Genomic DNA, 57,671 nt, shown 5'->3' on the forward strand with positions numbered 1-57,671 from the left:
TTGAGCACCACGATGCCCGCTGCCACCACATCGGCATCGATGTTGCCCAGCGAGAACGTCGGCGTCTTGTCATTGGTCAGGTTGTCTGTGTCACTGCCGTGCGCGTCTTCTTTGCCGCTGTCGCTCGACGCCACAAGTTCGATGCTTGGAATCGTTATAGCCGTGTCGATTCCATACTCTTGCGATGTTGACCCGCTAAACTCGTTACCAACCCAATCTTCACCGGTTACTGTCGCGGAAACACTGCTACCAGCTGCCAGATCGCTACCTTCTACGTTCACACTCCAAGTTTTATCAGCTTGTACTACTGTCGTGTACGTCTCACCGTTTACTACAACTGTGACTTGATCACCAGTAGCTGCATCTCCTCCGACTGATCCAGTGACAGTAACTGTACTTTCGCTTTCTTCTTTGTTAATAACATCATCTTCAGCGATTGAGTCTATTGAAATGGTTCCTCGAGCCGAGGTATCCACTAAGTAGAACTCTGTCGAGGTTGCTGAGCCAATGTTTCCAGCTTCATTTACAACATTAAGTTTTGCATCAACAATGTTGTCACTATCAGCCGTTAGATCAGAGCCGTTTACATCAATGCTATATTGACCATCGACTACTTGTCCTTGGTATTCGATACCATTGACAGTGAGCACAACAGTACCTGTAGTAAAACTTTCACCCGTAACTGTACCTGTAATCGTAACTGTGCGTTCTGCTTCAATAGCATTAATAACTGAGTCTTCGGTGATTGGATCTATATCGATGTTTACATTGACTTCAGTCGTATCGAAAGTATGGGTAGAGTTCCCAGAACTTGTCACTGCATTACCAGCTAAGTCAGTGGAATTTACCGTAACATCAAAGTCAGTATCATTGGATAAGTCTTCGCCGCTTACGCTTAACTCCCAAGATCCGTCGCTTTCAACGACAGCGGTGTAAGCTGTTTCATTAATAATGGCTGAGACCGTATCACCAGGTTGAATATCTCCTCCAACCGCACTGCCTGTAACTAATATCGTCTGACCTTTTTCGGTTTCAGTTATCAGATCATCTGACGTGATATCATCGACTGTAACTACACCTGGTTCTGCTTGTGTATCTAGTGTGAATTCTAAAGTTGTACTTTCTGAAGTGTTACCAGCTGCATCAGTTTGACGCACCACAACGGTATTCACTCCCTCTTCTGGAGTTGGCTGCGTGTCAGTCCATGTGCCATCTACAAGATATTCAACAATTGCACCGTCTTCGATTCCTGAGACAATTAATGTACCGTCATTAGTAGTCAGATCTAAAGCGGAGTCACCTGTATCATTACCTAACGAAAGGTTTGGCGCTGACGGAGGAGTAGTATCAAGAGTGAAAGTTAATGTACCAGAGCCAGATGTATTACCCGCAGCATCAGTTTGTCGTACAGTTATCGTATTTTCACCTTCGATTGCTTCCGGTGCGGCTTCTGTCCATATTCCATCAACTAAATATTCTATGACAGCTCCATCTTCTGTCCCACTCACAGAATAATTACCGTCATTAGTTAATAAGTCTTGATTAGATGAACCAGTATCGGATACAAGTGAGATGCTAGGGGTGTTTGGTGCTGTTGTGTCTAACGTGAAGTTAAGTTCTGATATTTCTGAGGAATTTCCACTCGAGTCGGTCTGACGGACTGTAATCGTGTTTGTGCCTTCTGTAGGTGTAGGTTCGGTTGTGGTCCAAACACCATCAACTAAATACTCTACCGTCGCCCCCTCTTCTATATTTGTTACAGAGAAACGTCCATCGTTTGTAAGAAAATCATCCGACGCAGAGCCCGAATCAATTTCAAGAGCTATCGTCAAAGCTTGAGGCGGAGTTACATCCGTGACCGAAAGCGCGTCGATTGGATTGTTGAATGCTTCTAATAATGAAAGACTTTGAGTTTCAGACAGTCCTAATGACTCAAGACCTTCAGTATCAAATTCAGTGTCAGCAATTGCCTCTGTACCATCACGTTCTACACTCCCCGAGGAGACTAGGCTTGAACCATCACTTCCACCCGCGGCTGTCGCAAATTCATCAGATAGTTGTGTAGGATCTTGCCCTTCTTCAAGAGCTGCAAAAATGTCAGCGATCTCATCAGTGATCTCTGTTTCACCACTTTCATTTACGAGTGACACTTTTTGAGGGGTATTTGAAGAGGCATCAAATGATTCGAGAACAACATCGCCTAATTGAAGTTGTTCTCCTTGTTCAACTATTCTGATATTTCCATTGGTATCAATAACAATGCGCTGTCCGACAGCTAGAGCTCCACCAGCGATCAAAGTTGATAATTCCATAATTGCCCCTACATCCTACACGTTGACGAATAATGTCAATTTACTGACTGAATTTATAATTGACTCAAATATAACACTCGCATCAATAGTATTCACTTTAAAACATCATACGGTTAACATTTTTTGAGCTAGACGAGTGAGTTGCATCACAACTATAGTTTTTTGTATTAATATCTCACTTTTAATACTGCCCTTTACGTTCCGAAACAGAGATTCAAACACTTAGTCCAATAGTTACTAGAGTGAGTGCACTATCGGAAGTTTAACAATTTTGTTAACAGAACATTAGATATCGACTTGGTTAGGTGTTATTTTATTGACGCTAGTTATTTAGCTTCTCATTTATGAGACACGTAATTGTCTATGATTACGCATCTATTACCAAAACATGCTTTGGAGCAATAAGTTGAATTGGATTCAGAAAAGTACATTGGGTGCAGTTATAGCATTGAGTTTGCCTGCGAATGCGCAAACCTTGGAGCAAGCAGTATCATTAACCCTGCTAAACAACCCGGAAATTAAAAGTTCTTATAATGAATATGTAAGTAAAAAGTATCTAAACGATGCTTCCGGTGGCGCTTATAGACCAAGTATAGATTTAGATGCGGGCATTGGTTACGAAAACACTGACCTAGCTTCTAACAATGAAGAAACCGATTTAACACGTAAGGAAGCGACTCTCACCCTAACCCAGCTCATTTGGGATGGCTCAGCTACGCTAAATGACATGGATCGTACTGCTGCCGACGCAGAATCTGTTCGCTTTCAACTACTTTCGGATGCACAAGATATTGCACTGGAAGTGACCAAAATTTATCTGGATGCTGTTAAAGCACACGAAGTACTTTCTCTTTCTGAAAGTAACCTTGCTACCCACAAAAACATCTATAGCGACATTAAAAAGCGTGTTGATTCTGGTATCGGTTCTACAGCCGATATGACCCAAGTAGAAGCGCGTATTGCAAAGGCACACGGAAACTTGCTAGCTGCGCAAAACAACTTATTTGATACGCATACTCAATTCATGCGCATAGTCGGCCAATCCCCTCAAGGTCTAGTTTTCCCTAGAGCCGATGCTATGGCGATTCCACTTACCGTTGACAATGCCCTATCGCTTGCGATGGAGCTTCATCCAGTCGTCAAGATTTCACAAGTCGATGTGGATTCCGCTAGATTTCAGTATCAGCAGAGTAAGAGCACTAACTACCCAACTCTATCGTTTGAAGCAGCGCAAATATGGCGTGACGATGCAGGTGGTGTTGAAGGTAGTAGCGACGAGTTCTCTGCAATGTTACGTCTAAGGTATAACCTTTATAATGGTGGCGCTGATTCTGACCGAGCAGAAAGCGCCGCGTATCAGTTGAACAAAGCAAAGGACCTTAGAGAACGTACTTACAGAACGGTTGAAGAAGGCCTTCGCCTTTCTTGGAGTGCACTGGATCTCACTCTACAACAAAAAGATTTTTTATCTGATCACGTAGATTCCGCTTCTCAGACAGTTATTGCCTACGAAAAGCAATACCGCATCGGTAAACGAACATTACTCGATCTACTTAACACCGAAAATGAACTTTTCGAAGCACGAAAAGGCTATTTAGATGCAAAATATGATGAGCAATACGCTAAATATCGTGTTATGAACGCTACCGGTAACTTGTTAGCAGCATTACGCGTAGATGTGCCTCAAGAATGGAACGAGAAGGTAGAATACTAATATGATCAAACATTTTATTGCACCGTTACTTTTCGTCACACTTTCTACGCCTGTCTCTGCTGAAGACGAATATGACTACATTTCTACACCGAAAGCTGATCAAATTGCCGACTTATTGGATGACGACAGCGACGGTGTTATCAATGCACGTGACCTTTGCCCTGATACCCCTTCAAAGGCAGAAATTGATAATGATGGCTGTGGGACGTTCATAAAAACGAGCCAGAAAATGCAACTTCACGTGTTGTTTGCTAATAACTCGACAGAAGTGAACCCGGTATTTCTTGGACAAATCCGTGAAATGTCTGAATTTCTAAAGCAATACTCTACGACCTCAATTGAGTTACAGGGCTTTGCGAGTAAAGTAGGTAGAGCATCGCACAACCTCATGCTTTCAAAAGAACGTGCAAACAACGTGCGTAAAGCTCTTGTAGACAATGGTATTAGCCACACTAGAATAGAAATTGTGGGCTTTGGTGATGAAAACCTTTCTGAGCTCGGAGACGACGAACTCAGCCATGCTAAGAACCGAAAAGTGGTGGCGAGCGTTGTAGGTTTCCAAGGTAATGTTAAAGAAGAATGGACAATATTCACCACCATACCTAAATAACTACGAAGGCTAACTCTAAGAGTTAGCCTTTTTTATTTTCAGGCCAGCAAAAGTTACATTTGTTTTATTTATATACCTGCGATTTCTATAGTGTTACCCTAACGATGTTCAAACAATAGAGAGCCAACTAATGAGTAAACTAACTGCTGATATCCAAGCAAACCTTGAACTTTTTGTTTCTGAAACTACTGAAAACAAACTTGTATGGGGCCTTCGAAATGAAGACGGTTGGCTAGCATGTGACTCAACTGAATTCGAAAACAGCGAAGTAATGCCTTTCTGGTCTTCTAAAGAAGATGCCCAAACTCATAATGTCGAAGAGTGGGCTGACTTTGAAGTTTTAGAGATCCCATTAGATATTTTTGTTGAAGATTGGTTACTTACTTTAACTGAAGATGGCGTACTGGTTGGAACCAACTGGAACGCAACTCTAGAAGGCAAAGAACTAGAGCCTTCAGATCTTGCAAAACTCTACATCTAATCTAGAAAGGCGAGAGTGTCCTGAATTCTGTGTAACTGTCTAAACTTAAGCCTTAAAGGCTAAGGATGGACAATATGGATAAGAAAGCACTCGAAGCTTTTGCTCGTGAAGCAGCGAAGTCAATTAAGACAGAATCTGATCTTGATGACTTCCGAAAAATGTTAACCAAGGTGACCGTTGAAACGGCGTTAAACGCTGAACTTGATGAGCACCTTGGATATCAAAAACATCAATCTAGAACCAGCTCCAACTCCCGCAATGGCTACTCGGGCAAATCAATCATCACCGATGATGGAGAAGTCGATATCGACGTCCCTCGCGACCGTGAAGCCAGCTTTGAACCTCAACTCGTCCGTAAGCACCAAACTCGATTCCAATCTATGGACGACAAGATATTGAGCCTTTACGCGAAAGGCATGAGCACACGTGAAATCGTCGCAACGTTCAAGGAAATGTATGATGCAGACGTCTCGCCAACGCTGATATCAAAAGTAACCGATTCGGTGCTTGAGCAAGTGATTGAATGGCAGTCGCGACCTCTCGATGAAATTTACCCTATCGTTTACCTCGATTGCATTGTGGTTAAGGTGCGCCAAGACAAGCAAGTCATCAACAAATCCGTGTATCTCGCGTTAGGCGTGAACATGGAAGGCCAAAAAGAACTGCTCGGTATGTGGCTCTCTGAAACGGAAGGTGCCAAGTTCTGGCTTAATGTGCTGACTGAGCTTCAAAACCGTGGGGTGAAAGACATCCTTATCGCTTGCGTTGACGGACTCAGGGGCTTTCCCGATGCTATCAACACTGCGTTCCCAGAGACGCAAATACAGCTCTGTATCGTGCATATGGTGCGAAACTCGGTCAGGTACGTCCCTTGGAAAGACTACAAAGCGGTGACGACCGACCTGAAGAAAATCTACCAATCAGCCACAGAAGACGAGGCGCTGTTGTCCTTAGAGCAGTTCTCTGACCGATGGGATAGCAAGTACCCTCAAATCAGTCGCTCTTGGACGGCGCATTGGGACAACCTCAACACCCTGTTTAACTACCCAGAGGATATTCGCCGAGCGATTTACACGACTAACGCCATTGAATCCCTCAATAGCGTTATTAGAAAAGCGATTAAGAAACGTAAGCTATTCCCAACGGATGAGTCAGCTCGAAAGGTGATCTACCTGGCTATCCGAGATGCTTCCAAGAAGTGGACGATGCCGATTAGAAACTGGCGACAAGCTCTAAACCGCTTTATGATTATGTTCGAAGACCGACTCACTGAATATATGTAACCCAGGCAGTTACACAGAATTATTTACAGGGTCAGAAAGGCCGCATTTTTGCGGCCTTTTTTGTACAAACATCTCTCTTTCATACGCCTCAGCGCACAATTCTTTCTGCACATTTTATTATTCATTGCTCTCAATTTATCTAGATTTTAGAATGGCAATCCACTCTTTACTTTTTCTCGTATATGTTTCGTCGCTTACTATTATCTCTTTCAATTTCCATCGTATCTTTCTCAGCTCTGTCTTCTGTAAATCAGACTGACTTTAAACAACCTGAAGACTCACCTAACTCTCAGTGGTATCAGGTCTATCTTTCTAAGCGAAGTGTTAACTCTAGTAGTGCGTTAAACATGCTTCAAGAGCGTTATGCAAGTCTCGAATCATCCGGCGAAAAATTATTTATCAGCTCACTTGTTTATCAATTCATGTCGATAAATAAGCAACCTTATTTTGGTGGGAACTCCTCTGATGCTAGTTTTTCAGCATTAGAAGAAAAATTCATTCAGGCGCTGTCTCATGACGGCCGCGGTGAATATCAATTAGCACAAAAGCAATTCATCAGCTTACTCAATGAGATGCACGTATCGAGTGATACAGAAGGTCTAATCTTATTCAATTATCAACTCTGCCGCTCTTTGAATGAGCAATCGAAATATCACAAGGCTAACTTTTATTGCAGCTCACTCTCTGATTTATTACAAAATACCTCTGATCCAGCAATGCCTAAATATATCGGGTATAGAGTCGTCGCTAACAATCAATACTTTCGTGGTGACTATAATCGGGCGCTGAAAACTTACCACCTTCTACTAAAACAATATCCCAACGGGCTCGATGTGTCCGGCGTCTATAACGACATCGGAAACCTGCTGAGAGAGCTAAAACAATATAAAAAGTCCGAAGAGTATCTGTCTCGTTCACTTGAGCTAAGAGCTAACTCATCGAAATTGGAACAAGCTCAAGTGCATCATAGCTTAGCTGATCTCTACATGTCTCAAGGCCTATTACAAAAAGCCATTGAACACTTCGAAGCTGCTTTGCTGCTACTCACTAACGTTAGTCATGAGTATGGCTTGGCTATGACAAATTTAGGTCTTGGAAAAGCTCACACACAGCTACAAGATTATGATCGCGCACATGAGTACCTAGTTAGTGCTTTAGGCAGCGCATCATCCTTTGGGCATGATGGTATTCGAATTGAAACTTATTTGGCTCTTAGCGACGTATTTGAAGCGCAACACTTACTAAAAGAGGCGTTCCATTACGCGTATCTTGCAAAAGATTTAGCAGAAAAAGTGCAACGCAATAAATATTCAGGAAAAACTTTATTGCAGCTCACCGCTCTTTCTAAACTCGAAAATGACTTTAAAAGTGCATACCACTTTTATACCCAATATGCGGAGGCTGAATTAAACAGCCGTGATGTTGACAGCCGGCTCGCTTTTGAAGCACTAGAGCTGACAAAGAACCAATATGAGCAAGAGCTTGAAACCTCTATTTTGGCGAATAAATCGAGACTCGATAGGCTTCGTATAAAGCAAATGGAAGACCAAAGGCTCATGTACAACTTGGTGGTCATCGCCCTTTTACTAATCGCTAGCCTCTCTTTTTACATGAATCGAAAAATTCAAAAGAAATCAGAGTTAGATTTAATGACTCGCTGCTTAAATAGAGCTGCAACGATAAGGCGAGTGAGACTCCTACCGGCCTTATCCGAACCAGAAACGAATCACGTGTTGATTCTACTCGACTTAGATAACTTCAAATTGATTAATGATACTCATGGTCACCCTACTGGTGATAAAGCGTTAGTCCATATTGCAGAGAGAGTCCAGAGTGGATTACAAGCTGGGGAGTTCTTGGGAAGGCTTGGTGGAGAAGAGTTTCTAATACTACTGACCAATGTAGATGAACATGATGTTGAACTAAGGGTTAATCATTTACATCAGATTATTGCTAATTCTCACCTTACTACTGAGTCAAACGCTCGATTGAATGTTACCGCTAGCTTTGCATATCTTTCGACACCGCACGCTTTAGGTAACTTCGACGAGCTTTATTCAATTCTCGACCAAGCTCTCTATCAAGCTAAGAAGAATGGCCGAGACTGTATTGTCGATGCTTATAACGACGAAATCGATATGCCGAGTTCTGCCTATTAAGCAGATTCTTGTTTGCTAGTCAGGTTCTTATTTACTGATTCTTTATTATCAAGATATTCATCTAGCCCTGCTTGACGTAAATCGCATGCAGGGCAATCACCGCACCCATCACCAATTATTCCGTTATAGCAAGTCAATGTATGGTTGCGAACTAGTTCTAGAGAACCATATTGGTCCGCCAATGCCCAAGTCTCCGCTTTGTTTAGCCACATTAATGGCGTTTTAATCTCAAGCGGTTTGTCCATGCCTTTTACTAACGCAGAGTTCATCGCCTGAACAAAGTCATTTCGACAGTCAGGATAACCAGAAAAGTCCGTTTCACATACTCCAGTTATCACTGTATTCGCTCCAATCTGATACGCATAAATACCAGCAAGCGTAAGAAACAAAATATTTCTTCCAGGAACAAATGAGTTTGGTAAACCATTTTCTTGCAGCTCATGAGAAACTGGAATGTCATCACGCGTCAGAGAGCTTATCGCGAGTTCATTAAGCAGCGTAACATCCATCACTTTGTGGGCTTTCACACCTAGATCTTTCGCTAAGGATTGAGCGACTTCGATTTCTAACTTATGACGCTGCCCATAATCAAAAGTAATCGCATGAACCTCGTCATACTCTTTCAAAGCTTGAACTAAGCAAGTTGTAGAGTCTTGCCCGCCACTAAATACAACAACAGCTTTATTCATCATTTGTCCTTATTACAATGGATTAGTTACGCAATGCTTAGATACTTGTGAGTTTGGATAGACAGTCTCCAATTCCTCTCAATGCAAGTATCAATACACAGTTGAGTTGCTCTTTCTTTTTGACTGATGGGCTGAAGTGCGACGATGACGTCTTCTGAAATTTTTGCACCTTCAAGTAAACCATCAAGGTGCTCAATATCTTTAATTGTACCGACTGGATGCTTAATCTCGTTAGCTCGCTCTAAAGCGCTAGTTAAAACTGGCAACTTACCTTTCATCGCCACTTTTGGTGACACTGTCACCCATGTGTTTTTACTCGCATGTACCTCAGACGTACCACTTGTTTCTATTTGGCACTGACAGCCGATAGATTCAAATGCTTCAGTAAGAGGACGCAGGTCGTAGATACACGGTTCACCGCCAGTTATCACAATATGTTTAGCTGTATAGCCTTGTTTTTGATATTCATCGACAATACCTTGTGCGTCGATCGGGGACCAAGTCGGTGAATCTTGCGTCTTCACCATAATATCACCAAGTGTTGTTTCATCTTCAGGTAGAGCTTCCCATGTTTGTTTGGTGTCACACCAAGCACAGCCTACTGGGCAAACTTGAAGACGCACAAACACCGCCGGAACTCCGGTAAAGACCCCTTCACCCTGAATAGTTTCAAACATTTCGTTAATTTTATACAACTTGGCCTCGGCTTATACCATTATCAAAAACACGCAGGGGCGAGACATTAAAACACTCTTGCGACAAGGTCAAATAAATGAAACTTAAGTAACAAAATCAGCAAAGTTCTGGCTACCGTCACAAAGTTTCAATATGCTGCTTCCTGAATTATAAATCACTTTTTAGGTAAGTTATGTATAAGCTCGTTGCCCTAGATATGGACGGCACACTACTCACTAGCGACAAAACCATTTCCGAACCAACCAAATTGGCAATCTCGAAAGCTCGCCAAGCGGGTGTCAAAGTCGTGCTGGCTTCAGGAAGACCGCTTGAAGGCATGCAAGCCAAGCTTGAAGAATTGAACATTGATGGTTCAGAAGACTACGTTTTGTTCTACAACGGTTCTAAAGTTCAAAACGTTTCGACCAAGGAAACCATTCACAGTGAGATTAGTAACGGTTATTCCGCCAAACTCATCGCTAGACTCGCTCAAGAACTCGGTGTTTTCGTTCATGCATTTAGTGAGCACCACGGTTTAATCACGCCAAAACATAATGAATACACTCAAATTGAGGCGACCATCAACGGGTTAGAGATCACTGAGTTTGATTTCGAACAGCTTGAAGATTCTCATCCTATTATCAAGACAATGATGGTTGCTGAGCCGACTAAGTTGACCAAAGCTATTCAGGCGATCCCAGAAGAACTGCGCGAACAATTTACCATCGTACAAAGTGCCCCGTTTTTCTTAGAGTTCTTAAACCCTAAATCTAACAAAGGTGTCGGAATTAAAGCTATTGCAGACCATCTAGGCATCCATTCTAATGAGGTGATCTGTATTGGTGATGCAGAAAATGACCACCACATGCTTGAATACGCAGGGCTCGGTATCGCGATGGAAAATGCGATGGAAGAAACCAAATCTATCGCTGATTACATTACCGCTAGCAATAACGACCATGGCGTAGCAAAAGCGATTGAAAAGTTTGTATTAGTATAAAAGCTAGCATACAAAAATGCCCCACTTCCATGGGGCATTGAGTTATTAGATAAGTTTGCCTTTACGAACCGATACCACAAAAAGCAGAATCAACAGTGGGAAACGTATAGTCTCAACCCCTAGCGATAATATTCCGCTATAAGAAACGAATGTTGCACCGTACAAAATCACTTCATTCATCAACAATAATAGTACTATTGTTGCAATAACTTGCTTGAAGTCGATCATCTCTTTATTGCGGTCGAAAGAAATCACTAACATCGATGCCGTAAGTAGCACCGCCAGCCAAGCCGTAAACACAGGAAGAGGCCAAACCGCGGTGATGACTACAGTAGCACCTGTCAAGCCAAACCAAACACCTTTAGACGAGACCAACGTTAACAAATCAATGTCTTGGCGACTTGACAGTCGAATGATATTCCACGCAGATAGCGAACCAAATAAAGCCCCTACCACCATGTCAGTTATAAATGCCGAACCACTGTAAAACTTAGAAAAAGCAATCCATGTAATAAACGCTAAAAAGCCTAACGTCGCTTTATTGATAGACAACTTACCTAGTTTATAAAAAACCAACGTCGCAGCACACGACCAAACTGCAATAGGTAAACTTGGAAAACTGAATCCATAACTAGGTAACAATTCTAAAGCCGGCGTATAAACATGAGGCTTAGGTAACGAAAAGCCTTGCTGTGCTACCAAACATAACAATGAAGTTACCGTTACCGTGAAGAACAGCTTAAAGCCAAATTCTTTTCCAAAATACCAATACGCTAATGGAAACAACACTAGCATCAACCAAGGCTTAGTTAATGTCATTGCGAGCATCGATAAACTGTTAATACCGGCGGTTATTGCGCTCGGCAATGAAGATATTGATTGCTGAAGGTTAGACATCCACCCTAGCTCAATCTGATTAAATGATGGGGCGGCCTTAATCAAGTTATCAACATAGGTGACAGGCTGATTGGATGCATCGTTAAACATCGCTCTAATAGCCGGCCACTGTTCTGGGTAGCGATATTCGTGAGATTCAAGATTATCTGGAGAAAGTAACATAGCGCTAGCTACCTCCACTCCATAATGAGGGGCAAACCAAACCGGCAATTCATGTCCATCTAATACGTTATTGAAGTCGTACGCTATTACATCCGAGTCGGAAACGCAGTCATAGATAACCGCCGTCGCGGTATACCCCAAAATTTCTTTGGCAGTCACTACCAAGCCCGACTCTTCCCATGTTTCGCGCTCAGCTGTTAAATGGGGAGGCTCTCCTTGATCGATGATGCCGCCCGGAAGGGATATTTGCTTCGTCAGGATCTCGTTAACAAGTACAATTTTATCGTCAGCTCTCACGATACATAGCGCACCTTTAATATGGTCAGGTACTTCGTTTGCGGGTAACAATGTGGAAAACAACACACCAAACATCCAAATCACTAGTAACACTGGTCGCCTGCTCACGATAATTTCATCCTTAACACTGTCTTTACTTTCACTTAAACCTAATACCATTTGCATAGCTATTTTTCTATACAAATAAAGTTAACTTTCTGATTCTAATCTATTTCGATTCAATATACTTCTAAATTAAAAAAGCCTCTCCAGAGAGAGGCTTTCGTTATTCATTTCGTGCTCATAGTAGAACCGGTTAGAGCTGTTCCCACGTTGTCGACCAAGCACTTCCTACGCCTGGTTCGTACGCACTAGGAGTAGCACCACACCAAAGGTTGTATGGCCACGCTTTACATTGGTAACTCACTCCATTGTTCAACACGATATCTCCTGCATCATACGATACGCCTGCTTGGTATTGGTTTCCTGTTGAAGGTGGTGTTGGCTCCACTGGAGGTGTTGGTTCTACAGGCGGTTGGGGCTCAACCGGAGGTTTGGAGTCGGAACAATCTGATGCCCCTACTACTTGCCACACACCCCAAGCACCTGAATCACTTGGGTTGTTTCCTTGTGTCCACCATTGCGCTTGCCAAACCTGGCCTGACCAAGAGACAGTATCTCCCGTGTTGTACACTTTACCCGCTTCCCAAATACTACAGCTTCCTGAAGGCGGTTGAGTCGCTGAATTAACTGCAAGTACTGCTTCAGCCAAATACGTATTGCTCGTTTTATCTATTCCAAACTGCAACGTCACCTGCGCACTACCGCTATTTAACGCAGTAAACTCAACATCCACCTGACAAGCTTGACCTTTCTGCAACGTTGTTAGGCTACACGAATCATCAAATACTGTTGGCTTTGATACCGCACTGTTATTACCCACACTAACAGGGTCAATCGTAAAAGCGCTTTGACCTTGATTGGAAACCTTGAAAGTATGTACTTTGCTCTCGCCAACATTCATTGCTGAGAGCGTTTCTTTCGCTTTATAGCTTACGGTCACGGAATCGGTTGGTGGTGTAGTCGCTCCAACGATATTATCAATGAATGGTTTCAGCGCAGCAATATCGCTGTAGACACCGTATTTACCTGGTCGAGCACAGCCAATCCCCCAGCTTACAATACCTAGTTGAGTGATTACGCCATTTCGGTTTATGACTATCGGACCGCCGCTGTCACCTTGGCACGAATCAATCCCTCCTTGAGCGACGCCCGCACAAAATGACACAGCCCCAACTGACGTATAACTACCGCCAGCTTCTCTACAGGTTGTATCAGAAATCAATGGAACATCGACCTCTTGCAGTACGGTTGGAGAACTGCCCCCTTCAGAAGTTCTTCCTAGCCCCGCAACAGTTAGGTTTTCACCAATAGATGCGAACTGAGATAACGCCCCCTCAGCAATAGACACCTGAGTAACACCGCTCGGCACCGTAGTTAATTTAAGCAAGGCAATATCATGGCTCAAGTTCTGACTATTGTACGAGGGGTGCACATAAATCTGACTTACGTTTGAACGTACGCCATCTGTACCATTATATCGGTAGCCACCAATTTTAACCGCGATTTGGCTAGGCGCGTCATTATCGACACAGTGTGCAGCTGTTAGAACGAATCCGTTACCAATATAACTCGCACCACAAAAAGAACGATTGCTGTTGCTATTCACTATCTGCGTATAGAACTTCCAGTCTTCAGCTATCGCAGGTTGACCACCCACAATACGCGGTGTGACTTCTTGAGAAGTTATTGCATCTGTTTCTGCGAAACCGTAAGTTGGAACGCCTAAAGCAGCGACTAACGGTAAAATCCTTATTGTTTTCACTTTTAAATCCTCTATTTATTATCGACACAAGAAACCTGTCACAAACAAAGGAAGCAGAAAAATAATGGAAGATGTAACTAATTGTTAATTTATATAAATTTATGCGATTAATAACCTGCACTTATTGAACAATAAGAAAGTCATTTACTTGCTTACAGGATCGAAATCACATATGAATTCGACGATTTATTAGCCGAGCCAATTGGCTGATTATACGAAAACTTTATCGTATACCTCTTAAATCATCGCCTTCCTGAGCCAATGAATATGGTGGCCAAAACCGGAGTTCTGATACAGCGAAATAGCGGCTTGGTTAAAGTCCCAAACTTCTACGAAGGTCTGTTTTACACCATACAGACGAAATGTGTCTTCAATCTGCTTTAATAACTGCTTTGCCACACCATATTGTCGATGAGAAGGAAGAACATACAGTTCATCAATACTGCCCATTAAAACCGGCTTGCTTACACTTGAAGTCAGTTCGCAGAAGTGCCCGGTTATAAAGGCTGCAATCACTGAATCACTTTCAGCAACGTACACGACGCATTCTGGATCATCCAAATAACGAGCGATGCTTTTCTCTTGTTCGATTTCTTCCGCCGTCTTGAAATGTTCAGGCTCTGATTGATGATGTTCATCATGCAATTTAAACATCAAATCGTTAAGCTGCTCTAAATCTGTATGCTTCGCGGAACGAATGGATAGGGTCATATTTAGACTTCTTAGGCTCATTAAACATGTAGATCCTTAGTGTAACCATCTTGCTTCCTATAACAAGAAACCCGCGCGTTTGTTTGCTAATTATTTTTAATTCAAGCTCTTATACTGCTCAGCTTACTTAACACGGAAAAGCGGCTCTGTATTTCCTTCAAACCACAGAGCCGCTTCCTCGTTCATGCCTTAACCAATCTTCTAGAGATTAATTCAGCTATTTTTTAACCTTTGCTCTAGTTCATTCAAGCTAGATGGGTCGTCAATGGTCGATGGCACCACATACTGCTCACCATCAGCAATCTGACGGATGGTTCGCCTCAAGATCTTCCCAGAACGAGTTTTCGGCAATCGCTCCACGACCAGAGCATGCTTAAAACATGCAACCGCACCTATTTCACTACGGACTTTACCGACCAGTTCTCCTTCTAGCTCGACATCATCGACTTTTATCCCGTCTTTTAGCACCACAAAGCCAAGCGGCAATTGACCTTTAAGCTCGTCGTGGACTCCCACGACTGCACATTCCGCAATGGCTGGATGAGCGCCTACTATCTCTTCCATTTCTCCAGTAGACAAACGGTGACCAGCAACATTGATTACATCATCGATTCGCCCCATGATGAATAAGTAACCGTCACCATCGAGATAGCCACCATCTCCCGAAACGTAATACCCGTCAAACTGGCTGAGATAACCGGACTCAAAGCGATCATGGTTACGCCATACGGTAGGCAAGCAGCCTGGCGGTAATGGCCTTTTCAATGCAACAAAGCCTTGCTTGTTCGCTTCTACTTTATCGCCAGTCTCACTTAACACCTCAACTTGATACCCGGGGATCGGCTTAGTGGCAGAACCTGATTTGACTTCCATAAGTTCAAGGCCCACAGGGTTACCAGCTATTGCCCAGCCGGTTTCTGTCTGCCACCAATGGTCGATAACGGGCTTACCGCTCGTTAATTGCACCCAATCCAATGTAGGAGGATCTAAACGTTCACCAGCCATGAATATGGTTTGCAGGCGTGAAAGGTCGTATTGCGATAAGTATTTACCTTCAGGGTCTTCCTTTTTGATCGCACGAAAAGCCGTTGGAGCAGAAAATAACACATCGACTTTATACTCTTCGCACACTCGCCAAAAAGCGCCAGGATCCGGCGTCCTCACCGGTTTTCCTTCAAACAGAACCGTGGTACAGCCATGAATCAGTGGCGCGTAGACAATATAAGAATGCCCAACCACCCAGCCGACATCAGAAGCAGCCCAGTAAACACCATCCTGTGGCATGTTATAGATAGCACTCATGGAATACTTCATCGCGACCGCATGGCCGCCATTATCACGGACAACACCTTTTGGCTTACCCGTCGTGCCAGACGTGTACAATATGTATAACGGGTCGGTTGCTACAACCGGTACACAAGCATGAGGCAGCGCTTCATTCACTGCTTTTTCCCAGTCCAAATCGCGTTCATTTGATAGCTCAGATTCAAGCTGTTGCCTTTGAAACACCACTACAGTCTCTGGTTTCCAACGGCTTTCCATAATCGCTTTGTCCACTAAAGGCTTGTAAGGAAGCACCTTATTCACTTCAATGCCGCAGGAAGCCGTCATGATAACCTTAGGCTCAGCGTCTTCTAGCCGAACCGCAAGCTCATTAGGGGCAAAGCCACCAAATACGACAGAATGAATCGCGCCAATTCTCGCACACGCAAGCATCGCCATCGCCGCTTGAGGAATCATTGGCATATAAATAACAACGCGATCCCCTTTTTTAACCCCTTGATTGGCAAGCATTCCAGCTATTTTCGCTACTTGATCACGTAGCTCGCGATAGGTGTAAGTTTGTTTAGTTTCAGTAACTGGCGAGTCATATACAATCGCTGTTTTGTTACCACGACCTTGCTCACAATGGTAGTCCAACGCTAGCCACGATGTGTTGAGTAATCCATCAGGAAACCAACGTTCTATTCCATTTTCGTCTTTTGCTAATGCCGTTTTCGGTTTCTCAAACCAATCGATCTTTTCTGATTGCGCCAACCAAAATGATTCAGGCTGCGTTTGAGCCCATTGATATTCTTCAAAATAAGCAGACATATTGTTTCTCCATGAACAATAGTGACCCTTTAATCACTAGAATTTAGGTGCACTTAGCTAAGGTATGATCCTTGAGACCTACCTTTTTAGTGCGCTTTAATGTAATTTCTAGCTAATGGGCTAATATGGGACTCGTACCCAACCTTCCATTATTATGCGAGCGCTTCGGCTCATAATGACTTTTTCAATTTGCCAATCACCACCTTCGTCAAAAGCTGTTGCGCCAACTTTCAAAGTGCCAGAGGGATGGCCAAACTCTACATATTCTCTTTCTCCACCTCCCGCAGCTTCATTTACCAAAGTCCCTGGTATACATGCCGCTGAAGCAATCGCAACTGCTGCGGTACCCATCATGGCATGATGAAGCTTGCCCATTGATAGTGCTCTGACTAAAAGATCAATCTGTTCGGACTCAATGCTTTTTCCGCTCGAAGACTCGTAGCTTTTTGGGGCAGATACGAATGCAACTTTAGGTGTGTGTTGTCTCTGTTCAGCTTCAGGAAGCGAACTGATTAGTCCCATTTTCATGGCTCCATGAGCTCGGATGCTTTCAAACATCGCGAGTGCCGCTTCATCACTATTGATGGAGTCCTGAAGCTCTGTACCGTCATAACCAATTGAATGAGCATCGACGAAGATGGTTGGGATCCCTGAATTAATCATGGTGGCACGTAGTACTCCGAGCTCAGGAATCTCTAGGTCATCAAGTAAGTTACCTGTCGGGAACATCGAGCCACTTTCATCTGCAGGTTTGACAAAATCGACCCGAATTTCAGCGGCCGGGAATGTCACACCGTCCAGTTCGAACTCACCGGTTTCCTGAACTTGGCCATTTCGTATTGGTACATGAACCACGATGGTTTTTCCGATATTAGCCTGCCAAACACGTACTTTGACCACACCACTTTCAGGTATCTTGCACGCATCGACTAGCCCGCTATGAATTGCGAAAGGCCCAACTGCCGCAGATAAATTGCCGCAATTACCACTCCAATCTACAAAAGGTTTATCTATTGATACTTGGCCAAAAAGGTAGTCTACATCATGCTCAGGACGAGTACTTTTCGACACAATAACCACTTTACTGGTACTCGAGGTTGCCCCGCCCATTCCATCCGTTTGTTTACCATAAGGATCCGGGCTGCCTATCACCCTAAGTAACAACTGATCACGAGCAAAACCTGGTTCCTGTGCCTCAACGGGTAAATCATCAAAGTTAAAAAACACTCCTTTGCTCGTTCCACCGCGCATATAAGTTGCCGCAATTTTTTGTTGAGACTGCTTTTTCAGCTCTTCCGGCATAGGTTGACTTGAATACTTAATCATTCGTCACCCCCTTTTACTGAGCCAAAAAGTCTTTAGCAAAACGTTGAAGTACCCCACCAGCTTGATAAACCGAGACTTCATCAGCAGTGTCTAATCGGCAAGTAACTGGAATATCAAGCTTTTCACCATTAGCGCGGGTAATGACAAGAACTAGGTCAGCACTAGGGGCGATGTTTCCGATCACGTCGTACAACTCTGTGCCATCAAGCTCAAGCGTTCGTCTGGTTGTGCCCAGTTTAAACTCTAGCGGTAACACGCCCATGCCGACTAAGTTAGTACGATGAATACGCTCAAAGCCTTCTGCTGCAATCGCTTCTACACCAGCAAGACGAACCCCTTTTGCCGCCCAGTCTCGTGAGGAACCTTGGCCATAATCTCCGCCAGCGATGATGATTAAGGGCTGCTTGCGCTCCATATAAGTTTCAATCGCTTCCCACATTCGAACCACTTTTCCTTCAGGTTCGACTCTCGCATATGAGCCTTGCATTGGCTTGCCACTACTAAGCGCCATCTCGTTAAATAACTTAGGATTGGCAAATGTCGCTCGTTGTGCAGTTAAGTGGTCACCTCTATGCGTGGCATAGGAGTTAAAATCTTCTTCCGGCAGCCCCATTTTGGCTAAATATTCGCCCGCAGCACTATTTGCCAATATGGCATTAGAAGGTGACAAATGATCTGTCGTGATATTGTCTCCAAGTAAAGCCAATGGCCTCATTCCACTCAGCGTTCTTGGACTAGCAAGTGCGCCTTCCCAATAAGGTGGACGTCTGATGTATGTGCTCATCTCGCGCCAATCATAAAGTGGCTCAGACACTGTTTGGGATCCGTCTTCTTTAAACATTTCAACGTAAATCTGGTTAAATTGTTCTGGCTTAACGTGTTTATTGACGACGGCATCAATCTCTTCATCACTAGGCCAAAGATCACTTAAAAATACCGCGTTCCCATGCTTATCTTTTCCGAGTGAATCAGCTTCAATGTCAAAACGAATCGTTCCTGCCAAAGCGTAAGCCACCACAAGCGGAGGGGATGCTAAAAAGGCCTGTTTCGCGTATGGGTGTATGCGGCCGTCGAAATTTCGATTGCCCGACAAAACGGCGGTAGAATACAAATCTCGGTCAATAATCTCTTGCTGAATCTCAGGTGATAATGCACCGCTCATTCCGTTACAAGTCGTGCAAGCGTAGGCCACGATCCCAAAACCAAGCGCTTCGAGATCTTCAAGTAAACCTGCATCTTCTAAGTACAGCTTTGCAACTTTAGACCCTGGTGCAAAAGAAGTTTTCACCCAAGGCTTACGCACTAACCCAAGCTCATTGGCTTTTCTTGCTAGCAACGCCGCAGCAACAACATTTCGTGGATTACTCGTATTGGTACATGAAGTTATTGCTGCGATAATGACAGCGCCATCAGGCAGTTGCTCTTTATCTTCTTGGACTTCTTGCGGCTTCACTTTCGCAATACCCTGATTCACCAATTCTGATGTCGGTAATCTGCGATGAGGGTTTGATGGACCAGCAAGAGTTCGTGTCACTGACGATAAATCAAATTCAAGCACTCTTTCATATTCTGCTCTATCTAAATCGTCCGCCCACAATCCCGTATGCTTAGCGTATTGTTCTACTAAGGCGACCTGTTCTGAATCTCGGCCTGTTAACTTCAAATAATTAATGGTTTGTTCGTCGATGTAGAACATGCCAGCAGTTGCACCGTACTCCGGCGTCATATTAGAAATCGTCGCTCGGTCTCCAATGGTTAGGTCTTTGGTCCCGTCACCAAAAAACTCTAGGTATGAAGAGACCACTCGCTCTTTTCGAAGAAACTCAGTAATCGCCAAAACGATGTCCGTCGCCGTGATGCCAGGATGTCGTTTCCCTGTTAATTTAACACCAACAATATCGGGCAAACGCATCATCGATGGGCGACCTAGCATGACCGTTTCTGCTTCTAAGCCTCCGACCCCAATCGCGATAACTCCCAGTGAATCTACGTGAGGGGTATGGCTATCTGTCCCCACACAGGTATCAGGAAAAGCAATCCCATTCTTTACTTGAACAACTGGAGACATTTTCTCGAGGTTAATTTGATGCATGATGCCATTTCCCGCGGGAATGACACTGACGTTTTCAAAGGCCGTTTTACACCACTCGATAAAGTGAAAGCGGTCTTCATTTCGCCTTTCTTCAATGGCTCTGTTTTTCTCAAATGCATCGGATTCAAAGCCGGCATGCTCAACCGCAAGGGAGTGGTCAACGATTAGCTGTGTTTCGACCACTGGATTCACTTTAGCTGGGTCACCACCTTGCTTGGCAATCGCATCGCGAAGCCCTGCTAAATCGACCAAAGCTGTCTGTCCTAAAATATCATGACAAACGACACGGGCCGGATACCAAGGGAAATCTAAGTCTCTTTTTCTATCAATAATCTGACTCAGTGAATCAACTAACTTCTCAGGTTCACAGCGTCTTACTAAATTTTCAGCCAGTATTCTCGATGTATAAGGTAGCTTTTCATAAGCGCCCGCTTTTATCTCATTCACAGCTGAACGTGCATCAAAGTATTCATGGCTTGTATTAGGCAATACTTTACGATACTGGTAATTAGAGTCGGCTGAAGTCGTGTTTGGGTTATCCATAATTCCATCCAAAGGCGTGTGGGATGAAGTGCTGTTCACATTTAAATGAATGAAAACAAACACCTCACCACGGTATCCATATTGTGACCTATCCCGGTCACACCCAATTATCGTTGCTCGATTGGCAGCCAATCTTGATGCTCGGGCCCGTCATAGTCTGCGCTAGGTCGGATGATTCGATTATTCACTCTCTGTTCGAATACATGTGCCGCCCAACCTGTTAGCCGACTCATGACAAAGATAGGTGTGAACAATTTAGTAGGGATATCCATAAAGTGATATGCCGACGCATGGAAAAAATCAGCGTTACAAAACAGCCCTTTTTCTCTTTTCATGACCGATTCAACGCGCTCTGAGACGGCGTATAAGTGTGTATCCCCTACACTTCCTGACAACTCTTTCGACCAGCGTTTGATCAACGCATTTCTTGGGTCACTTTCACGATAAATGGCGTGGCCAAATCCCATGATTTTGTCTTTGTTTTGCAACATTTTTAAGATCTTTGCTTCAGCTTCATCCGGAGTTTGCCAATTTTCGATCATTTCCATTGCCGCTTCGTTCGCACCGCCATGTAATGGCCCGCGTAGAGTACCAATTGCTCCCGTCACACATGAGTGGATATCAGACAATGTTGATGCACACACACGGGCAGCAAAGGTTGAGGCATTGAATTCATGCTCTGCGTATAAAATTAGCGAGCAATGCATAACTTGTTTATGTAGCTCTGACGGAGACTTATCAGTCAGCATTTTTAGAAAATAACCACCGATGGAATCTTCACTGTGATCTGTTGTATCAATTCGAACGCCGTCATGGCTGAAGCGATACCAGTAACAAATAATGGCAGGGAAAAGCGCTAGCATTCTCTCCGTGGCTGTGAGCTGCTCTGAAAAGTCTTGTTCTTGCTCTAGGTTTCCTAACATAGAGCACCCAGTACGCATGACGTCCATAGGGTGTGCAGATGCAGGGATAAGCTCTAAGGCTTGTTTAAGCGATTCAGGTAAGCCACGCAAGCCAACAAGCTGGGTTTTGTAGTTATCTAATTCTTGTTGGTCTGGTAAATGCCCTCTGAGTAGTAAATGGGCAACTTCTTCAAACTGTGCATTATTTGCCAGATCTGAAATATCGTACCCTCGATAAGTCAGTCCAGTCCCCGATTTCCCGACAGTGCATAATGATGTTGTTCCAGCACTTTGGCCACGTAGGCCTGCGCCGCCTAAAGTTGATGAATTAGGCATTGTGAACTCCTTTTCTGACTTCGCGTGTGTGCGCTCTTTGTCGCTTGTACTTTAAGCAAGTTTGCTATGAGTAACTCTCACTACGCTCAGTATTTTCACGTTATTGGATTATGTTGAGTGTGTAATTTAGTTTTCTTTAAATAGCTGATCGAGCTTGTCTTCGTACTCATGATAGTTAAGGTGCGCGTAAAGCTCTTTTCGAGTCTGCATACCGCCAAGCAAAGCCTCTTGATTGCCTTCTTGCAACAGGTGGCTGTATACCATTTCAGCCGCTTTATTCATCGCTCGGAACGCGCTCAGAGGATAAAGCACCATATCAACCTTCGAATTGGCTAGCTCTTGAGTATTAAACAAAGGGGTTTGCCCAAACTCAGTGATATTCGCCAAAATCGGAACATGTTTCCCCGTTGCAGATTCAAGCGCGCTCGAGAACTGAACATATTGCTCTAGCGTTGACATCGCTTCTGGGAAAATCATGTCAGCTCCGGCTTCAACACAAGCTATTGCTCGGTCTATTGCGCTATCAATACCTTCAACGGCCAACGCATCAGTTCTCGCCATCAAGACAAACTCTTCATTAATACGTGCATCCGCGGCAGCCTTTACCCGATCGACCATTTCTTGCTGACTGACGATCGCTTTATTCGGCCGGTGTCCACAACGTTTCTGCGCTACCTGATCCTCCATGTGCACTGCTGCGGCCCCGGCTTTTTCCATCGCTTTAATAGTGCGACCAATATTAAAAGCACCACCAAAACCAGTATCGATGTCCACAAGCAAAGGTAAATCGCAAGCGTTAGTAATACGCTCTACGTCCACCAGCACGTCATTCAATGTGGTTATTCCTAAGTCGGGTAACCCGTATGAGGCATTGGCGATACCTCCGCCAGAAAGGTAAATCGCTTGATGCCCTAGATTTCTGGCCATCATCGCGCAATATGGGTTAATCGTACCGACAATTTGCAGAGGTTCATTAACGGCGACTGCTTGTCGAAATTTTGCCCCCGGGCTTAAACTCATAACTGATTCTCCTTTGTTCATCAGATTATTCCTTTATTACTAATCTAGAGGATGCATGGCGCTTTGCAGCTTACCAACACCACCTATTTCAATTCGGTTGTTATTTGCTGCTCTATTAATGTTCTGCTCCCCGAAATATGACGACGCATGAGCATTTCAGCGAGCTCTTCATCGCGATTCTTGATGGCTTGCAGAATATACTTATGTTCATCCAATGCTTGTTCAGGTCGAGAGGAAGAGCGTGGAACTTGGTATCGATACATGCGCAGTAGATGATAGAGTTCGTTACAAAGAAGCGTGATCAACTGGCTGTTACGACTGGCTTTGATAATTCGATAATGAAAATCAAAATCACCATGTTGGTGGAAATATGAAGAGCCTTCGACTTCTTCGATATGATTTGAATGTGTCGACAACAACCCTTCCAGTGCAATTAGCTCTTCATCAGAAATGTGCCTTGCAGCCAGCCGAGCCGCCATCCCCTCTAACGCTTCTCTTACTGCATACAGTTCAATCAGCCTTTCAGGCGAGAAGGTAATCACTCGAGCCCCTACATGAGGAATACGTTCGATCAGACCTAGCCCTTCAACTCGCATGATGGCTTCACGTAATGGGCCTCTGCTGACTTCAAAGCGTTTAGCTAGCTCTGGTTCAGATATCTTACTGCCAGGTGCAATTTTCCCTTCAACAATCGCTTCGATGAGATATTCGGTCAGATTTTCAGACTTGGTGTTTTCTTTATCACCATTCTTACTCTTTGTTTCACTACCCGCGGGAAAGACACTATTCATATTCGTTCACTCTTAAATGAGTCAGTACTTAACTCACATTGTCTACAATTTGTTCCTATGAATATAAAATAGACGATAAGAGTGTCGACAATCAAGAGAATTGTCGACAATTTAGACTAAGGTATGATGTGGAGTGACTAAGAGGAAACCAGAGAGATTAACTAAAAAATGATTGGTAAAGCTTTGGTGTAACTGCGGTTCGCTTCTTAAAGTTGCGTTGGAAGTGAGCTTGATCAGAAAACCCAAGCGATGCAGAAGTGTCGACAATTGTCACGCCGAGTTTAAGCATGTGTTTAGCACGCTTGATTCGTTCATCTAAAAGGTAAGCGTGAGGTGACAACCCGTAGTACTGCTTAAAACTACGGATCAAATGATACTGGCTTACCCCTACTTCATCGGCCAAATCGGAGAGAGATAAATTAATGTCGACATTATCAAGTAGCTTCTCTTTTACTCGTGATAAATGTGGCTGGCTCGGTAGGTTCAATCTAGTGCTAGTCGAAGACCGGTAGAAGCTAACATCAATAAAATCGTAGAGCCTAGCTTCTGCTTCTAAAACACTATCTTCAACCATTAAGCTATTATACAAAGCAGAAAACGAGCGTTTCACTCTCTCATTCCTTTCATAGTGATTAAGAAACGCATAATAATCGAAAGCACGACTTCCTAGAATCTGTTGCTGAATGCTGCCCATCCATAGACTATCAACAAAAAGCATTTTGTAAGACCAGTCGCCGTGTTCAGGGTTACAAGAATGAACATCACTCGGATTGATAGTGACAATGTCTCCCTGACCAATTTGGTTGTTTTTACCCAAATTCGTATATGTCGCCTGCCCGCAATCGATCAGGCCAAATGAAAACTCATCATGTGAATGGGCGTCATAACAAGCATTTGAGCGATTCGCTATACGTATTTCTATTTGCGGCAACAAAGTACTTTGTTTGAACGCAACTGTATTATCCCTTGCCAAACTACTCTCCCTATAACCAAATACTGCTAATGGACACCAACAATAAACTGGCCATAACTACATTAAACCGACGTTGTTGAACCTCAGATTGTAAGTAACGACGAATTACATGCCCAATAGCGGCCCAAGAAGACACCCCAATAAAACAAGCGACTAACGAAATAAGTGTAAACGTAATCAGGTGCAGGCGCAGGGAATCCTGTCCTACAACATATAAACTAATCCCAGACATCGCAACCAACCAAGCTTTGGGGTTAATACATTGCATCAAACCTCCATAAGCCAAACTAGGTACTTTTCGCTGACTTTGCTGCTCAATCGCTTCATAGGGGGCACACGCTATTTGTTTAACCACGTAGAGCAAAAACATCGTTCCTACTATTTGCATAGTACGCTCAATGTTAGGCAACCAATTCACCAGCAGCCCTAACAAATTTCCCGACACAAACACTATCAACGCATAAGCGACACTTGCACCACTTACAAATAACAGCGTTCGAGCAAATCCAAAGTTTGCTGCTGTGCTCGTCGCGACCAAATTGACAGGCCCTGGCGAGGTAGCACCAACTAATGCAAACACGCACATCGCAACTACTAAATGTTCCATAAATCCTCCTTAACATTGGCTTACCTTAACCAAACAGAAAACTGATTTATTGAACAAAATTGCGGTCTTTAAGCACTAGAAACAAAAGCGCACTGTCAGTGCGCTTTGTGAAATAACGAATATCAGAGAATCTAAGCGGCTTGACTGTGCCCTAAGTACTTAGATATGTCGACGTAATCGATTTGTTCAGGTTTCAGATAAGTCTCGGCATAACGAACATGAGTTCCACTGGTCAAAAACAGCCTAAACAATTCAAGGTCAAGATGATCATCCATTGCCATTTTATACATGATATCAACGGCCACGCTGACAGGCTTCGCTCGCTTATAAGGTCTATCCGCTGCGGTTAATGCCTCAAATATATCTGCTATGACCAAGATTCGTTCAGGTATCGACAAATCATCGCCTGTAAGCTGTCTTGGATAGCCAGTTCCTTTCAATGTCTCATGGTGAGTTGACGCGTACCTTGGAACTCGGCTCAACTCTTTAGGGAACGGTAAATTTTCTAGCATTTTTATCGTGCTAATGGTGTGCTCGTTAATTCTAAATCTGTCTTCTGCTGTCAATGTGCCACGAGTTATAGATAGGTTATAGATCTCACCTAAATTACTCTGAAGCTCCGGTACATGAAGTTTAATACCGTATTTAGGATCGTAATCGACATCATTTAGACGCTGGACAATATGATCCGCTCTATCAGCAAGTAATTTTTCTTTTGCAGGCAATGTTTGCTCGATATCCGCAACAATCAGTTCCTCTATTGGTGATAAGCCAAGTTTATTGTCAAAATGCCTAACCCAAGTCGTTTCTGCTATTTCTTTAATTCTTTCGACTTTATCGTTGCTCATAAACTCCCCGCCAACATTGGTATTCGCGATAAATTCAAAGTCCTCAGTAAGCGCTCTGTGGTCCTTTTTCAGAGTCTGCTCAATCTCTTCTTGAGTCATGTCACCAGCAAGCTGAGATTTAAGTGCTCTAATCTCAGCGTCACGCCAAAGTACCTCAAAACGAGTGCGAATCTCGTGAATACGATTGTAGTTGGCTTCAAGTTTAGTGCCTTTATCAACAATATGTTCTGGCGTTGTTATCTTGCCACAATCGTGCAACCACGCCGCGATTCTAAACTCACGTCGCTCATCGTCATTGGCAAACTTGAAATCGCCAAACTTGCCAACGTCGCTTTTCTCGGCAGCCTCCGCTAACATCATTCCTAATTCAGGTACACGATTACAGTGACCAGCCGTGTATGGAGACTTATCATCGATTGCTTGTGCGATAAGTCGAATGAAAGCTTCGACAAACTCTTCTTGCGATTCTTCGTAGACTTTTAACTCGTTAGACATTTCCTTGATTGCTTGAGAAAGCTCCCACACTTCTTTGATTGGCGTATTAACCAAGTCAACATTGTCATAATCGCGATTCTTAATCTTTTCAGTTTCAATTCTAAGCTGCTTGATCGGGCGAACAATTGGCGCTCCAAAAATCCATGCCACAGGTAACGTCAAGCACATCAACAGAACCGTAGCACCTATAGAAGTCTGTAACCGATCGACAACGCTGCTGTAGATCTCATTTTGGTCAATAACAACTGCAAAATACTCACGGCTTTCGCGACCCGTTGAGATTGGTTTAACATAGAGATACTTATCTAACCCATTGATTTGACGTTGGACCATTTGCCCTTGAAGCTGATCATTATGAGAAAGCTCAAAAAGCTCTGTATAAGGCACCATACTTTCTTTACGCGTTAGACGGCTATTAAGCCACTTTTCTTTTAGGATGACTTTCGCTTCGAGTGGAATGTTTTCTAAAGCTAAGTTGATGATAGGAATAAGGTCAGCATATTGAGGCTGAAGCACAATATGAAATTGTGAAGGATATAGCTTTTTAAGGTCAGCCAAGGGTTCATGCAAGTACAACTCTGTGTGGAAGTACATATCCAAACCACTCGACAATACTGCTCTTGAGTCTAGCATCGCGAACGATTCGCCCTTCACAACAGATTTTAATGCCGTTTCAGTATCAGGGTACTCCACCAACTCGACGTTGGAAAAATCTTGCGTTAAGCGATCGTAGATTGACCACCCTTCAATAATTGCCACTTTCTTATTGTTCAATTCATAGTAGTTATTGATCGAATTGACCCCTTTTTGGGTGACAACCGAAAACGGAAGTTCATATAGTGGCGCGGAATATGCCCCAACTATCTCTTTCTCATTCGATTTTTGTAACGACTGTAGACCATCCAAAGAGTTGTTTTGATACTTATCTACCAACTCAGCCCAGGTGAATCCGTTTACAAATTCAAAATCGATTCCCGTCATTGACTCTACTAAATTTAGAAGGTCAATCACGTAACCCTGAGGTTTACCCGACACCGCGAAATCCATTGGAGCCCAGTCATTTTGGTTAGATATCAATAGCGATTTTACCGACTGTACCGTTTGCTGCTGCTCTTTCGTTAGTTTCAACGCTTCGACTTCTGGTAAGTCACTCGTATCAACCTGTGGCTTGTTCGAAGCAATCAAGTTGCCAGACTTACTAAACAAAAATGACTCTACCTGGCTGTCTGATTCTAGCCCTAGCGCCGTAGCTGACATCTTGTTAGCAACAGAAGAAAGAACAATATCAATACCAATGACATGACGAAGGTCTTTTCTATTTTTGCCTTCAATTTCTAATGAATACGTCTGACCTGTGATCTTTAAGTGCTGAAAGAGGTAAGGTTTAGTCTTTTCGACATTTTCTAGTGTCGCAGCAACAAACCAAGGCCGCGATGAAGGAAAGTAATTGCTGTCTGAAATGACATTGGCTCTAAGAGTAAAGTCTTCGCTATAAAATTGTGTGCTACGAATTCGATTCGCTTTATCACCATGGATTTCGATCACAACCCAGCGATCATCCTCGCTCGCGCCTATCTTGTTTCGGACTATTGGCGATGATTCCAAGTTAATGACTTGAAAAAAAGTGTCGTCACTTGAGCCAAGGTAAATACTATAAAAAAGTGGATTATCTTTGATTGCTTCCGATAAGATATTTCTCACTTCTTTACGAGTCAGTTGATCTTCTAACGACCGACTGATGGAGCTTAACAACTTTGCGGTGTTTTCCGCATCAGAGTCCAGTTTGCCAACATAATCACTTAGTTCTGCTGAAGCCATAGAAAGCTTCGAAAGGGTGTGTTCCGTAGCCATCTTCTTGCTGAAATAGTATTGAAGGGAAACCGCAACAACTGCAGTAAGTATGGTTGCAATTAAAAACATACCTCCGACAGTAAATCGAATGGATATTTTTTTACGTTTGATCATTATTCTATCCTTGAATAACCACTAGCCAAAAACGTGCTAAAGAATATTTATACCTATTATTAATATGGCATTTCTAACAATTCAACACTCTATTCTATATATACAACATTACTGCTTCTAAGTGTTTAAATATTTACCAATGTGATGGTAATTTAAGCCTCGCTTCAAAAGGTTAGCCAATTGTTCCGATCTTGGCACCAATCCCACACAGTTAAATTCATAAAATAGAAACAGTTCACGCCTTTTATATGGTATATATAATAAATTTCACCTTGTGCTATAAAGTTATATACATAGCATTAACACCAAATGAAATCGGCGCGATTAATACAAGCTAATTCTTTCCGATTCATCAAAGCGAGCTAGGCGAGTCTATGACGGATAATTTCTCTCCCGCAACAAGCACTATCGTAGCCAAAGACGCTAACAGTAATGAACATGCTGTCAGCGAGCTTACGGTCTCTGAATACTTAAGCCGTCCCTTCAAGATTGAATTAACACTCATTTCCAAGAACTTTGAAATAGATGAACAGCTAGGTCAAAAAATATCGATTAAACGCTATATTAACGACACTGATAACCTAACTTTGTCACGCGCGTTTAATGGTATAGTGACTCAAGTCCAATTGGTGGGGATGGACAGTAATCTTCAATATTCCAGTTACCGCGTCACCATAAGACCTTGGTTCTGGTTGCTAAAACACACCCATTCGTTCCGTGTGTATCAGAGCCAATCTACCAAAGATATTGTGTCAGACATTTTCACTCTAGCTGGCTTTAGTGGTGCTTTTAAAACAGGCACTCTGCCTTCATCTAAACGCGAATATTGTGTGCAATATAACGAAAGCGATTTTGATTTTGTCACTCGGTTACTTGCAGAAGAAGGGATTCATTACTTCTTCAGTCATTCTGAATCTGAACACTTAATGATGTTACAAGATGCACAAAGCCCGTTTGAAAAGTCCTCTACTAGCAAGTTAGACATGATTGAAGTTCCGTCAGGTAACTATCCCCTCCTTGAAAAATGGATGCCTAAAGGAGACTTTCATGGCGCAAGCATCGAGTTAGCCAGCTATGACTACTCGCAAAGCAAATTGGTAAGCAGTAAAGAGAAAAAATCGACCCATAGCGTTGGTAACAACACAAAGCTAGCCAAACAATTCTATCCAACCTTAGGTATTACAGGTGGCATGGAAGACTTGGCGAGTAATTTAGTTAAACGCCGGATTGAACAGTTAGAGCAACAATATCAAAGCTACCAAGCAGAGGCTTACCACGACGAATTTCAACTCGGTACATGGTTCTCTCTCGCTAGTCACCTAGATAAGTCACAACTTGGTGATTACTTGGTGACTGAATTACATACTTCTTATGACACAGACAATCGCTGTATTAGCCGTTTAGAACTCTGTAGCACTTCTGTACCTCATTACCCACAACCACTGTCTAAAGCTCGCATCCATGGCCTGCAAAGTGCTGTGGTCGCAGGCACTTCCGATGGCGAGATCAATCAAGATGAGCAAGGTCGCGTTCGTATTCAATTTCACTGGGACACCGAAGCTTCCGGCGACAAAACAAGTTGTTATGTAAGAGTCGCACAGATGATGGCGGGAAGTGGTTACGGGGCGCAGTTTATCCCTAGAACTGGGCAGGAAGTGCTAGTGAGCTTCATTGACGGAGACCCTGACCAACCAATCATTACCGGCAGCGTTTATAACAGCAAAAACGCTCCTCCATATAAAGAAGCCAACACAACAAAAACCGGGTTCAGTACTAAGTTAGACACGCTTGCGAATGAGCTTTACTTCGATGATAAGAAGGACAATGAACTTATCTATGTGCACGCAGCAAAAGATCTAACCACTGAAGTCGAGAACAACGTCACTGAGACGATTAAAGGTGAACTTCTCCAGAAGACAACCAAGCAAGTCACTATTTCAACAGAAGATAACTACTCACTGACCTCAGACAAAGCAATCAGTGAAAAAGGTAAGTCTATTTCTATCGAAGCGGATGACTCGATTGAACTCAAAGTCGGCTCCAGCAAAATCACTATGTCTTCGTCATCAATTAGTATTGAAGCTAGTAACATCGACATTAAAGCAAGCAGCGCTCTTAAGTTAGAAGGCATGAATGTGACCAGTAAAGCGACATCCGCCAATAAAATCTCTGGAGTGACAACAGCCCTTGAAGCGACAAGCTCAAACAGCATCAAGGGATTAAGCGTGGCTATCAAAGCCGATACCACCCTTTCTGCAGAAGGCTCTCTAAGTGCGGAATTCAAATCAGGCCTGAAAGGGACATTTGATGGCGGTGTACTAGGCGAATTGAAAGGCGCGATCGTTAAAGTCAACTAATTGAAGCGTTAAAGGTTAGAAAACAAATAATGTATAAAAAAATTCCTTATAAAACCGGCAGACAATTATTGGATCGCTTCTCAAGTTCTGATGAGGCTCAAGAACTGATAACTGAAGAGCTTAATGTTCAAGACTCCATCCAAGCACTGCTCGACAACAAATTGTATTTCGATCTTGTGCAACTTTTGGCGCACGGATTACCTGTCAGAGAAGCTATTTGGTGGGCGGCACATAGTTTGGAACTCAGAAAAGATGTGTGGTCGACAATGCAAAAACAATGCATCTCTACGGCTAAACACTGGGTTAAATCTCCATCTGAAGAAAATCGTAGAAAGAGCGAGCTATTTGCTAATCGATTAAATCTAAATTGCGGTCCTTCCTGGCTAGCTCAAGCCGTATTTTGGAATGGCTCTGGCAGTATCGTCGCACCAGATTTACCCAATGTGATGCCAGACCCTTTCTTGTATTCAAAAGCAGTAGCAGGCTCTGTAAATCATTCGGCCGCTTTACCTAACTGGGAAGGCACCGAAGATTACTATCAACAAACGATCAATATAGCTTTAGAGATCGCGTCTGGTAGCACCGGTAAGGAGGAGTAATGACACTAGCGGCTAGATTAACAGATATGCACGTCTGCCCAATGCAGACCCCAGCAGTTCCCCCGGTTCCTCATGTAGGAGGGCCGATTACGGGCCCAGGCGCACCAACTGTATTAATAGGCAATATGCCAGCGGCAACCATGGGGGACATGTGCGTATGTGTCGGGCCTCCTGATAGCATCATCAAGGGCAGTGCTACAGTACTCATAAACAGCAAACCAGCAGCTCGCATGGGAGATACCACTAGTCACGGGGGGAGTATTGTATTAGGAATGCCCACTGTAATGATTGGAGGCTAAAAACCTTACATTTCACAAGCTTTCAATAAAACGTGATGTCTGTCCAGTTTTTTAGATGTAGTTCAAAGTTTTAAGTAAATAATTATTTTGAATGAGACTTTTCATAAAAAAGCTCTAGAATTAATAAATGTTAACAAGTGTTTACGATACTTAAGTCATTTATATCTAATGCCAAATTGCAAACCTAAAAAAATAACAAGTACAACTAAAACAGGACGCATATGACGAATATCGATCACTTACTTGCCCCTATTTCAGAGGAAGAGCCATCTGGGTCTTATTTAAAGCTTGATCGAAGCGCATACCGCAGTTTAAGAAATGTATATAACACTGCTCAATCTTCGTTTAGGCAACTTGTAGAAACTCCAGACGCTTCTTCTGATCTCGTTTTAGTTGAAACCAACTCTCAGAACTGGACCGAGCTAAAACAAATTTCCGAAGAGACTCTTGCTTCAAAATCCAAAGACTTAGAAATCCTTGGTTGGTACCTTACCAGTCAATTGTTTACTTCAAACCCTTTCGAAAATCTTGCGGCGGCCATCCCTACTCTCAACTTATTCATTGAGAAATTCTGGAATACGCTTAACCCAATGCCTCCAGAAAACAAAATCAAAGCATCGGATGAAGCTGGTATCGCAAGAGAAGTCGCCGAGTTCAGAACTAAACCTCTATTACAATTGGTTGGTGAGTCGGTTGATTCAACGTCTATTTATGTACCGTTTCAAATGCTTAGCTTTTGTGGTGATATCACTTTTGGTGATTACCTGCTAGCTGAGCGTAAAGGTAATATGGCAGAGCTAAAAGAAAATGCTGCGAAAGACTTTGACCAATCGACGAAAGATACACTTGAACATTTGGTCTCTATTCATTCTGAATTAGAGATTGCAGAAAAGAACTTAGCATCTAAATGCCAAGCTGTTGGCGCTACCGTAATCAGCTTTAGCTACATTAAAACGAATGTTAAAGACTTGATTAACGCGATTCACTTTTTAGTCGGTGACAAATTCGCGCCTTGGCCTGTTGATGAAAACTTCCATTTAATTGATCTGTCAGCTCAATCGGCCCCGGCTTCTGTCGAACAGCCCGCCGCTCAGTCATTTGACGCTTCTAACGTACAGAGCACAGTTCCAGCATCTTCGGCGGCGACCGAACAAACCGCAACAGTAGGACAGGTTGCTACCGAAGCTCAAACTATTGTTCATGCGGTATCAAGTATCAATGGCATCGTGAATCGCGACCACGCCTTCCAAGAAATAAGGAAGATCGCCGATTACTTCAAAGAAACTGAACCTCATAGCCCTATTGCATTTTTGCTTGAACGTTCAATTCGTTGGGGTTACATGAGCTTCCCTGAACTTCTACAAGAGATGATTGGCGCAGAGTCAAATGTCATCGCTCAAATTAATCAAATGACAGGAATGGATAAACTCGATCAAACCGATCTCTCGGGTAAGTCTATTCCTACGACTTTGGCTGCTGGTGCCCAACCTGCAGTCGCACCAACTATTGAAGAGCCAGCGGCACCAACGCCAGTTCCAGATAGTTCAAATAGCACAACTGAGACACCTCAAACATCTGAACCAACTTCCACTTCATCATCAAGCAGCCTGCAAGATTTTGAGTGGTAACAAACATATAAGCGTTGAGCAAGGAGAAAGTAATGGCTTCTATTTTTATGAGAATTGATGGTACGACACCTAAAGGTGCAGCAACTGTAGAAAAAATCGGTGGTAAAGATGGTTTCTTTGCTCTTGATAGCCTTTCATGGAGCGCTGTTCGTGGTGTAGGTATCGATGTTGGTAATGCAAACAATGCCGACCAAGGTATGGTTGCGTTAGGCGAAGTAAACATGACCCGTGGTTGTGATGGCGCTTCTCCTCACCTAACAACATTCTTATACGCACCAGGTGGTGAAGGTAAAACTGTTGAAGTAGTAATGACTAAACCAAACCGTGAAGGTTCTGGTGCAGATCCATACCTAATTTTAACTCTAAAAGCAGCTCGTATGTCTAGCTACAACATGTCTGCTACAGATGGTTCTCTTCCAAATGAATCATTCAGCCTAACATACACTGAGATTTCGAAAGCGTACTACATCGAAGCTGAAGGCGGAAAAATTGAAAAAGGCCCTGAAGTTGGTTTTGATGCTACTACAGCTAAAGTCACTTCTACTGCTAAGTAATTGATCAAGGAGAGTTACCGTGGCACTGAATTCCCAACATAAACGCGTAAGTAAGAACCGCGTAAGTATTACCTATGACGTTGAAACTAATGGCGCTGTAGAAACCAAAGAGCTCCCTTTTGTTGTTGGGGTGATTGGTGACTACTCTGGTCATAAGCAAGACAAAGAAGAAGTGGAAGATCGTACCTTCTATAACGTTGATAAAGACAACTTCGACACTGTAATGAAACGTGTTGGCCCAGAACTATCTCTTAAAGTAGATAACGTTCTAGCTGAAGACGACAGTCAGTTCGAAGCGAGCCTTAAATTCGATTCAATGAAAGATTTTGAGCCAGAGGCAATTATCGATCAGGTAGAGCCGCTTAAAAAACTTGTTGAAACCCGTAATCAACTGAAGGTACTTCTTTCAAAAGCCGATCGCTCACGCGACCTTGAAAAATTACTCAAAGAAGTTTTACAAAGTGCAGACACAATTAATGCCCTTTCTGATGAATTAGGCATTAAAGAAGAAGGAGCTGAGTAATGAGCACAGAAACTGAAAATCAAGCACAACCAGAAGCAGCTGAAGGTTCCCTTAGCTTTCTAGATCGTGCGATTGAAGCTACCACTCAAACTCCGGCAGACACAACTAAAGAACTATTTTCAGTTCTTACCGAGCAAGCTCTTTCGGGTACGGTTACGTGGGATAAGAACGTAACTAAAACCATTGAAAATGCGATTTCTGAAATCGATAAGAAATTGTCTAAGCAGCTATCTCAAGTTATGCAGCAAGACGATTTTCAGAAGCTTGAAGGCTCATGGCGTGGTTTGCAAAAGCTTGTTAAAGAAAGCGAGCTTGGCCGTGATCTGAAAATTAAAATGGTGGACTTCACGCAAGAAGAGCTGCTTGACCAATTTGAAGATGCACCTGCAATTGACCGTAGCCCACTATTCAATGCTGTATACCAAGATGAATTTGGTACAGCTGGTGGTGAACCTTACGGCACATTCATCGGTGACTATGAGTTCAGCGCAAAAGACGAAGATGTAGCCCTACTTCGCTACATGGGTGAAGTTGCAGCGGCATGTCACGCACCGTTCGTAGCGGCAGCAAATGCTGAAATGTTTGAATTCAATGACTTCCAAACATTCTCTGAAGGTAAGCCTGTAGCCGCAGGTTTTGATTCTCCAGCTTACGCTGCGTGGAACTCATTCCGTGAAAGTGATGATGCTCGCTACGTTACGCTAACCCTACCTCGTACTCTTGCTCGCCTACCATACGGTGACAAAGGTCTAAGTACTGATGTCTTTGCCTACGAAGAGCTAGGTACCGATATGGATGGTAACCCAAAACCAACCAGCAACGATGAGCTAGTTTGGTCTAACGCAGCTTATGAGCTAGGTCTTAAAATGACTCAAGCTTACACTGCTTCTGGCTGGTGTACGTCTATTCGTGGTCTTGATAATGGCGGTAAAGTAGAGAACCTACCTAACCTAACTTACAAGTCTGAAGCAGGCGACCTACTTCAACAATGTCCTACTGAAGTAAACTTAACTGATGAGCGTGAAAAAGAGCTATCAGATCTAGGTTTCCTACCGTTAGTTCACTACAAAAACTCCAACTATGGCGTATTTATCGGTGGCCAAACGACTCAGAAACCTAAAACGTTTACTGACCCTGATGCAACGGCAAACGCAGCAATCTCTGCACGTCTTCCTTACATCATGGCAAGTAGCCGCATTGCGCACTACTTGAAAGTAATGGGCCGTGACAAGCTAGGTTCAAACCTAGAAGCTCCAGATATCCAACGCGAACTTCAACTTTGGATTGACCAATACACCAACGCTGGTGCGATTGGTAACGAGCAACGTGCTAAAACGCCTCTATGCGAATCTCGCATTGAAGTCGTAGAACAACCGGGTAAGCCTGGTGCATATTCTGCTGTTGCACACCTAAGACCTTGGTTACAACTTGAAGAGCTGACTACGTCAGTTCGAATGGTTGCTAAAATCCCAGGTTAATAGGAATTGGCCGGAGCAATCCGGCCATAAATTTTGTATGAAGTTAAATACAAGCTGGCAAGAAGAATTCAACACCCTAGATAATACAGATAACGCCTTTCTAAAAGAGGCATTATCTCTACTATCTCAGTTAGATAAGGATGGGCTTCGCTCAAAAGCATCTCTAATCTCACTCATTTCTAAGCTGATCGCAGCCATAGATACCTCATTAAGTGAACAGCTCGATCAAATCATTCATGACAAAGAGTTCCAAAAACTTGAAAGAAATTGGCTTAGCCTGAAACAGCTGTCATCGTTACCCATTAGCTATCAGCGTACTCACCTAAAGCTATTGGATATGACCTGGGAAGAAATATCGAGTGACGTCAATCAAGCCTATTCAAGCAAATCTAGCGACTTGTATAACAAAATTGGCAACAATGAACTGAACACGCTAGGTGGTCACCCTTTTGGCTGCATTGCTTTCAGCCATGCCATCTCTATGGATATCGATTTTGATGCCGATTACGACGATCTATTCACCTTAGAGTTACTCGGCAAACTAGGTGAAATAACCTTATGTCCTATGCTGTTCTCCCCTGTTTCTGATTTTTTTGGTGAAAGTGGTGCCGATTGGCTTTCTGACACTGATCGTATTAATAAAATCCTAACGGGCCCTGATTTCGTTGCGTGGCAAGAACTTAGAAACAAACCAAGCTCGCGTTTTATAGGAATGGCATTACCTCAAGTCCGCGTCAGAAAAGCCTATAAAAACCGAAAAGTTGGTTTTGTATACAATGAACAAGGCCAAGGAACTTGGGGGCTAGCAAACATGGCGTTTGTTGGCACAATCATGCGCGAATTCCAACGTGTTAATTGGTTTGGGTTTCTTAAATCTCGTTGGAACGACAAGCTTCAGGGGGCGGTAATTAATTTGCCGACCAATCATTATTTTGAAAGCTACTTAGAAAAGCCAGTTGTTGACGTGGCTCTTTTTGGTCAACTCTCCAACTTTTATGCACAAAGTGGTTTCATTCCTTTAACCAAAAGCCCGTTAACCACCAAGTTTTATTTCAATGGTAATAATTCTATTTGGCAATGTGGCCATAGTGACAACGATAAAGTACTGACCCAGGTTCAAACCACCCTGATGTCGTGCCGTATTGCGCATAACTTGAAAGTTCAGGTTCGAGAAATGATTGGTAGCTTCAGTAGTGCTGCAGAATGTGAACTTTTCCTCACCCAATGGATAGAAAAATTCTCGAGTAACGTCTCCTTTGCGAATGAAGAAACGTTATCAAAGTACCCGTTAAGCTTCGCTAAAGTGAGTGTTACCGAGTCTTCAACTCAAGCCGGGAGCTTTTCCTGTACGTTGAGGATTGTCCCTCAATATCAATTCGATCACTTTAGTGGCGAGGTTGTATTAACAACAGACTTGAATGAGGTCGCCTAATGAGTTTTTGGAATACTTTCATTAGTGATTCGAAACCGTATCAAGATGCGGAAGTCGAAGACATCAAGTTTCATTTAACCAAATTATTGGAGGCGGAAGCCTCACTTATTGATGTTGACGATCGCCTTCAAGAAATTAACCGCTCTAACCTTAAATTTGGCATTGAAGATATACAGCTACTCAGTGCAACGCTTGAGCGTACTCAATTAGCTGTTCGCATAGAATCTTGGATAAAGAGTTTCGAGCCAAGACTTCACCAAATTTCCGTTGAACTCAATGAACGCAAAGAAGGTGATAACGCTTTGTCATTCAACATCATCGCCAAAGTAAAGACCTCTCATGGCGAACAAGAGCTTATCTTTGATTCTAAAATCGCATTAATCGATTTGGCCACATCTTTAGAAGAGGATAGCTATGACTGATCCAATTATGCGATATTTCGAGCAAGAACTGGCGTTTGTACGTCGTTCTTTAGGTCAATTTGGGCAAGACTACCCCGAACATGCAGAAAAATTAAAGATCCATCAAGGCAAGATAGAAGATCCAAGCATGGCTCGCCTTTTGGACGGTGTGGCACTTCTTAATGCGAATGTTGAAAAACGCTTGTCAGAACAACTGCCTGAGGTAGTCGAAGGTATCCTTGGTGTTCTATACCCTTCATATATCCAAATGGTGCCTAGTGTCGCTTATCTCGAACTAGCGACAGAAGAAGGCCCAATAGAGCCAACGCAACTACCCAAAGGCTCCCTATTCTCTGGTTCAAGTAATGAGCAAGAATGCTTATTTCGAACGGTAGATGAATTAAATATTGCCCCATTCAACTTAGCGAGCATAAAAGCATTAAGTGCACCATTTAACTTCAATCGCCCGAGAACTGCGAACCAGAGTACTGCAGTTATACAGCTGACGCTCACGACTGGTGACCCAGAGGTTCACTTTAGCCACTTGGAACTCAAGGACTTAGACTTCTTCGTCAAAGGCTTCGAAAATAACGCCGATTCTTTGGTCGAGTTACTACTGAGTAATACGGTGTCGATTTCTGTATCAGATAAAGAATGCAGTCGCCATTTCAAGCTCGAAAGCCAGCAGTTAAAGAATCGTATTAGTGACCTTGAGTTTAAGTTTTTGCCAGAGTATGGAAACCAATTCACTGGGTATCAGTTAATTAACGAATTTTTCTTTTTTAAAGAGAAACGCCAGTTTTTCAGACTAAAGCAATTTGCGGACGTTGCTAAACAATTCAAAGAGTCAGAGATAGTTATCAACCTATTTATGTCTTCTCTTCCTTCTGAATTTATTCGTCTGTTCAACAAAGATGTATTCAAGCTAAACGTGATCCCTGCTGTTAACTTGTTTGAGCAAACGGGTGAACCCATTAGCTATGACCACCGAACCCTTTCAGTTCCCGTAAACGCAGATGCTCATAGCGATAACAATATTGAAGTTGTTGAAATACAAAATGTTTACGAGATAACACCAAATGGTGAAATCCCTCTTGTCCCGCTATTTCAAGAAAAATACGCTCAGCAGCAGCGATTCGATTATTGGCAAAGTAAACACAACCTGTTTGGCGAAATGAGTATCGCGCTATCGCTGTCTCAGCCATCGGATATGGAATTTACCAAGCTTTTAGGCACACACCTACTTTGTACTAACGGCAGGCAAGCGTGTGGCGTGGAGGGGAATCTCGAATGTTTAGAAAGCATTGATTTGCCTGGAGAGTTTTCTCCTATCTACCCACCATCAGCGCCGATTCCACGTGAAGTCGATCAAAACATGCACTGGGAGTTTATTAGCCTTTTAAACACCAACTTTTCGTCTTTACTGCAATCAGAAAGGCCCGTAACGGACCTAAAGCAAATGCTAAATTTATGCAGTCGAAGCCAGGTTTCTAACGCCGAAATCCAAATGATTCACTCCGTCGAGTTTCATTCGCAAGTTTCTGCAATTCGTGTACTTGGTAAAAACGTATTTTCGCCAGGTACAGAAGTAGAAATCACTTTAGATGCTACTGGCCCCTACTTAGCGTTTGCCGATGTTTTGAATCGTTTTTTCCAATTGTTCTGTAGCTTCGATCGCTACATTCAATTGAAAATCAAAGTTTACGGTCGTGATGGCATTGTTAAAAAATACCCTAAGATTCATGGTAGCCAACTATGCTTATAAACTTTGCCATTGAACGCTGGATAGTGAGGTGTCTATGAGCCACTTTATTCAAGATCTTGCGGCTCAACCTGAACGATACGAATTCGTGCAAGCCATGCGATTGCTTGAAAAAATGCAAGCTATACGCTCTCAACCGATTCAATTGGAATTGAAAGCGGAAGCAATGCCAACGGGTAATCCTCAAGAGATCCAATACTTCTCGTTAAAGGGGAATAAAGCCAAGATTAGGCTGGCAAAGCAAGCATTGTCTGGCGTGAAGGGAGTGATTCCAAATTACATTTATGAAGAGCTGCTCGGCGCCCTTCATAATGAAGATCATTCCCTAAAAGACTTCTTAGATGTATTTAACCAAAGGCACTTTGAGATCACCTACAGAGCTCATATGCAAAAATGGTTATTGGTCGAAAGTGAACAAAATCCGAAGAAAACAGCTTTGCTCAATCACTTTGCGGCTTTGAGCGAGAAGAATGCTAAGTACTTGCAATACACCTTGCTACTCAATCAACAGAGCAGAAGCCTAACTACACTGAAAAAAATCCTCAATGATTTTTTCCCGTATTCAGTAACCGTCGAGTGTAAAACACACGAAAGACGGCTTCTGCCAACAGATTCATTGACTCGTTTGGGAACGACTAGTGATTCAAATAGCCGATTAGGACAAGGTTTTTTACTCGGAAAGACATGTCTGGCTCATTTTAATAACTTACATATCTTTGTTACCCCAAAGAACCAACTTGAATTTGACCAGATTCAGCATGACTCAAAACTCGCTGAGGCAATGCTTTCTCTCTCACAACATTATTTAAGGGACAGTACCCCTGTTTCTATATATCTAAACGTTAAGCGCTCATACTTAGCGCGCCCTAGACTCTCTGGCAGCGCGTCCATTGCAGCTCGCTTAGGCGAAGTGGATTGCCTTGCTCCTGAACGTAACCCCGAAGAAACCGTAAAAATTTTGCTTTTGTAGTTCCCTAATAAGGCATAAGTAGATTTCAGAGATACAAGGAATAAACTATGACACAAGTAACTCTCACCAACTTAGTAGGAAAGCTTTCGCCTGAACTCAAGCAAGCGCTTGAAGTTTCTGCTGGCGCAGCAATGAACCAAGGCGTTGGTGCCATCGAAATAGAACATTGGATTCTCCAATTGATTTCACAGAAAGATGCGAAAATCCTTTCACTTTGCGATTCTCAAAAGTTGTCTCTAGACGCGATCGTAAATGAACTGACTAAGAAAATTTCAATGTTGCAAAAAGGCAGTGAAGGCCAACCAACATTAAGCCACGGTTTAACTGAGTTAATCAAAGACGCTTGGATGATCGCATCCGTGAATTACGGTCATGGTGAAATTGTCAGCTTACATTTGATTCAAGCATTGATGCAGCAAAATGTTCTTGGTGTAACAACACTGCAACTTGAAACGCTAAACAATATTTCATTAGAGTCTCTTCAAGGGCTTATCAAAAAGACCCCTATTGCACGTAGCTCTTCTGCAGGAGCCGCTGCCGGTAGTGTCGATACGACACCAGCAGGCAACGATGCGCTTAGCAAATACACGGTCAACCTGACTCAGCAAGCTTTAGATGGAAATATCGATCCAATTTCAGGTCGTAACGCAGAAGTTCGTAAAGCCATAGATATTCTTTGTCGTAAACGCCAGAACAACCCAATCATGGTTGGTGAGCCTGGCGTGGGTAAAACAGCCGTCGTTGAAGGCTTAGCTCTTAGAATAGCCGCAGATGAAGTACCAAGCGCTCTTCAAGGGGTACAAATTCACTCTCTAGATCTTGGCTTACTTCAAGCTGGAGCAAGTGTTAAAGGTGAATTCGAAAACCGTCTAAAAGATGTCATCAATGAAGTAAAAAGTTCTGAGCAACCAATTATTGTCTTTATTGATGAAGCTCACACCTTGATTGGTGCAGGTGGCGCAGCTGGTCAAAATGATGCCGCGAACCTTTTGAAGCCAGCGCTAGCGCGTGGCGAATTCAAAACCATTGCTGCGACAACGTGGGCAGAGTACAAAAAGTACTTTGAAAAAGATCCAGCGTTAACTCGTCGATTCCAAGTCGTCACAATCGAAGAGCCAAACGCTGAAGACGCGATGCAAATGCTACGTGGTGTAGCGGCTTCATTACAAGCTCACCATGGCGCATTTATTGCGGAGTCCGCTATTGAAGCTGCGGTTAATTTATCTATCCGCTACCTACCTAGCCGTCAGTTGCCTGACAAAGCAATTAGCTTGCTCGATACCGCGAGTGCTCGAATTGCCCTGACTCAAGGTGCAAAACCAGAAGTACTTGAAACGTTAGAGCAAACCATTCGTTATCAAGAAAACGAAAAAGCCGCGTTGGAAAAGGAAGATGCGTTGTTTTCGAATAGCGCTGAAGAGATCAAAGAACTTGCAGAAGAAATTGACGCTAACCAAAAATCTTTAGAAGCCTACTACGAGCGTTGGGAAAAAGAAGTAGAGCTCGTCGACCAAATTAAAGAAGTTCAGCAGCAAATTACCGAACAGCAAGTAGAAGGTAATGTTGAACAAGACAAGCAACAACAATTGGATAAACTGAGAACGTCACTAGCAACCTTGCAAGGCGAAGAGCCTCTGGTGCATGCAATGGTCGATAACAACACCATCGCTCAAGTCATTGCTAACTGGACTGGTATTCCAGTCGGTAACATGATGAGTGACGAAATTGCTAAGCTACTGACTTTAGAAGACGAACTTAATACTCGTGTTATCGGTCAAGACGTTGCGAAAAACGAATTGGCGAAAGCCATTCGTATCTCACGCGCTGGCTTGACAGACAGCCGCAAACCCATTGGTGTATTCCTAATGTGTGGCCCAAGTGGTGTGGGTAAAACAGAAACCGCGATGGCACTTGCGGAGCAGCTTTACGGTGGTAGCAACGATTTAACTGTTATCAACATGACTGAGTTCAAAGAAGAGCATAAGATCTCTATGCTTCTTGGCTCCCCAGCCGGTTATGTAGGTTTCGGTGAAGGTGGTGTGTTGACTGAAGCCATTCGACGCAACCCATACTCAGTTCTTCTTCTTGATGAAATGGAAAAGGCGCACCCAGGGGTGCACGACCTCTTCTATCAAATTTTCGATAAAGGCCATATTAAAGACAGTGAAGGCCGTACCGTCGATTTTAAGAACACCATCATTATTATGACTTCAAACGCTGCTGACCAAGCAATTTGTGACGTATGTGCGGAGTCATCTGAGCGAATCGAAAACGATGAACTTCTTGAAGCTATTCGTCCTGATTTACAGCAATACTTCAAGCCTGCTTTCCTAGGGCGTACGACCATTGTGCCATATTACCCGCTAAATGATGATGAGCTTGCAAAGATCACAGAAATCTCTCTTAACCGTATTAAGAAAAAACTGGCAGAACAATACCAAGCATCATTCACATGGGATGAAGCATTTGTTCAGTTCGTTGTTGATAGAAATACGGATCCTACAACGGGTGGACGTGCGGTAGAACAAATCATTAACCGTTCTTTGATGCCACGACTAGCTGAGGAATGTATTGGTAGATTGAGCCGTAGTGAGCCAATCTCTCAGGTAAGCGTAACCGCGACAAGTAATAGCCAAGACTTTGAGCTAACGATTAAGTAGGTAAAAAACTAAGATGAACAGCAAGACCATTCAACACGCAGCGAAAAGCTCTATTATCAACTTGTCCTTACGGGTTAAGTTGATGTTCGCGATCATGGCGGTCTTGCTGTTCTCTATTACGCTTAACGCCACTTTGAATTACTTCAATTTCGAAAAAAGGCTCACTGACACGTCAGATTCCATCTACGAAATCGTACTCGACGAAACTCACAATGACATCAAACAAGCGATCAGCCTGGGTTTGCCATTGTCTGCAATCTCTAATATCCAATCGCTGCTCGAAAGACGCGTAGAACTCGTTGATGGCATCACTTCACTTGCCGTCATTTCCAACACTGGGGACACGTTATTCAGTACTGGAGCTACCGAGCCGAATACCAGCCGTCAACTTTCACTGCATATCACTAACTCATTTGGACTACTTGAAGGTGAGATAAAGCTTTACTACTCAACGACAGCGCTAGAACAACAAAAATCTTTACTACTTCAGCTCCAATTGCTTTACTCAATTGGTTGGATTTTGGCTTCATGCATCATTGCATTTATCGCTTTGAAGTTCATTCTTAAAGGGATTGTTGGGCGCGTTCAACACGCAACAAAGATCTTGAGTGAGGAGCATAGTCAAGAGTCGTTATTCCCAGCCATCAACCAAGCACACAAAGCGCTACAGTCACCTCAAAATACATCTAAGTTTGAAAAGCTGAGAACAAAGCACTTTCCAATCTTTATTATTTCATTAGCAATTCTTCTTACCATAATTGCTAATCTGGGGGTTTCTTACCAATCCCTAGATAAGTTCTCTCAAATTTACGAAGTAAAACTTGAGCAGAAATCCAATTTGATTGGAGATTCGCTTAACCAAATGATTTCTCGACTATTAAATCAAGGTGTCCCAGAAGACCGACTTAATGGTTTAGAGCAAGAGTTTGCTTTTTATGTCGATCATCACCAAGAAATTTTATCCATCGACTTTCGAAGCCAATCAGGCATTTCATACCGATACCCGGAAAGTGAGGTTCACCACCCCGCTACCCGCGAAGCTCAATTTGCCCTGAATGAGCAGAACAGCATCCAGCTCAATGTGACTACCGATAACAACCTAATTATCAACTTATTAAAAGAAAGCGTCATGGACATGATTACCGTACTTGTCGCTTCATGCTTAGTCGTTGCAGAAATCATATTATTTATGTGTAACTTCATGATTATTTCCCCTTGGAACCAAGTCAAACAAGTCTTCATGCTGGTTAATCGTGATGTTGTTAATCATTTAGCTAAAGTAGCGTCACACGACGAGATAGGAAAGTTACTGAATCTTGTGAATCAAGCTATTTGTAAATTGAAACCCGAACAAAAATCGTCACCAATTGATAAGCAAGATTTTAGGTTCATCAGACTTCCGTTGTTCTTGTTGGTGTTTTCTGAAGCTTCGTCTTTGGCGTTTTTCCCTACTTACGTCCTGTCGTTAGACAATACCTACGGTTGGATACCTGATAGTTTAGTTATCAGCTTACCAATCTCTCTATTTATGCTGTGTTGGGCGGTGTCGTTGCCGTTTGCAGGCTACTGGTCAGATAAAGTCGGGCGTCGCCGTTCATTAATGACAGGCGGACTCATCACATGTGTCGGGCTCATCACCACAGCGTTTGTTCAGTCAATAGAGTTACTTTTAATTGCTCGTGCTTTTACTGCCGTCGGCTACGGTATTGTGTTCATTTCGGCGCAGGGCTATGTGTCAGATACCACCAATGACAGCAATCGCACCAAAGGCATGGCAACGTTTTTGTCGTCCTTCTTTTCAGGTTCACTGTGTGGCGCGGCAATTGGCGGAATACTAGCAGAGAAGCTAGGCTATTCAGAAACCTTCCTGTTAGCCGGTTTACTCGCTTTATTTAGTGTTTTATTGGTTCGAGTATTCTTCGAAAAATCCAGCGCAAACAATTCAAGTAAGCCCGTTAAATTTAGTGATTTTAAATTGCTATTGAGCAACAAATACTTTGCTCTAATCACTATCTTCAGCGCCATTCCAGCGAAGATAGTGCTAACAGGGTTCCTCTATTACATCTGCCCTGTTTACCTGCAATTTTTAGGAGAGAGCAGCTCAGTCTCGGGTCGAGTGATCATGGCATATGGGCTTGCGATTATTCTGATTTCTCCATTAAGTGCGATTCTGGTTGATAAACTCAAAAACAAAATGGCATTTATCTTTATTGGGGGGATATTGTCGGCAATAGCGCTACTGAACTTTTATTTCTTCCAAGGTACTTTAGGGTTACTTCTAATTGTAATCATCGTTGGCATCGCACATGGTATCTGCGTTTCTCCACAGATCCCCCTTGTAATAGACCTTCTATCAGGGCAAGGCATCGAAAAAGGTAAAATCATCGGTATTTTCAGGCTCACTGAGCGTATCGGTAACATAGCAGGTCCAATGCTTGCAGGTGTTTGCCTCAGTATTTTCGGTTACGACCAAACTATTATCGTGTTCGGCGCAGCTCTGTTAGCTAGCTCGCTCAGCCTTATTCTGTTTTTTTCTCTCTTTTTACGATTCGACAGACAAAAACTAGGAGTTCAACAATGAAAATCGTCATTTTTATTCTTAGTTTTTTGTTAATCGTTCCTCACAGTCTTGCGAAAGAAAGCGATGAAAAACATGTCATCTTACTGTTGTGGCGGGGAGTTACCGAAGCTGAAAATGGCTTTATGGATTATTTGAAGCAGAATGAAAACATTCGGTTTACCCTACTCGATGCTAATCGTGACAAGGCTACGCTCCAGTCTCACATAGACAGTTTGGAGTATAAGCAAGCCGACTTAATTTACACTTTTGGAACTACCATTACGCGCCAACTGCTTGGCACTTTCGAGAATCCATCAGAGTTCAGGCTGAGCAACCCTACTCCAACTGTATTTAGTATTGTCACAGATCCTATAGGTTCGAAGCTCATAAAATCATCTGATGATGCTGATCGTAATTTCACCGGTGTTAGCCACATTGTTCCGCATGAAATACAGTTTAAAGCCATTAACAAGCTAAATAACACCTCTACCGTTGGGGTTATCTATAACGCAGAAGAAAATAATTCAATTCTTACTGCAAATAAGATGTTTGAACTGTCGGAAACTTATAACAAGCGTGTTATTTTGTACCCATTAAATATTGATAAAAACAAATCAAACAGCGAGCTTATTAACAACACTGTAAATGCTATGAAACAAGACGGAGTTGATATAGCCTATTTACCACCGGATTCTTATATCATCGCCCAAGGTGGTGAAGTAGTAACTGCGTTGCATGATAAAGACATTCCTACATTCTCTGCTACCGAGAGCCCAATTCGCACTCATGAAGCGTTATTCGGAATAGTCAGCCGTTATTACAATGTTGGGCAATTTGCTGGCTATAAAGCGGAAAGAATTTTGAAAGGCAGACAGCCAGCTAACGAGGTCCCTATTGAATCTCTTAGCCAATATTCATATATCGTCAATATTAAAGCAGCGAAAGCTCTAGATTATTATCCACCAGTGTCGATTTTGAAAATTTCTGAAGTTATAGGGAACTCTAATGGTGTTAAATAGAGTCAAAATGACTAGCGTACCTTTTGTGGCACTAATGATATCTGCCTCTTGGTCTGCTGCATCCAATGCAGAATTAAAGATTGGCCCTTCTCGTTTACTTCTTACTACACAAGACTGGCCACCGTACCAGACTTATGAAAATGCGCAGATGCAAGGTATTGCATTGGACAAAGTGAAATGTGCATTGGGGAAAATGGGACAGCCTTATCAACTGACAATGACCACATGGTCAGATGCCCAACTTCGTGTACATAGCGGCAGTCAACATGGCTTTTTCGTCGCAACTCAAACGGCAGAGCGAGACGAATATGCAACATTATCAGAGCCTTTGGCGCAGCAAACTCTCAGTTGGTACTTTGGCCCTGGTGTTGAACCGAAAATTGATGAATTGTCAAAGTTGAACCTCAACTTTTCTGCCAAATTTGGTTCCAACAAATGGTTTTGGCTAAAACGTAACGGATTTAACGTCGTTAAGCAGCCTCGAGATGCTAAAGTATTACTAAAGCTTTTAAAACAAAGAGAAATTGACATTGTTCTGGAAGATGAATTGGTCTTTAAAAGAGAGCTAGAAAGAGCTTCCTTGCCTTCTGATTACTTCAATTCATCAGTGTTAGATACTAAGGATATGGGCGTGTATTTCTCAAACCGTTTCCTTAAAAAATATTCCGGATTTTTGGATAATTTCAATTCAGCCATATCAAAGTGTGAGGAGTAAACATTGTCAATCAGTGTTCACATGATTTCTGTCCCTGCTGAAGAGGTTGTCACCTCACGTGTCACGTATCTGCCTGAAAATGGCGGAAGCTTAGGTCGTTCCCCTTCGTGTGATATTGCTTTGCCGGATCAAAGCAAATGGATTTCTCGTACACACAGTCAAATCAGTCTGACAGACCGAGGCTACGTCATTAAAGATCTCAGTAACAATGGGCTATCTTTGAATGAAAAGTCATTAATGCGAGACAAAGAATACCCAATTACTGATGGTGACATTGTCAAAGTCGGTGGCTATACATTACTCATTAGCCTGCTAAACAACCCTAAGGCTACGGCACCAGAAGCAAGCACAAAGTCAGATCCATTTGCATCCGATTTCAACTTTAAATTAGACGATTCAGACCTCGACTTTCTCGATGATATTCCTGAGCCGCCAAAAGCAGAAACAAAGTCCACTTTCTCTTCTAGCAATGTACTCAGTGATGACCCTTTTGCCTCAGACCCATTTGAAGACTTAGATTCGGATAAGGTCATACCAAATATTGAGATAGACGAAATTGCTACTGAAAAAGCAGACATTCAATCGTCGTCAGATCTAGAGTACCTTCCAGTCAATATTGATAACAATCATCGTATTGAAGAATCGATTGATAAGTTAATCACGCTTACAGAGAAGAATCAGCAGTACTTACAAAACCCACAACTCCAACAAAAAGCCCTATTTGATGCGCTGGAAAAGACCGTCGATCAGTTTTTAAATGAATTCGCGCCAACGCAACTCGAGAATCAATTTAGCGAGTACGTGTCTAATAGCGTTTTTTCCAGTAAAGATAAAAAGTACTGGAAAATCTATCGTAAGCATTTCCAACATAGGCAGGATAACGGTGATTTTCGTCGCCAATTTAAAGCTTTATTCATGGAGAACATGCAGAAACAAAGTGAGGAAAGAGAATGATTCGGATTATTCTTTTATGTTTCTGCTTTGCACTTTCGGCTTGCTCATCCGATCCAGTTGCTGTTGTTACCCAACATACTTTTACTGTAAAAGCCGATAATACGATTAATCAATACAACGATAATCAGGCGAACCCTGTTGTCGTGAGGCTTTACCAGTTAACGGATCAGCAGCTTTTTAAGCAATTACCATTTATTGATCTTTACAATAACGATTTGCAACTCCTCGCCGCTAATCTGGTGTCTAAACAAGTGTTGCCTGTCGTTTTACCTAACTCAACGCAAAGCCTTACTTTAGATGTAAATAAGAATACTCAGTACATCGCTGCATTGGTTGAATTTGCAGACTATCAAAACAGTACAACGAAAGCCGTTCAAATGTTGCCTACTGATTCAGAGCAATACTTACAGCTTACTCTAACAGGTAAAAAAGCCGAGTTAGAGGTCATCACACCAGAATCAAGCTGGTGGCAGGTTTTCTAGCAAGAAAAATAACTAAAAAACAAATAGGGAATTTACGTGGACGCTTTCAAAAAAGTAGTTTGGCAAGAAGGGATGTTTATCGCACCTCAGCATTTCCAACAACAAGATCGTTATGTGCAAAACTACATCCGCCAAAATATCGAAACGCTTGCAGGTTTTGCCCCATTCTTTGGCATTACCGAGTTAGTCATTAATCATGACCTATTAAAAATCGGAAAACTATCCATTCCAAGCTGTGCTGGTATATTCCCAGACGGTACTCAGTTCGATCTCAAACAAGAAATCGCTATCGATATTCCGCAAGGCACTATCGAAAGCACTGTTTACTTAGCGTTACCAATTTCTTTGCAAGGTAATAACGATTACAGCGAAGACGGGCAAGAACAAAGCCGCTACCTCACCCGCTCAATTAATGTATTCGATACGTCTACGTCTGAAAACGCCAGTGTCGAAATCGACGTCGCTCATCTAAATATTGGACTTAAATTTGCGGGAGAAGACACTTCTGGTTTTACCCTAATTCCGGTAGCAAAAGTACTAGAGATTAGTGACTCTGATGAAGTCATTCTCGATCGAGCGTTTATCCCGGCTTGCTTGCATTATGGCGCTTCGATGTTTTTGACCGAGCGTGTGAAGGAAATCCACGCCTTGGTGAGCAACCGTGCGCAAAACCTATTAAAACGAATCGAAGCAGGACAAGGGCAAAAAAGCCCTCAGTCATTGATGCAAGACTACCTATGGCTGCAAACTCTTAACACATGGCTGCCGTGGTTTGATTTGACCATCAGTAATACTAAGCACCCTACCCATCAACTGTATTCAAAGTTGAAACAGTTTGAAGCTCAAGTGATGGCGTTGACCCCTGCGATTCCAAAGGAATGCGAACCACTCAAATACGACAAGCTTTACGACAACTTTAACCCGTTATTCTCTAGCTTGAGAAGCTTGCTCACATTAGTTCAGCAAGATTCGGTGATTGAATTTAAATGGGATGCCTCGCTATTTGAAAAACGACGCTTATTACGTACGTTGATCAAAGACCCAAGCAGCGTGTACAACCGCCGTTTTGTGCTCAGTGTTAAATCAGACATTAGCAGTAATGAGCTGAACGAATTGTTCCCAATCTCAGCTAAATTAAGCAGCAATAACAAAATTGTTGAACTAGTAAGAAGCTCTCTTTCTGGTATCGGGTTAACACCCCTACCTATTGCGCCAAGCGAGCTTAAACCAATGCAAGGTGTCGCCTACTTCGAAATCAACACCAAAGACAGAAATTGGCTCGATATGCTTGATACACGTGACGCAATTGCTCTACATGTCGATGCTAGAATCCCAGATCTAGAAGTCGTCCTATACGCGTTGAGATAACATCATGGATTATTTAGACGAAGAAACACTGGTCATTGATAAAGCTTCCACTCCTTCTAGCAATGAAGAAGATGCGCTATTTCAGTCAAAAATGGTCTCGGTGCACTCGACTAATACTCAAGAAGAATTTATTCGCCATTTTGATAAAGCTGAAAATCAGCTTATCAATATCAGCAGCGAGCTCTTAACAAAAACGTTAAAAGTATCGACCCTCTCTGAGCCAGAGGATCTAACCGTATTTAGAGAACAACTAATACACGGGATTAACGACATAAAAGCTCAGGCAACTGATCTAACATACCCTGTCGCAGTGATCGATAAGCTTTGTTTCCTTTATGCTGTCGTATTAGATGAGTTCATCATTTATACCGAATGGGGAGAGAAACGAGGCTGGGAAAATAAAACGTTACTGAGTGAACTGTTTGGCATGCGTAACGGTGGTGAACTTTTCTTTTCCGTCGCCGAAAAAGCTGCGCGTCAACCTCATAAGCTCATTGACCTCTTAGAAGTCATTTACCTTTTCCTAAACATCGGGTTTAAAGGCCAGTATCGTGACAGCAGCGCTGAGCAACTAAAGACTTTCATACATCAGTTAGAACAAACTATTACTCAGTACCGCACGGTAGGTGGTGTCCACTGCCACACTAAAGTTAAGCTTCCTGCGATGCGAAAACCGACCCGAAGAAAGCACTACTTAATCACCAGTTTATTTTTCTTTTGCTTAATCGCCACTACGATTGGGTTGACCGAATTTTGGTATACCAAGACTCACCCTCAACGCGCTCGTGATTTTACTTATCTCCCTGACTTTAGCCAAAGGTACGTCCTTTCCGGTGAAGTGAAAGACATTGTGTTTATCAGCCAAGACGACGATCTCGATAATCCACCCGCTCACGGCAGCAAAGCGGATACAATCGAAGAGCCTAAAATGGAGATTTTCGATGCGATGTCTGCAAGCTGGTTAGTACAGCTAGCCACTTTTTCAAACAAAAAAAATGCAGACTCGTTTGTCAGCAATCTTTCACCATCTGCCTATGAGCCGGTGATTGACCCTTACAAAAAGTATTACAGAGTTATCTTACGAACAGACTCAGCTGAAGAAGCCCGTACTATTAAAGCTTGGTATGTCGATAACGACAATATCAATGCCATTATCGTTCGAAACTCGACACAAGATTTAGACAAGGAAGAATCTAACTGATTATGCCTGACGCAAAACAAAAAAAGTCACCGAATGGGAAGAAGTCAGCAGCTGTCGCTGTATTGACTTCTGTTACCTTCTTCTCAGTTGTCTCAAGTATCATTTGGTTGACGCCACTTAACGCCTATTTTGTTGCAGCATTGACCGCTACCGCCATCATTTCTACTCTGATTGGCGTTATTTGCTATTGGGTCCTAATCAAACGAAACCCAACTCAGAAAGAACAACCGATTGATAAAGCGTTAATACAAAGACGTAAAAAACAATTAGCTACTCATTTTAATCGAATGATTAGTGGGCAGAAACGTAAAATACGTTTGATGAGCCGCTATGACCAACCAATCTATTTGCTACTCAGTACTGATCCATCGAAAGACAAAAGCATTATCACTCAGATGGGCTATGAGGCATACAAGCTAGATGATTTTGGCAATGATATCGAATTCCCTATCCTATTCTGGGTAAGTGAACATTCAATTTTAATTTCTATTAGTACCGGCGAAGACCAACACCCAGAGTACCTTAAAACACTTTGCCAGTCACTTAACACCTGGCGACCACGTCAAGCTGCTAACGGCTTACTATTGACGACTGAGGTGTCTACGTTATTAGAAAATAACGAGCAGATAACCCAATACGCCGACGAGATTAAATCGACTATTAAAACCTTTAATCAGTCATTTGGTGTAAGCCTACCCATTTACAACATCATCTCGAATATGGGCAGCATCAGCGACTTTTGCCAATTCTTCTCTGCTTTCGATGAATCAAAAAGAGACGATGTCTTCGGTGCGACTTCGCCGTATAACAAACATGGTGGCATCGATGCAGATTGGTTCAACGATGAATTCGATCATTTGATCGGGCAGCTGATTGCTAATATGAGTAATGCTCTTGCGGGGCAATTAAATCAAGATTACCGAAACTCTATCGCGAGCGCACCATTCCAGTTCGGCCTACTTAAGCAAAACTTGTGGCTTTTCTTACATCGATTATATCGTGGCGAGCAACTGAGTGAGGCTCTACAGTTCCGTGGTTTCTATTTCACTCACGACGGACAGGAAGTTAACCAGAAAGACTTGCTAGCAAGCACCGTCTCATTTTCAGTTGGACACGAACAATACCAGCAACAAGAGCAAATACCGGTCACTCAGACCTTATTCGCTCAACACCTGATGAACCACGTTATTTTAGGTGAGCATGAATTAGTCGGAGTAAACCGACGCAAAGAAAATACATTACTTGTTAATCAAATTCTGTTTACGCTTTCATGGGTGAGTTTATTAGCTGCTGTTCTGCTAGTGGTCAAATTTGATTTCGATTTTCAAGGTCAGAGAGAAGCTCGTGCTGACGCCATGCTAGAGCGCTATAAAGAAGCAATTTCAGCCTCTCCATACGATATTGAAAACATGGCAGACAATATTCCAAACCTGTTTTCATTACAGCGCATTTACGATCTCTATAATCAGCCAGAACCTTGGTATAGCTTACCTTTTATGCCCAACCCTAGTATTAAGGCAGAAATAGAGACCGCTTATTTTACAGAGCTACAGCAAGTGTTAGTTCCTTCGATGGAAAAGACTCTTGAGAAAGACCTTTTCGTCTATGTAAACCTAGAGGATCAATCTCAAACCCTATCGCTGTTAAATAACTACCGACTTTTATTTAGCAAAGATCGCAGTAACATCCATGAGCTCAAAAGTTACTACGTGAAAACGTTACAAGATCAAGGTGAAGCCGACAGTGTAAACATCGCTCAATTGAAAGTGCTTCTTGATGACATTTTTGAACGAAACCTCATCCCTAAAAAATCCAATCAAGATTTAGAAGGGCTGGCGAAGAAAGTGATCACCCAAACGGGTATAGAAACTTTGCTTTACGAACATATTTTAAGCTCTCCTAACTTCGCTAAGCGTGTCGATATTCGAAGTGAACTTGGCGACAATTTTAAATCTGTATTCAGTTTTTCTCCTAGTTATGTCGGTTACTTGGTTCCGTACATCTATACCCCAACAGGGTTTAACGAGTTGGATCTTTCCGTCAATTCTGAGATTCTGAAAGAAGCGCTGCAATCTTATGAGGGGGTTGCTGGAGCTTATCCTAGCGCATTAGAGCTACACCGTATCAGCCGCGAGCTTAAGCAAACTTACCAGAATGATTACATCAATTATTGGCGTGATTTCATCCGTAACGTTAACGTCACGGAGATAAACAACCCGACTCAATTAAGCGGCGTTTTAGCGAGCCTCTCCGAAGCCTCCAACAACCCTCTTTCAAGCCTTTACAATACGATATCAAAATACACTTATGTGGAACTGAACGTGCCGGAAACGGGCGATAAAGAGAAGGTTGCTGACGCTGATATTCCAGTTCAAGACGCAGATAAAAAAGAATCCGCTCGTCAAATTTCCCTGAGTTTCCAAGACTACAAAAAGCACATGTCACCAAATGATCAAGGTAAAAAGCCACTTGATTCATTGCTGAATGCCTATATCGCAAGTAAGAAATGGGGTGACAAGTTTTACGAGACCAAAGAGCCTCAAAAAGTGGCGTTCGATACTTTGTCTGCGACGCTGCAAACCACAAACCCGATCGCTTCTTTGTCAGACTTATCTCAGTCGCAATTATCGGTAGCAAAAGAAATTACCGATCGCGTTGTCACTCAAAGTAACGAAATGGTCATGGCTTTGGCGCACGAGTACATTAACAATGCATGGAGCAAAGAGGTTTATCAGCCATACCAACAAAGGCTTGCCTCGTTCTATCCGTTTAACCAACAGTCTAAAACTGATGTTAGCGTTGCAGACGTCAAAGCATTTTTTGTTAGCAACGGTATAGTGGAGTCTTTTAATAACAACCGCTTGAGTAGTTTTGTTAAAAGTAACGACGGCGCCCCTTACCTACCAGGGCTACTACCAAGTACTGGCCTAATGTTAGCTCCTGACGTATGGACGATGATTGATAAAGCAAGCGATATTAAAAATGCGCTGTTCCTTGCGGATCCATCCAATATCTCCATCAACTTCCAACTCAAAGCGGTTGATATGAGTTCGAACCTCACAGAGTTTGCCATAATTTCCGATAAGCCTATCTTTACCTATCGACATGGTCCAACATTATGGAGCCAGCAGTCATGGCAAGGCGATGCCAAGCTCATTGAAAAGCTTGGAGTGAAGTTAAACGCTCAAGACACAACTGTCGGTGAGAACACAGTAGAAGGCACGTGGAGTTGGTTTCGTTTGTTTGAGTCAAATGTGAGTTTTACGACTTCACAAGATACCCAAGTTGAATTCAAATATGGCGAAAGTAACGTCAAACTGACTATTCGTACCCAAGGGCAATCGAATCCATTTGTCCCTGGTTTCTTCTCAGGCTTCTCACTTCCTAATGGAATCTAATCCAATGCAAGCTACGGGTGATACTTCGGCGACACGTCGAAGTATCTCTTTGCTTAGCAAACACGGCTATTCCAATATTACACCACTCTCCCATCGTAGTTTTCGGGCAACTCACCCTGACTGGGGCCAAGTCGTTGTTAAATTTGCTCTCGAAACCAAACACAGAGTCTGCTTAAAACGCGAAGCGGAATTCCTACATTCATTTCCATCGCCATATTGGCCAACCTACCGAGACTACTTATCTTTGGGCTCAACCGATTGCCTAGTCGTTAGCTTCATTTCAGGGAAAACATTAGCGGAACAGGCATTAAATCCTAGTGCTGATTTAAGCTGGATGACAGCTGCTGAAAACGCACTCTTAGCGTTACATGCTACCAACCATGTACACGGAGACATCAAACCATCAAATGTCATCTTGGAAGAAAACGGTGGTGTGAAACTGATTGATTTAGGTTCTATTCGTAAGCAAGGTGACGACTATCTCGCTGACCGCTTCGATAGCTACACCCCATCATTTACGACTCGGGGTTCAAACGGGCATTATGCTCACTGCTTAGATGACTGGGGAAGCTTTGCCTTAAGCATTCAGCGCTACTTATTAGCGGCAACAGGCGCTAACGAAAATGACGATTCGACGATGAGGCTCAGTTTTAAAATGCCTAGCCGCTATTACATGCTTTTGCAACGCAGTTGTCGATAGTAGCTATCGCGCTTGTGGATAATAAAAAAGGCGAGGTTTCCCCTCGCCTTTTTTATTGCCATCTCATTTTAGCTATTCAGGTATCAACAAGGACTCTAAGCCACCAGCCACCGTAGTTGCGAGTGACTTCGGAGAAAGGCTTTCTTTGACGCCCTCCGCAATAGTTTTGCCCGAGAAGAAATCTTTAACTTTTTGTTTTCGTAGCGCTTTATTAAAAGCTTTCTCGTCTGTGCCAGGAATAAAGTTAGTTTCGCCACGTGCAGCGTTTAGTGCTTGTTTCGCACCAGGCTTAGTGCTCTCTAATGAAATGTCACTATTCGTAATAAATACGCGCGCTTCTTCTTGCAACAAAGAATAAGCTTTTAGCGTCGATTTTTGGAAAGACAACTTCACTAACGAAGGATCGGTACTAACTGGTTGGCCGAACTTCGCTTTGATTCTTCGAGTAAGCCGAGTTTTCATACTCGGAGGTGGCGGTGTTACATCCGCGATACTTAAAAAGTTGTAAGGGGAACTGTAGCAAGGCATACAAACCATGTAAGAAGCAATCACCGGTACTTCTTCCATTTTCATTTTGAACCAATCACGGAAGAAATTAGCACCGACAACATCGCGCTTTTGATTCAGCATGATGCATTCTTCTTTGAATTTTTTAAACTTTCTCTCCATAACCCATTTATCATATAAGCCTCGGAAAAAGTTAAATATCGATAGCACTGCTTTCACAATACTCGTCACTGTCGCGCCAATACCAGAACTCGCTAGATTAATAGCTATAACACCACCATGAGCAAGCGCAATCATTGAATCTTCGACTGCTACTGCTCGTATTTCACTACGAACCTTGTCGATGACATCGACTCCTACTTTGGTTGTTGCTACAGAGCTTAGGTGTCGAGTTTTATGATTATTCACCACTTTGCCTAGTGCCGAATAGATGCGAGAAGCAGCTTCCTTTATATCATCTATTGCAGGAGCGAGATCAGCGAAGATTCGTTTTACCAAGCTAGGGATCATACTCAAGATCTGAGCTTTGATGTCGTCCATTACTACGCCTGTTATCGCTTTGGCGTATTCAAGAAACTTAGCTTTAATTTGCTCAGTGATATTTTCAACCGCACTAGAAATGGCAAACTTAGCGCCAGTTGCAGCCTCTGAAATGGTGTCAGCTAAGTCATTCGTCTGTAATGCAGCTTCTACTGCTGTTTTTACTTTATCGACTTTACTCATACCAACCAAATCTGTATTCGCAAATAACGCCAACATATCTTTTTGTATGAGGGTTAAACCTGCATTTGGCATATCGTCACTCCCTGCGTTAAGTAGGCCGCAATATAATCAGCCCAGATTATGTGATTTAATAAGTTTATTACTAAACCGACCACTTAATTTAATATTTATCAATTAAAGGTTAACATATAAAATCATTTCTCCACTGAATCATACTGTGTTTCTCGTTACCTGATTCCAACTTTCGCTTTGAATCAATGAGATATCATGCAATTCGAACAAATTAAACTACGCTTATTTAACAGGTAGCTTCACACTCTGGTTAAATTTTTTAGGGACAAAAAATGGATCAAAAGACTGTAACGAAACCCATTATTCTGGTTGTTGACGATATCCCTGATAACATTCATACCCTTTCCGGCATTCTCAATGATGATTTCAAAATAAAAGCCGCAACTTCAGGGGAGAAAGCATTAAAAATCGCATCAGCTACCCCAAAGCCCCACCTCATACTATTAGACATCATGATGCCCGA

At 42.8% G+C, this 57,671-nt stretch carries 44 protein-coding genes (1 of these 44 running past the window's edge); 28 read left to right on the forward strand and 16 right to left on the reverse strand.

What is annotated here, in order from left to right:
* A partial coding sequence (locus ACHUFI_RS16620) for an Ig-like domain-containing protein (RefSeq protein ID WP_394251117.1) occupies positions 1–2,312 on the reverse strand: 2,312 nt, incomplete at its 3' end.
* Positions 2,313–2,718: 406 nt separating this feature from the next.
* On the opposite strand from ACHUFI_RS16620, the gene ACHUFI_RS16625 reads away from it, so the two are divergent.
* The 5 genes from ACHUFI_RS16625 (at position 2,719) to ACHUFI_RS16645 (ending at position 8,559) form a co-directional block, all read left to right on the forward strand.
* Complete coding sequence (locus ACHUFI_RS16625; protein WP_394251119.1) at positions 2,719–4,026, forward strand: TolC family outer membrane protein; 1,308 nt, start codon at positions 2,719–2,721, stop codon at positions 4,024–4,026.
* Between the two features lies 1 nt (position 4,027).
* The gene (locus ACHUFI_RS16630; protein ID WP_394251121.1) at positions 4,028–4,636 is read left to right on the forward strand and encodes an OmpA family protein; all 609 of its coding nucleotides are present in this window, start codon (positions 4,028–4,030) and stop codon (positions 4,634–4,636) included.
* A gap of 130 nt (positions 4,637–4,766) precedes the next feature.
* The gene (locus ACHUFI_RS16635; protein WP_394251123.1) at positions 4,767–5,117 is read left to right on the forward strand and encodes a DUF2750 domain-containing protein; all 351 of its coding nucleotides are present in this window, start codon (positions 4,767–4,769) and stop codon (positions 5,115–5,117) included.
* Between the two features lie 74 nt (positions 5,118–5,191).
* Positions 5,192–6,400: an IS256 family transposase gene (locus ACHUFI_RS16640; RefSeq protein ID WP_394251125.1), complete on the forward strand. Its 1,209-nt coding sequence runs from the start codon at positions 5,192–5,194 to the stop codon at positions 6,398–6,400.
* A 182-nt stretch (positions 6,401–6,582) separates the two neighbouring features.
* Positions 6,583–8,559, forward strand: a complete 1,977-nt coding sequence (locus ACHUFI_RS16645; protein ID WP_394251127.1) for a tetratricopeptide repeat-containing diguanylate cyclase — start codon at positions 6,583–6,585, stop codon at positions 8,557–8,559.
* On the opposite strand, the gene queC is transcribed toward ACHUFI_RS16645, so the two are convergent.
* Both queC and queE read right to left on the reverse strand, forming a co-directional pair.
* Positions 8,556–9,248, reverse strand: coding sequence for a 7-cyano-7-deazaguanine synthase QueC (gene queC / locus ACHUFI_RS16650; RefSeq protein WP_394251384.1), 693 nt, complete (start codon positions 9,246–9,248; stop codon positions 8,556–8,558). The genes ACHUFI_RS16645 and queC overlap by 4 nt on opposite strands.
* Before the next feature lie 26 nt (positions 9,249–9,274).
* Complete coding sequence (gene queE, locus ACHUFI_RS16655) at positions 9,275–9,925, reverse strand: 7-carboxy-7-deazaguanine synthase QueE (protein ID WP_394251129.1); 651 nt, start codon at positions 9,923–9,925, stop codon at positions 9,275–9,277.
* 191 nt (positions 9,926–10,116) lie between these two features.
* On the opposite strand from queE, the gene ACHUFI_RS16660 reads away from it, so the two are divergent.
* Positions 10,117–10,923, forward strand: a complete 807-nt coding sequence (locus tag ACHUFI_RS16660) for a Cof-type HAD-IIB family hydrolase (protein WP_394251131.1) — start codon at positions 10,117–10,119, stop codon at positions 10,921–10,923.
* Positions 10,924–10,968: 45 nt separating this feature from the next.
* Here the strand turns inward: ACHUFI_RS16660 and ACHUFI_RS16665 are convergent, their stop codons facing one another.
* The 12 genes from ACHUFI_RS16665 to ACHUFI_RS16720 form a co-directional block, all read right to left on the reverse strand.
* Positions 10,969–12,444: a bifunctional NUDIX hydrolase/phosphatase PAP2 family protein gene (locus ACHUFI_RS16665; protein ID WP_394251133.1), complete on the reverse strand. Its 1,476-nt coding sequence runs from the start codon at positions 12,442–12,444 to the stop codon at positions 10,969–10,971.
* 130 nt (positions 12,445–12,574) lie between these two features.
* Complete coding sequence (locus ACHUFI_RS16670) at positions 12,575–14,143, reverse strand: trypsin-like serine protease (protein ID WP_394251134.1); 1,569 nt, start codon at positions 14,141–14,143, stop codon at positions 12,575–12,577.
* 237 nt (positions 14,144–14,380) lie between these two features.
* Positions 14,381–14,854, reverse strand: coding sequence for a GNAT family N-acetyltransferase (locus ACHUFI_RS16675; RefSeq protein ID WP_394251136.1), 474 nt, complete (start codon positions 14,852–14,854; stop codon positions 14,381–14,383).
* A gap of 213 nt (positions 14,855–15,067) precedes the next feature.
* Positions 15,068–16,948 carry a propionyl-CoA synthetase gene (locus ACHUFI_RS16680; RefSeq protein ID WP_394251138.1) on the reverse strand — a complete coding sequence of 627 codons (1,881 nt, stop codon included), beginning with the start codon at positions 16,946–16,948 and terminating at the stop codon, positions 15,068–15,070.
* A 120-nt stretch (positions 16,949–17,068) separates the two neighbouring features.
* Positions 17,069–18,274, reverse strand: a complete 1,206-nt coding sequence (gene prpF / locus ACHUFI_RS16685) for a 2-methylaconitate cis-trans isomerase PrpF (protein WP_394251140.1) — start codon at positions 18,272–18,274, stop codon at positions 17,069–17,071.
* Between the two features lie 13 nt (positions 18,275–18,287).
* Entirely contained in the window at positions 18,288–20,909 is a 2,622-nt protein-coding gene (acnD, locus tag ACHUFI_RS16690; RefSeq protein ID WP_394251142.1) for a Fe/S-dependent 2-methylisocitrate dehydratase AcnD, read from the reverse strand.
* Positions 20,910–21,016: 107 nt separating this feature from the next.
* Positions 21,017–22,147, reverse strand: coding sequence for a bifunctional 2-methylcitrate synthase/citrate synthase (gene prpC, locus ACHUFI_RS16695; RefSeq protein ID WP_394251144.1), 1,131 nt, complete (start codon positions 22,145–22,147; stop codon positions 21,017–21,019).
* A gap of 126 nt (positions 22,148–22,273) precedes the next feature.
* On the reverse strand, positions 22,274–23,167 hold the full coding sequence (gene prpB / locus ACHUFI_RS16700; RefSeq protein ID WP_394251145.1) for a methylisocitrate lyase: 894 nt from the start codon (positions 23,165–23,167) through the stop codon (positions 22,274–22,276).
* An 83-nt stretch (positions 23,168–23,250) separates the two neighbouring features.
* The gene (locus ACHUFI_RS16705; protein WP_394251146.1) at positions 23,251–23,958 is read right to left on the reverse strand and encodes a GntR family transcriptional regulator; all 708 of its coding nucleotides are present in this window, start codon (positions 23,956–23,958) and stop codon (positions 23,251–23,253) included.
* A gap of 157 nt (positions 23,959–24,115) precedes the next feature.
* Complete coding sequence (locus ACHUFI_RS16710) at positions 24,116–24,931, reverse strand: AraC family transcriptional regulator (protein WP_394251147.1); 816 nt, start codon at positions 24,929–24,931, stop codon at positions 24,116–24,118.
* Between the two features lie 10 nt (positions 24,932–24,941).
* Complete coding sequence (locus tag ACHUFI_RS16715) at positions 24,942–25,538, reverse strand: LysE family translocator (RefSeq protein WP_394251149.1); 597 nt, start codon at positions 25,536–25,538, stop codon at positions 24,942–24,944.
* A 131-nt stretch (positions 25,539–25,669) separates the two neighbouring features.
* A complete protein-coding gene (locus ACHUFI_RS16720; protein WP_394251386.1) occupies positions 25,670–28,843 on the reverse strand; it encodes an HD domain-containing phosphohydrolase in 3,174 nt (1,057 codons plus the stop codon).
* A gap of 377 nt (positions 28,844–29,220) precedes the next feature.
* On the opposite strand from ACHUFI_RS16720, the gene ACHUFI_RS16725 reads away from it, so the two are divergent.
* From ACHUFI_RS16725 to ACHUFI_RS16825, 21 genes are all read left to right on the forward strand, one after another.
* A complete protein-coding gene (locus ACHUFI_RS16725) occupies positions 29,221–31,203 on the forward strand; it encodes a type VI secretion system Vgr family protein (protein ID WP_394251151.1) in 1,983 nt (660 codons plus the stop codon).
* A 29-nt stretch (positions 31,204–31,232) separates the two neighbouring features.
* The gene (locus ACHUFI_RS16730) at positions 31,233–31,802 is read left to right on the forward strand and encodes a DUF6931 family protein (protein ID WP_394251153.1); all 570 of its coding nucleotides are present in this window, start codon (positions 31,233–31,235) and stop codon (positions 31,800–31,802) included.
* Positions 31,802–32,101, forward strand: coding sequence for a PAAR domain-containing protein (locus tag ACHUFI_RS16735; RefSeq protein WP_394251154.1), 300 nt, complete (start codon positions 31,802–31,804; stop codon positions 32,099–32,101). The genes ACHUFI_RS16730 and ACHUFI_RS16735 overlap by 1 nt, the downstream gene beginning before the upstream one ends.
* A gap of 221 nt (positions 32,102–32,322) precedes the next feature.
* On the forward strand, positions 32,323–33,729 hold the full coding sequence (locus tag ACHUFI_RS16740) for a type VI secretion system protein TssA (RefSeq protein WP_394251156.1): 1,407 nt from the start codon (positions 32,323–32,325) through the stop codon (positions 33,727–33,729).
* Between the two features lie 32 nt (positions 33,730–33,761).
* Positions 33,762–34,283, forward strand: a complete 522-nt coding sequence (locus ACHUFI_RS16745; protein ID WP_394251158.1) for an Hcp family type VI secretion system effector — start codon at positions 33,762–33,764, stop codon at positions 34,281–34,283.
* A 19-nt stretch (positions 34,284–34,302) separates the two neighbouring features.
* Positions 34,303–34,806, forward strand: coding sequence for a type VI secretion system contractile sheath small subunit (gene tssB, locus ACHUFI_RS16750; protein ID WP_137358179.1), 504 nt, complete (start codon positions 34,303–34,305; stop codon positions 34,804–34,806).
* Positions 34,806–36,284, forward strand: coding sequence for a type VI secretion system contractile sheath large subunit (tssC, locus tag ACHUFI_RS16755; protein ID WP_394251161.1), 1,479 nt, complete (start codon positions 34,806–34,808; stop codon positions 36,282–36,284). The genes tssB and tssC overlap by 1 nt, the downstream gene beginning before the upstream one ends.
* A gap of 37 nt (positions 36,285–36,321) precedes the next feature.
* A complete protein-coding gene (locus tag ACHUFI_RS16760; RefSeq protein WP_394251163.1) occupies positions 36,322–37,716 on the forward strand; it encodes a type VI secretion system contractile sheath domain-containing protein in 1,395 nt (464 codons plus the stop codon).
* Positions 37,716–38,138, forward strand: coding sequence for a type VI secretion system baseplate subunit TssE (gene tssE / locus ACHUFI_RS16765; RefSeq protein ID WP_394251165.1), 423 nt, complete (start codon positions 37,716–37,718; stop codon positions 38,136–38,138). The genes ACHUFI_RS16760 and tssE overlap by 1 nt, the downstream gene beginning before the upstream one ends.
* Positions 38,131–39,882, forward strand: coding sequence for a type VI secretion system baseplate subunit TssF (gene tssF / locus ACHUFI_RS16770; protein WP_394251167.1), 1,752 nt, complete (start codon positions 38,131–38,133; stop codon positions 39,880–39,882). The genes tssE and tssF overlap by 8 nt, the downstream gene beginning before the upstream one ends.
* Before the next feature lie 34 nt (positions 39,883–39,916).
* Positions 39,917–40,849 (forward strand): type VI secretion system baseplate subunit TssG, encoded by a 933-nt coding sequence (locus tag ACHUFI_RS16775; RefSeq protein WP_394251169.1) that lies wholly within the window; start codon positions 39,917–39,919, stop codon positions 40,847–40,849.
* Positions 40,850–40,896: 47 nt separating this feature from the next.
* Positions 40,897–43,509 carry a type VI secretion system ATPase TssH gene (gene tssH, locus ACHUFI_RS16780; protein ID WP_394251171.1) on the forward strand — a complete coding sequence of 871 codons (2,613 nt, stop codon included), beginning with the start codon at positions 40,897–40,899 and terminating at the stop codon, positions 43,507–43,509.
* A 13-nt stretch (positions 43,510–43,522) separates the two neighbouring features.
* Positions 43,523–46,090, forward strand: coding sequence for an MFS transporter (locus ACHUFI_RS16785; RefSeq protein WP_394251173.1), 2,568 nt, complete (start codon positions 43,523–43,525; stop codon positions 46,088–46,090).
* A complete protein-coding gene (locus ACHUFI_RS16790) occupies positions 46,087–47,088 on the forward strand; it encodes an ABC transporter substrate-binding protein (RefSeq protein WP_394251175.1) in 1,002 nt (333 codons plus the stop codon). The genes ACHUFI_RS16785 and ACHUFI_RS16790 overlap by 4 nt, the downstream gene beginning before the upstream one ends.
* Positions 47,089–47,122: 34 nt before the next feature.
* A complete protein-coding gene (locus tag ACHUFI_RS16795) occupies positions 47,123–47,803 on the forward strand; it encodes an ABC transporter substrate-binding protein (protein ID WP_394251388.1) in 681 nt (226 codons plus the stop codon).
* Between the two features lie 3 nt (positions 47,804–47,806).
* Positions 47,807–48,757 (forward strand): FHA domain-containing protein, encoded by a 951-nt coding sequence (locus tag ACHUFI_RS16800; RefSeq protein ID WP_394251177.1) that lies wholly within the window; start codon positions 47,807–47,809, stop codon positions 48,755–48,757.
* Complete coding sequence (tssJ, locus tag ACHUFI_RS16805) at positions 48,754–49,239, forward strand: type VI secretion system lipoprotein TssJ (RefSeq protein WP_394251179.1); 486 nt, start codon at positions 48,754–48,756, stop codon at positions 49,237–49,239. The genes ACHUFI_RS16800 and tssJ overlap by 4 nt, the downstream gene beginning before the upstream one ends.
* 36 nt (positions 49,240–49,275) lie before the next feature.
* Positions 49,276–50,607, forward strand: coding sequence for a type VI secretion system baseplate subunit TssK (gene tssK / locus ACHUFI_RS16810; protein ID WP_394251181.1), 1,332 nt, complete (start codon positions 49,276–49,278; stop codon positions 50,605–50,607).
* Positions 50,608–50,611: 4 nt separating this feature from the next.
* Positions 50,612–51,808: a type IVB secretion system protein IcmH/DotU gene (icmH, locus tag ACHUFI_RS16815; protein ID WP_394251183.1), complete on the forward strand. Its 1,197-nt coding sequence runs from the start codon at positions 50,612–50,614 to the stop codon at positions 51,806–51,808.
* A 2-nt stretch (positions 51,809–51,810) separates the two neighbouring features.
* Positions 51,811–55,206, forward strand: coding sequence for a type VI secretion system membrane subunit TssM (gene tssM / locus ACHUFI_RS16820; RefSeq protein WP_394251186.1), 3,396 nt, complete (start codon positions 51,811–51,813; stop codon positions 55,204–55,206).
* A gap of 4 nt (positions 55,207–55,210) precedes the next feature.
* Positions 55,211–55,906: a protein kinase domain-containing protein gene (locus tag ACHUFI_RS16825; protein ID WP_394251188.1), complete on the forward strand. Its 696-nt coding sequence runs from the start codon at positions 55,211–55,213 to the stop codon at positions 55,904–55,906.
* Between the two features lie 72 nt (positions 55,907–55,978).
* Here the strand turns inward: ACHUFI_RS16825 and ACHUFI_RS16830 are convergent, their stop codons facing one another.
* Positions 55,979–57,208, reverse strand: coding sequence for a hypothetical protein (locus ACHUFI_RS16830; protein WP_394251190.1), 1,230 nt, complete (start codon positions 57,206–57,208; stop codon positions 55,979–55,981).
* Between the two features lie 272 nt (positions 57,209–57,480).
* On the opposite strand from ACHUFI_RS16830, the gene ACHUFI_RS16835 reads away from it, so the two are divergent.
* On the forward strand, positions 57,481–57,671 hold the start of the coding sequence (locus tag ACHUFI_RS16835) for an HD domain-containing phosphohydrolase (protein ID WP_394251191.1). Its footprint extends 850 nt past the window's final position; 191 of the gene's 1,041 nt are visible here — the first part of the coding sequence; its start codon is at positions 57,481–57,483; its stop codon lies beyond the right edge, outside the window.

This window comes from Vibrio profundi, from assembly GCF_043642225.1.
GTDB classification, from domain to species: Bacteria; Pseudomonadota; Gammaproteobacteria; order Enterobacterales; family Vibrionaceae; genus Vibrio; species Vibrio profundi_A.

Bases quoted from the DNA above. Each gene is read 5' to 3' on its own strand.
- ACHUFI_RS16630 (WP_394251121.1), top strand. From the start codon at position 4,028: ATGATCAAACATTTTATTGCACCGTTACTTTTCGTCACACTTTCTACG.
- ACHUFI_RS16635 (WP_394251123.1), top strand. From the start codon at position 4,767: ATGAGTAAACTAACTGCTGATATCCAAGCAAACCTTGAACTTTTTGTT.
- ACHUFI_RS16640 (WP_394251125.1), top strand. From the start codon at position 5,192: ATGGATAAGAAAGCACTCGAAGCTTTTGCTCGTGAAGCAGCGAAGTCA.
- ACHUFI_RS16645 (WP_394251127.1), top strand. From the start codon at position 6,583: ATGTTTCGTCGCTTACTATTATCTCTTTCAATTTCCATCGTATCTTTC.
- queC (WP_394251384.1), bottom strand. From the start codon at position 9,248: ATGAATAAAGCTGTTGTTGTATTTAGTGGCGGGCAAGACTCTACAACT.
- queE (WP_394251129.1), bottom strand. From the start codon at position 9,925: ATGTTTGAAACTATTCAGGGTGAAGGGGTCTTTACCGGAGTTCCGGCG.
- ACHUFI_RS16660 (WP_394251131.1), top strand. From the start codon at position 10,117: ATGTATAAGCTCGTTGCCCTAGATATGGACGGCACACTACTCACTAGC.
- ACHUFI_RS16665 (WP_394251133.1), bottom strand. From the start codon at position 12,444: ATGCAAATGGTATTAGGTTTAAGTGAAAGTAAAGACAGTGTTAAGGAT.
- ACHUFI_RS16675 (WP_394251136.1), bottom strand. From the start codon at position 14,854: ATGACCCTATCCATTCGTTCCGCGAAGCATACAGATTTAGAGCAGCTT.
- ACHUFI_RS16680 (WP_394251138.1), bottom strand. From the start codon at position 16,948: ATGTCTGCTTATTTTGAAGAATATCAATGGGCTCAAACGCAGCCTGAA.
- prpF (WP_394251140.1), bottom strand. From the start codon at position 18,274: ATGATTAAGTATTCAAGTCAACCTATGCCGGAAGAGCTGAAAAAGCAG.
- acnD (WP_394251142.1), bottom strand. From the start codon at position 20,909: ATGGATAACCCAAACACGACTTCAGCCGACTCTAATTACCAGTATCGT.
- prpC (WP_394251144.1), bottom strand. From the start codon at position 22,147: ATGCCTAATTCATCAACTTTAGGCGGCGCAGGCCTACGTGGCCAAAGT.
- prpB (WP_394251145.1), bottom strand. From the start codon at position 23,167: ATGAGTTTAAGCCCGGGGGCAAAATTTCGACAAGCAGTCGCCGTTAAT.
- ACHUFI_RS16705 (WP_394251146.1), bottom strand. From the start codon at position 23,958: ATGAATAGTGTCTTTCCCGCGGGTAGTGAAACAAAGAGTAAGAATGGT.
- ACHUFI_RS16715 (WP_394251149.1), bottom strand. From the start codon at position 25,538: ATGGAACATTTAGTAGTTGCGATGTGCGTGTTTGCATTAGTTGGTGCT.
- ACHUFI_RS16725 (WP_394251151.1), top strand. From the start codon at position 29,221: ATGACGGATAATTTCTCTCCCGCAACAAGCACTATCGTAGCCAAAGAC.
- ACHUFI_RS16730 (WP_394251153.1), top strand. From the start codon at position 31,233: ATGTATAAAAAAATTCCTTATAAAACCGGCAGACAATTATTGGATCGC.
- ACHUFI_RS16735 (WP_394251154.1), top strand. From the start codon at position 31,802: ATGACACTAGCGGCTAGATTAACAGATATGCACGTCTGCCCAATGCAG.
- ACHUFI_RS16740 (WP_394251156.1), top strand. From the start codon at position 32,323: ATGACGAATATCGATCACTTACTTGCCCCTATTTCAGAGGAAGAGCCA.
- ACHUFI_RS16745 (WP_394251158.1), top strand. From the start codon at position 33,762: ATGGCTTCTATTTTTATGAGAATTGATGGTACGACACCTAAAGGTGCA.
- tssC (WP_394251161.1), top strand. From the start codon at position 34,806: ATGAGCACAGAAACTGAAAATCAAGCACAACCAGAAGCAGCTGAAGGT.
- ACHUFI_RS16760 (WP_394251163.1), top strand. From the start codon at position 36,322: ATGAAGTTAAATACAAGCTGGCAAGAAGAATTCAACACCCTAGATAAT.
- tssE (WP_394251165.1), top strand. From the start codon at position 37,716: ATGAGTTTTTGGAATACTTTCATTAGTGATTCGAAACCGTATCAAGAT.
- tssF (WP_394251167.1), top strand. From the start codon at position 38,131: ATGACTGATCCAATTATGCGATATTTCGAGCAAGAACTGGCGTTTGTA.
- ACHUFI_RS16775 (WP_394251169.1), top strand. From the start codon at position 39,917: ATGAGCCACTTTATTCAAGATCTTGCGGCTCAACCTGAACGATACGAA.
- tssH (WP_394251171.1), top strand. From the start codon at position 40,897: ATGACACAAGTAACTCTCACCAACTTAGTAGGAAAGCTTTCGCCTGAA.
- ACHUFI_RS16785 (WP_394251173.1), top strand. From the start codon at position 43,523: ATGAACAGCAAGACCATTCAACACGCAGCGAAAAGCTCTATTATCAAC.
- ACHUFI_RS16790 (WP_394251175.1), top strand. From the start codon at position 46,087: ATGAAAATCGTCATTTTTATTCTTAGTTTTTTGTTAATCGTTCCTCAC.
- ACHUFI_RS16795 (WP_394251388.1), top strand. From the start codon at position 47,123: ATGATATCTGCCTCTTGGTCTGCTGCATCCAATGCAGAATTAAAGATT.
- tssJ (WP_394251179.1), top strand. From the start codon at position 48,754: ATGATTCGGATTATTCTTTTATGTTTCTGCTTTGCACTTTCGGCTTGC.
- icmH (WP_394251183.1), top strand. From the start codon at position 50,612: ATGGATTATTTAGACGAAGAAACACTGGTCATTGATAAAGCTTCCACT.
- tssM (WP_394251186.1), top strand. From the start codon at position 51,811: ATGCCTGACGCAAAACAAAAAAAGTCACCGAATGGGAAGAAGTCAGCA.
- ACHUFI_RS16825 (WP_394251188.1), top strand. From the start codon at position 55,211: ATGCAAGCTACGGGTGATACTTCGGCGACACGTCGAAGTATCTCTTTG.
- ACHUFI_RS16830 (WP_394251190.1), bottom strand. From the start codon at position 57,208: ATGCCAAATGCAGGTTTAACCCTCATACAAAAAGATATGTTGGCGTTA.